A 55,762-nucleotide genomic window follows, 5' to 3' on the forward strand; every position below is an offset into this window, starting at 1 on the left:
GTCCTCGCTGTGTTTTATTTCAAAGGAACCTCATCCCCGGCTATCACTGCCGGGAACGGGGTATCAACATATCTGGCGTTGATTTTTGGCACGCTGTTGAGTTCTCAAGGAACGGACGCTTCCTTTGTACTCACCCGAGAGACTCTCTCAGGCTTTCCTCCGGGCTTTTTCCCTTCGGTCTTGCGTTTCCGACTCTATCAGATCGTTTTCCGATCCGCTTTCCTCGGTGCTTTCCAGGTCCCCGCTTTTCTTTCGCGGTTTCCCTTTCCGGCGGTTCCGACTCTACCAGATCCTTTCGGGCCTGATTCCCAGTCAGCGGGGGCTTGTCTTCCCGGCTGTTGGGCCGTTCCGACGAGTGAGACTTTAGCGGATTCCCTGCTCCCGAAGCCAATCGGGGGCTGCGCCCTTTCGAACGCGGATTCCTCATTTCGCGAATACGCACGCCAATGACGCGACGGCAGCCGAACCGACTGCGCGTCGAGAAGTGGTTGGTACTGCGGAATGGCTGTCCGGGGACCGACCGGAGTCGGCGCTCACGTCGGACAACTCGGAGAACACTACGTATCCGGGCTGGAGTGTGTCAACTCAGGTCCCACAGGCACCCCTGAGGCGTACTCTGGCGGACATGACGACACGTACGTGCACCCAGCAGTGGTGGGCCGCCTGACGGCGGCCGTACCCACGTATGTACTCAACGGCCGCCGCTTCGGCGGCCGTTCTTGTTTCCTCCACCGGGGTTCCAGGGGGTCGGCCGACCATGGCGGCGGTCTCGACCAGGAGGTGGATGGATGAAGCGGGTCTTCAGCGGGGTCAAGCCGACCGGGCATCTGACGCTGGGGAACTACCTGGGGGCTCTGCGGCAGTGGGCCGAGGTCGACCAGCACCGGGCGGACGCGTTGTTCTGCGTCGTGGATCTGCACGCGCTGACCGTGGACCACGATCCGGCGCGGGTGCGCCGGCTGAGCCGGCAGGCGACGACGCTGCTGCTGGCGGCGGGACTGGATCCACGGTTGTGCACCGTGTTCGTACAGAGTCATGTGGACGAGCACGCGCGGTTGTCGTATCTGCTGGAGTGCGTGGCCACGGACGGCGAGATGCGGCGGATGATCCAGTACAAGGAGAAGGCCGCGCTGGAGCGGGAGCGTGGGGGGAGTGTGCGGCTGTCCTTGCTCACGTATCCCGTGCTGATGGCGGCCGACATCCTGGCCTACGGGACCGACGAGGTGCCGGTGGGCGACGACCAGACGCAGCACGTGGAGCTGGCGCGGGATCTGGCGGTGCGGTTCAACCAGCGGTACGGGCACACGTTCATCGTGCCGAAGGCCACGCATCCGGCGGTGGCGGCGCGGGTGATGAACCTCCAGCAGCCGGCTTCGAAGATGGGCAAGAGCGACGACTCCGGGCCGGGGATCGTCTATCTGCTGGACGAGCCCGAGGTCGTGCGCAAGAAGGTCATGCGGGCCGTCACCGACAGTGGGCGGGAGATCGTGTACGACCGGGAGGGGCGGCCCGGGGTCGCGAATCTCCTGGAGATCCTCGCCGCGTGCACGGGCGGGAACCCGGAGGTCCTGGCAGGCGTTTACGAGTCGTACGGCGCTTTGAAGAAGGACACCGCGGAGGCGGTCGTCGAGGTTCTCGGGCCCGTGCAGGCCAGGCACAAGGAGTTGTGCGCTGACCCTGGATATGTGGAGGGGGTGCTGCGGGATGGAGCGGAGAAGGCGCGAGCGATGGCTCGGCCGGTGGTTGATACGGCCTATCGCGCGATCGGCCTGCTTCCGCCCGTGGCCGACGGGGTGCTGAACGCGGCTCGGTAGGCGCGGGGGCTGGTGGCGAGGCGCGCTGCGAAGTGCTGGCGCATCGTGACCTCGCTGCCGAAGCCGGCGCGCCGGGCGACCTCGGGCATGGGGAGGTCGGTGCGTTCGAGGAGTTTCTGGGCCGCGGCGATGCGCTGGTCGAGGAGCCAGCGCAGGGGCGTGACGCCGGTCGCCGCCGTGAAGTGGCGGGCGAAGCTGCGCGCGGACATGCCCGCGTGGGCCGCCAGGTCGGCGACGGTGAGTGGTTCGTGCAGGTGGCGCAGGGCGTGTTCGCGTACGGCGGCGAGGGCGTCGGCGTCCCGGTCGGCGCGGGGAGTGGGGTGTTCGATGAACTGGGCCTGTGTGCCGGTGCGGAAGGGGGCGGTGACCATCGAGCGGGCGATCGTGGCGGCCGCTTCGGCTCCGTGGGAGCGGCGGACCAGGTGGAGACAGAGGTCGATGCCGGCTGCCGTGCCCGCGGCGGTCCAGATGTTGCCGTCCTCGATGAACAGCGCGTCGGGGACGACGGTGACCCGGGGGTGGTTCGTGCGGAGGAGGTCGACCAGGTTCCAGTGGGTGATCGCCCGGCGGCCGTCGAGAAGGCCGGCCTGGGCGAGGGTGAAGGCCCCGCCGCAGAGGGCGGCGAGGGTGGTGCCGCGGGCGTGGGCGCGGCGGAGTGCGTCCAGGACGGGGGCGGGTGCGGGGGTGACGTAGTCGTCCAGGCCGGGGACGAGGATCAGGTCGGCGCGGGAGAGCCAGGTGAGGGTGCGGTCGGGCAGCAGGGCCAGGCCGCCGCGCATCGGGATGGGGGTGGTGGTGTCGGTGGCGACTCGGTGCAGGTCGAAGGCGGGAGCGCCGTGGTCGGTGCGGTCGTTGCCCCAGACCTCGGTGATGACGGAGACGTCGAAGGCGCGGATGCCGGGGAAGGCGACCAGGGCTACGCGGTACTCGGCGTTCTCCATGGTTGGCAGTAAACCATCGATCGATGACTTCCGGACTTCTGGGGCGAGGGTGTCCACGGCGGCAGGATCGTGGGCATGGACATCGCAGAGAACGCAGCGCTGGTGGTCGTCGACGTGCAGAAGGGGTTCGACGAGTCGGACTTCTGGGGGCCGCGGAACAATCCCGGGGCCGATGACAACATCGCCGCGCTCATCGACGTATGGCAGGGGACGGGGCGGCCGGTCGTGTTCGTGCGGCATGACTCCGCTGGTCCGCGGTCGCCGTTGCGGCCGGGGTATGAGGGGAACGACCTCAAGGAGTATGTGGCGCGGCGGCGCGGGAAGGGGGCGGGGCCGGAGCTGTTCGTCACGAAGACCGTGAACTCGGCCTTCCTCGGGACGCCGGATCTGGGTGCCTGGCTGAGGGCCGGGGGGATCTCGCAGATCGTGGTGGTCGGGATCCAGACCAACATGTGCGTGGAGACGACCGCGCGGATGGGCGGGAATCTGGGGTACGACGTCGTGGTCGCGTACGACGCGACGCACACCTTCGATCTGGAGGGGCCGTTCGGGTGGCGGCGGAGTGCGGAGGAGCTCGCGCAGGCGACTGCCGTGTCACTGCACGGGGGTGGGTTCGCCCGGGTGGTGAGGACGAAGGAGGTCTTGGGGGCGGTCGGCGGGTGATCGCCCCCTCACTCGCTCTGGTTCTCGGTGTGTCAGTCCTTTTTGCCTGAGGCCAGTTCGCGGCTGCGGTCGCGGGCGGCCTCGAGGGCGGCGATGAGGGCGGCTCGTACGCCGTGGTTCTCGAGTTCGCGGATGGCGCTGATGGTCGTGCCCGCGGGGGATGTCACGTTCTCGCGGAGCTTGACCGGGTGTTCGCCGCTGTCGCGGAGCATCGTGGCCGCGCCGATCGCGGACTGGACGATCAGGTCGTGGGCCTTGTCGCGGGGCAGGCCGAGGAGGATGCCGGCGTCGGTCATGGCTTCGACCAGGTAGAAGAAGTACGCGGGGCCGGAGCCGGAGAGGGCGGTGCAGGCGTCCTGCTGGGACTCGGGGACGCGGAGGGTCTTGCCGACGGAACCGAAGATCTCCTCGGCGTGGGCGAGGTGGGCGGCGGTGGCGTGGGTGCCGCCGGAGATGACGGACATGGCCTCGTCGACGAGGGCGGGGGTGTTCGTCATGACGCGGACGACCGGGGTGCCGGCGGCCAGGCGCTCCTCGATGGAGGCGGTGGTGATGCCGGCGGCTCCGGTGATGACCAGGCGGTCGGCGGGGACGTGGGGGGCGAGATCGTCCAGGAGGCCGGCCATGTCCTGCGGTTTGACCGTGAGGATCAGGGTGTCGGCGGTCTTGGCGGCCTCGGCGTTGGTGACCGGGGTGACTCCGTAGCGGGTGCGGAGTTCTTCGGCTCGTTCCGGGCGGCGGGCGGTGACGAGGAGGTCGGCGGTAGGCCAGCCGCCTCTGATCATGCCGCTGAGGAGGGCTTCGCCGATCTTGCCGGTGCCGAGGACTGCGACTTTCTGGGTCATGTCTGGGGGTCCTCCGGGGGTGTGCGTCGTCCGGGGCCATCCTCGCATCGGGGGTGGGGGGTGGGGGTGCGTGTCCGGTGGGCGGACGTGGGGGTGTTCAAGGGGTTCGCCGCCGCCGCCCCCTAAGGGAGGGGACGTGTCCCCGTCAGGGTGTCCTGCGCCTCAGTGTTGCTGCTCCCAAGGTCAGTACCAGGAGTGCGCAGGCCGCCACGATCAGGGCGTCTCGTACGAAGGTTGCTGTCATGTTCGTGTGGTTGAGGACCTCGTTCATGCCGTCTACCGCGTAGGACATGGGGAGGGCGTCGGAGAGGGCCTTCAGGGCGGGGTGCATGGTGTCTCGGGGGGTGAAGAGGCCGCAGAGGAGGAGTTGGGGGAAGATCACCGCCGGCATGAACTGGACCGCCTGGAACTCGGTGGCCGCGAAGGCCGAGACGAAGAGGCCCAGGGCCGTGCCCAGCAGGGCGTCGAGGAGGGCGACCAAGAGGAGGAGCCAGGGGCTGCCGGTGACGTCCAGGTCCAGGAACCAGACCGCCAGGCCGGTGGCCAGGGCCGACTGGATGATCGCGAGGGTGCCGAAGGCCAGGGCGTAGCCGGCGATCAGGTCGCCCTTGCCGAGGGGCATGGCGAGGAGGCGTTCGAGGGTGCCCGAGGTGCGTTCGCGCAGGGTGGCGATGGAGGTCACCAGGAACATCGTGATCAGGGGGAAGATCCCGAGGAGGGACGCGCCGATGGTGTCGAAGGTGCGCGGGCTGCCGTCGAAGACGTAGCGGAGCAGGAACAGCATCACGCAGGGGATGAGGATCAGCAGCGCGATCGTGCGGGGGTCGTTGCGCAGTTGGCGCAGGACTCGGGCTGCGGTGGCGGTCGTTCGGGCCGCGTTCAGGGGGCTGGTGGGGGTGGGGGCGATGGTGATGGTCGTGGTCATGGGGTGGGTTCCTTTGCTCGGGGTGCCTGTACTGCCTCGTCCACCAGGTGCAGGAAGGCCGACTCGACCGTGTCCGTGCCGGTGCGGGCGCGCAGGGCGTCGGGGGTGGCGTCGGCGAGGATCGCGCCCTCGCGCATGAGGAGCAGGCGGTGGCAGCGTTCGGCCTCGTCCATGACGTGGGAGGAGACGAGAAGGGTGGTGCCCCGGGTCGCCGCGATGTCGTGGAAGAGGGTCCACAGGTCGCGGCGGAGGACCGGGTCCAGGCCGACGGTCGGTTCGTCCAGGACGAGGAGTTCGGGGGTGCCGAGGAGGGCTACGGCCAGCGAGACGCGGTTGCGCTGGCCGCCGGAGAGGTTGCCGGCGAGGGCGTTCGCGTGGGTGGTGAGGTCGACGTCGGCGATGGCTCGGGCGACGTTCTCGTGGCGGCGGTCGGCTGCCGCGCGGCCGGGGTCGAGGATCGCGGCGAAGTAGTCGAGGTTCTGGCGGATCGTCAGGTCCTCGTAGACGGAGGGGGCCTGGGTGACGTAGCCGATGCGGGTGCGGAGGGTGGGGTGGCCGGCGGGGCGGCCCAGGACGTCGAGGGTGCCGGTGACCTTGGCCTGGGTGCCGACGATCGCCCGCAGGAGGGTCGACTTGCCGCAGCCGGAGGGGCCCAGCAGGCCGGTGATCCGGCCTCGCGGGACGGTGAAGTCGAGGGCGTGGAGGACCGTTCGGGGACCTCGGATCGCGGTCAGGCCTTTGGCTCGTACGGCGGGGGCGGTGGGGGCAACGGGGGCAACAGCGGTGGGGGCTGTGGGGTTTGTGCAGTCCGTGGGTGGGGGCTGGGGTGCTTCCTCGTCGGGTGGGCGAGGGGTCGACCTGAAATTCATCATGCGATGAATAATGCTCGCGGTGCGGTGGAGCGTCAAGCGGCGCGGGCGTATGGGGGCCTCGGATGCTTCAGATGCTTGGGGGCGCAGGCGCTCGGGGGTGTGGGGGCGCAGACGCGTGGTGCCGCGGGCTCGTGGGGGCGCAGGCGCGCGGGGGTGGGATTGGAGGTGGAGGTTCCGGTTCCTGCGCTCCCGTGTTCACCGGGTCGACACAGGAAAATGTCGTCTCGTCTGTCGTTTCAACTGACAATGGAATTCATGCGCGGCGTCCTCCCCCGGTGCCGTGCGCCCACGCATCTCCCGTTTCCCACCGGAGGTGCCGCTGTGTTGCGTCATGGTGTTCAAAAGGCTGATCTGTTCGCTTCGTTCGTCGTCTTTCTCGTCGCCCTGCCGCTGTGTGTGGGCGTCGCCGTGGCCTCCGGCGTGCCTGCGGAGCTGGGGCTCGTCACCGGCATCGTCGGCGGGCTGGTGGTCGGAGTGCTGCCGGGCAGCAGCCTTCAGGTGAGCGGGCCGGCGGCTGGGCTCACCGTGCTCGTCCACGAGGCCGTACAGAGGTACGGCGTGACGGCGCTCGGGGTGCTCGTGCTCGCCGCCGGGCTGGTGCAGCTCGGGCTGGGTGCGCTGCGGCTCGGGCGGTGGTTCCGGGCCGTTTCGGCGGCCGTCGTGCACGGGATGCTCGCCGGGATCGGGCTGGTGCTGGTCGCCGGGCAGGTGTACGCCCTCGGGGATGTGGGCGCGCCGGAGGGCGGGCTCGGGAAGTTCGCCGGGCTGGTGTCGCTGCCCGGACGGGTGGATCCGGTGGCGTTGTCAGTGGGGGGTGCCACCATGGTCGTGCTGGTGGTGTGGGGGCGGTGGCGGCGCGGGGCGCGGCTGGTTCCGGCACCGCTGGTCGCGGTGGCGTTGGCGGCGGGCGTCACGTGGGTGTTCGACCTGGAGGTGCGTCGGCTCCGGGTGCAGGGCCTGTGGGATGCCGTACGGGTGCCGGAGGCGGCGGATCTCGGGCGGCTCACGGAAGTGGGGGTGATCGGGACCGTCGTCGCGTTCGCGCTGATCGCGTCGGCGGAGTCGCTGTTCAGCGCGGCGGCGGTGGACCGGCTGCACGACGGGAGGAGGACGGACTACGACCGTGAGTTGATGGCGCAGGGCGTGGGCAACGCCGTGTGCGGGGTGCTGGGCGCGCTGCCGATGACGGCGGTCATCGTGCGGAGCGCGGCGAACCTGCGGGCGGGTGCTCGGACGAAGGCGTCGCGGGTGCTGCACGGGGTGTGGCTGCTGCTGTTCGCGGCCGTCGTGCCCGGGGTGCTCGAGGTGATTCCGGTCGCGGCGCTGGCCGGGCTGCTGGTGTACGCCGGCTGCAAGCTGGTGCCTGTGCGGGAGGTGCGGACGTTGTGGCGCGGGCATCGGGGGGAGGTCGTCGTGCTCGGGGTCACGGCGGGGGCGATCGTCGTGGGGAACCTGTTCGAGGGGGTGTTGGTCGGGCTGGCGCTGGCCGTGGCGAAGACGGCCTGGGAGATCAGCCATGTGCACGTCGAGACGGAGGACCGGGGCGACGCCGGGCTCGTCGTCCGGGTGCTGGGGCATGCGACGTTCCTGCGGCTGCCGAAGCTGCTGGACGCGTTGGATGCGCTGCCGCTCGACCGCGAGGTGCGGCTGGAGTTGGGCGGGCTGCGGCATGTGGACCACGCGTGTGCGGCGGCCCTGGAGGGGTGGGCCGCCGCGCGGGAACAGCGGGTTGCGCAGGCTGAGCGGGCCGAGCGGCTTCGAGCGGGCTGAGCGGCTTCGCGAGCAGCGGATTTCGAGCAGCCTGAGCGGCTTCGCGAGGGGGTGATTCAGGGGGAGCTGTTTCAGGGAGAGCTGTTTCAGGGGGCGATGGCGACCAGTAGTTCCACGTCGTAGGTCTCCTCGATCGTGCCGTCCGGGAAGGCGGTGAGGAGGTGGCGGCGCTCCTCGGCAAGGAAGGCGGCCGTGCTCTCCTCGCCGTGGACCAGGAAGATCGAGTGGCTGCTGATGTTGGCCAGGTGCGTGTCGACGAAGACGTGGCGGCTCCAGCGGACCCGGCGGTGCGTGAAGTCGAGGCGGCCGGAGGTGTCGGCGACGGCGGCGAAGGCTGCGTCGCCGTTCCTGCGGACGACTCGGTCGACGCCGAAGTGGTGCTGGATGCGGTCGGTCTGCGCGTCGATCCACGGCACGTCGAGCGCGCCGGTGTTCCACCACAGTGCCAGCGCGCCGCCCGGGCGCAGGACGCGCAGGGCCTCCGGGACCGAGTGGGCCGGGTCGGTCCAGTGCCAGGACTGGGCGTAGGTGAGGAAGTCGAGGGAGGCGTCGGCCAGCGGGAGGTGGTTGCCGTCGCCTCGGACGATCGGCACGTCGGGGAGGGCGTGGCGGAACTGCTCGGCCATGCCGTCGCCGGGTTCGACGGCGATGACGTCCGCGCCGCGGGCGTGCAGGAGGGCGGTCGCTATGCCGGTGCCAGCGCCGATGTCCGCGACCCGCGCGCCGGTGAGGGGGTGGCCGGCGAGGTCCTCGATCGCGTCGAGGAGGGCGGTCGGGTAGGAGGGGCGGTTGGCGGCGTACTGGGCCGCGGCGGAGTTGAAGGAGTGGGCTCGGGTGGTGTGGTGGGTGGGGGTGGGCTGCGTCATGGGGCCATGGTGGACGGTGGGAGGGGGGCTAGGAAGACCGGGGGGAGCAAGGAGAGGGGCGGCAGGTGATGGACTGGCGGGACGTGAAGGACCTCGGGGTCGTCCGGGTGTCCAGGGCGTCCGGGGCATCCGGATCAGGTGCGGCGGCGTTTCTTCGACGGGTTGCCCGTGCGGCGGGAGTTGCGGCGTTGGTGCTGTTGGCGGGCCGTGTCGTACTCCTCGCGGTGGAGTTTCTCGCCGGGTGCCTCGGTGAGGGTGCGGAAGAAGTAGGCGAGCAGGGAGCCGACGAAGCCGATGGCCAGCAGGCCGCGCAGGGAGGCCTGGCGGTCGGGGTCGGGGCGCTTGGCGAAGGCGTCCCAGGTGTGGCGGAAGGCGAGCGCGCTACAGACCGCGAACATCACGACGATCAGGAGGGTCACGAAGCCGCCCAGGTCGGCGATCGCGATGCCCTGGTAGGCGAAGCGGAGGACGAGGCAGGAGACGGTGACGGCGACGAGGGAGCCGACGGCCACGGCGATGCGACGGGCGGCGTAGCCCTGGTAGCCGGGGTCGTGGTCGACCCAGGTGGTGCCGAAGAAGCGGAGGGGCTCCGGGCGGGGGCCGGTGCCAACGCCCGCACCGGCGCCCGCGCCCGGGCCTGCACCCGCGCCCGCGCCTGCACCCGCGCTGACGGAGGCTGCCTGATCGGCCGGGGTGTCCCGGGAGGCCGCCGGGCTGTCCGAGGTGCCGTTTTCGTCGCTCACGGGACGATTATGGCTCCGGACGGCGGCGGGCTCCCGGGTGGGTTGCCCGGAAGGTCAGCCGCAGTGCGGCGCGACGTAGCCGTCGCTGCCCGTGTGGACGTACGCGTCCGAGACGAACTGGCTGTCGGCGATGTTGTCCCAGATGTTCGTCGTGCCGTACGGGCCGCTCACCGAGGTGCCCGGGGTCTGGCAGTAGATCGGGACCGACGTGCCCTCGGCCAGGACCCTGACGATCGGGTAGCTGGTGCCGGGGCCGCTGCGCACGTTCAGCCGGACGCCCGGGGCGACCGGGTAGTAGGCGACAGCCGCCGCGATGACAGCCGCAGACGTCTCGGCTGCCGACGTGACTGTTGTCGACGTGTCGGCTGCCGATGTGTCGGCTCTCGTCGCTTCCACTGCTGCTTCCATGCGTTCGACAGACATGAAAAACCTCCCCCGTTGGACCCCATGACTGCCATGGGATCCCGTTGATTCCCCTAAAACACTCAATGAAACACATGTGCGCACTTCGTACAAAGAGGCTGGCAAGCCTCCTCGGTCCCGCGCGGGGCATCGACTAGGCTCCGTGCGTCGCGCGCGCGGACGAACAGCACGGGGGTGGTCCATGACGCCACAGCGCAACACCGGGGCAGGCGCGGAAGCGGAACTTCCGGAGTACGCCGGTCACTACCGCCTGGAGGAGCGCCTCGGGGCCGGTGGCATGGGCGTGGTGCACCTGGCCCGGAGCACCTCCGGGATGAAGGTCGCGGTGAAGGTCGTCCATGCCCAGTTCGCGAGGGACCCCGAGTTCAGGGGGCGTTTCCGGCAGGAGGTGGCGGCCGCCCGGCGGGTGAGCGGCGCGTTCACCGCGCCCGTCGTCGACGCCGATCCCGAGGCCGAACGGCCGTGGATGGCCACGCTGTTCATCCCCGGTTCGACGCTCGCCGAGCAGGTGAAGCGGAACGGGCCCATGAGATCCGGGGAGTTGCGGCGGCTGATGGCCGGACTCGCGGAGGCGCTGCGCGACATCCACCGGGTGGGGGTCGTGCACCGGGATCTGAAGCCGAGCAACGTACTGCTCGCCGAGGACGGGCCGAAGGTCATCGACTTCGGCATCTCCCGGCCGAAGGACAGCGAACTGCGCACCGAGACGGGCAAGTTGATCGGTACGCCGCCGTTCATGGCACCGGAGCAGTTCCGGCGGCCGCGGGAGGTCGGGCCGGCCGCCGACATCTTCGCGCTCGGGTCCGTGATGGTGCACGCGGCGACCGGGCGCGGGCCGTTCGACTCCGACAGCCCTTACGTCGTCGCCTACCAGGTCGTCCACGACGAGCCGGACCTGACCGGCGTACCGGGGAACCTCGCGCCGCTGGTGGCGCGTTGTCTCGCCAAGGAGCCCGAGGACCGGCCCACGCCGGACGAGTTGATGCGGGAACTGCGGTCCGAGGCGGCCTCGTACGACACGCAGGCGTTCATACCGGCGCAGCGGACGCTGGAGGAATCCGGGCACGAGTCGTGGCACGGGCAAGAAGCAGGACAGGAAGCGGGGCTGGGGCCGGAGTCGGGGTCGAAATCCGGGTCCGAATCCGGGTCGGACTCGGGGTCGGGGTCGGGGTCGGGGTCGGGGTCGGCGGAGGTGACGTCCCGGCGGCGGCGCAGGCGGGTCGCTCTGGCCGCCGGTGCCCTGGTCGTCGTCCTGTCGGGTGGCGCGCTGGCCGTCACGCAGGTGTTCGGCGACGCCGACGTCGACGCGCGGGGGAACTCGGGTGCCTCGGAGTCCGCGTCGGCCGCCTCCGCGTCCTGGAACGCGCGGCCTGCGGACGGCGGGGATACGGGCACGGGGAGCGGCACGGGCGGCATGCCTCAGTGCGCGTACGACGTGAAGCGGCTGCTCTGTGTGCAGGCGGGGCTGGTGTCCGCGCTGGACCCGTCCGACGGCCGGGTGCTGTGGCGGCACGCGCTCGCCGGGGACGACCGGCCGAGCGAGGCGCCGGTGCTCGCGGGCGGCCTCGCGCAGGTGCTCACGCACGCGGGCAAACGGGTAGAGGCGCTCGATCCGGCGTCGGGCGCCACGCGCTGGCAGCGGGACGTGTCGGCGTACCAGGGAGTGCGCAGCGCCGGCGGCACGCTGCTGCTGACCTCGGCCGACGGCACGGTGACCGGGGTGGACGCCGCGACGGGGAAGACGGCGTGGAGCCTGCGTGTTCCGGGGGTGAGCGAGCCGTACTTCCTGTCGTTCCCCAAGGATCCGCTGGCGTACGCGGTGACCACGTCGGACTCGGGCACGGGTTCGGGCACGGGAACGGTTTCTGACTCGGACCCGGGCGGCGGGCATACGCGGATCACGGCCGTGGATCCCGCGACCGGGACGGTGCGGTGGGAGGAACGGCTCGGCGGCTCGCTGACGCTCGTGGGCACCACCGGCGACAGCCTCGTGCTGCTGTCCCAGGGCAGCGCGTACGGCACGGTCGACGCCGTGGTGCGCTACCGGCCGGCGGACAGGGTGGCCCGGCGGGTGACGCTGGACGTCGGGCTCCAGCTCCAGCAGGGGCGCGCCGCCGTGCAGGGCGACCGGGTCTACCTGCTGGCCTTCGACGGGGCGCTGGTGGCCGTCGACACGGCCGCGCGGAAGCAGGTGTGGTCCCTTCAGACGGCCGTGAGCCGCGGTTCGGTACCGTCCGCCGACGGCGACCACGTGTACTTCAGCGCCCCCGACGGGCGTCTCCTCGCCGTGGACGCCGCCCGCGGCAAGCTCGTCGGGCAGACGCGACTGCGGCTCGGCGCGAACTCCGACGAAGTGGTGACGACACTGCCCGCGCCCATCGCGATCGACGGCCGCGTGTACGCCGGCGCTCCCGACGGCACCGTCTTCGCGGTGGACGGGCGGGATCCGGCGGGCTGGTGAGACACGCGACCGGGGCCGCCTCCCTGGAAGGCAGGGAAGCGGCCCCGGTCATCGTCTCGAAGGACGTCAACGCCTCGAAGGACGTCAACGTCCCGAAGGGCGTCAGCCCAGCTTCGACACGTCGCGGACCGCGCCCTTGTCGGCGCTCGTCGCCATCGCGGCGTAGGCGCGCAGGGCGGCGGAGACCTTGCGGACGCGGTTCGACGGGGCGTACACCCCGTTCAACGCCTGCTCGCGGCGTGAGAGTTCCGCGTCGTCGACGAGCAACTCGATCGAGCGACCCGGGATGTCGATGCGGATCCGGTCGCCGTCCTCGACGAGGGCGATGGTGCCGCCGGACGCCGCCTCGGGGGACGCGTGGCCGATGGAGAGGCCCGAGGTGCCGCCGGAGAAGCGGCCGTCGGTGATCAGGGCGCAGGTCTTGCCGAGGCCTCGGCCCTTGAGGAAGGACGTCGGGTAGAGCATCTCCTGCATGCCCGGGCCGCCCTTGGGACCCTCGTAGCGGATGACGACGACGTCGCCGTGCGTCACCTGCTTGTTGAGGATCTTCTCGACGGCCTCCTCCTGCGACTCGCAGACGACGGCCGGGCCCTCGAAGGTCCAGATCGACTCGTCCACGCCGGCCGTCTTGACGACGCAGCCGTCGACGGCGAGGTTGCCGCGCAGGACCGCGAGGCCGCCGTCCTTGCTGTAGGCGTGCTCGGCGGAGCGGATGCAGCCGCCCTCGGCGTCCTCGTCCAGCGCCTCCCAGCGCTCGGACTGGGAGAAGGCCTCGGCGGAGCGGACGCAGCCGGGGGCCGCGTGCCAGAGTTCGAGCGCCTCGGGCGAGGGCGAGCCCGCGCGGACGTCCCACGTCTTCAGCCAGTCGGTCAGGGACGGGCTGTGGACGGCGTGGACGTCCTCGTTGAGCTGGCCCGCGCGGTGCAGTTCGCCCAGGAGGGCGGGGATGCCGCCCGCGCGGTGCACGTCCTCCATGTAGTACGTGCGGTTCTTCGCGACGTTCGGCGCCACCTTCGCCAGGCAGGGCACGCGGCGCGAGACCTCGTTGATCTCCTCCAGGCCGAACGGGACGCCCGCCTCCTGGGCGGCGGCGAGGAGGTGCAGGATCGTGTTGGTGGAGCCGCCCATCGCGATGTCGAGGGCCATCGCGTTCTCGAAGGCCGCGAGGGTCGCCACGTTGCGCGGCAGGACCGACTCGTCGTCCTGCTCGTAGTACCTGCGGGTGATGTCCATCACCGTACGCGCGGCGTCGACGTACAGCCCCTTACGGGCCGTGTGGGTGGCCAGGACCGAGCCGTTGCCGGGGAGGGACAGGCCGATGGCCTCGGTCAGGCAGTTCATCGAGTTGGCGGTGAACATGCCGGAACAGGAGCCGCAGGTCGGACAGGCGTTCTCCTCGATACGGAGGATGTCCTCGTCGGAGATCTTGTCGTTGACGGCGTCCGAGATCGCGTCGACCAGGTCGAGCGTGCGGACCGTGCCGTCGACGAGCGTGGCGCGGCCGGACTCCATCGGGCCGCCCGAGACGAAGACCGTCGGGATGTTCAACCGCAGCGCGGCGTTCAGCATGCCCGGGGTGATCTTGTCGCAGTTGGAGATGCAGATCAGGGCGTCGGCGCAGTGGGCCTCGACCATGTACTCGACCGAGTCCGCGATGAGGTCGCGGGAGGGCAGGGAGTACAGCATGCCGCCGTGGCCCATCGCGATGCCGTCGTCGACGGCGATCGTGTTGAACTCGCGCGGGATGCCGCCGGCCTCGGTGATCGCCTCGCTGACGATCCGGCCGACCGGCTGGAGGTGCGTGTGCCCGGGCACGAACTCGGTGAAACTGTTCGCCACCGCGATGATCGGCTTCCGGCCGATGTCCGCACCGGGTACACCGGAGGCGCGCATCAGGGCGCGTGCGCCCGCCATGTTGCGACCGTGGGTGACTGTGCGGGACCTCAGCTCGGGCATCGTCGCTCGCTCCTTCAGACAGTTGTGGCTCCTATTGAGCGTACGCCGGTCATCCAGGGGTCGGGACGGGGTGTCCGGAATGCGGGACGGCCGTCTCGGCCGAACCGGCCCGCCGAGGACCCGGCTGGGGCTCGCTCGCCCCTCACTCGCCCCTCTGGGCTTCGCGGGGCTTTCCGCCCCGCTCACGGCCGCCTACGGCCTTTCTCGCGGCCTTTCTCGCGGCCTTCTCGCGCCCTTGCTCACGGGCCGGTGAGGTGCCTCTGTACGACCGGTGCCACACGCGCGATGATCTGCTCCAGGTCCGCCGAGGCCAGCGGCTCCACCTTGATCACGTAGCGCAGCATCGCGCAGCCCACCAACTGCGCCGCCGCCAGTTCGGCGCGCAGTTCGGCGTCCGGCAGGTCGAGCTGGGCGGCGATGCGGCGCAGCAACTGGGAGGCGACCAGCCGGCGGAAGACGGCGGCGGCGGTGTCGTTGTTGACCGCGGAGCGCACGATCGCCAGCAGGGGCTTGCGGGTGGTGGGGTTCTCCCAGATGCCGAAGATGAAGCGGGCGAGCCGCTCCCCGACCTGGTCCAGCGGGCCGTCGGCGATCGCTTCCGGCGCGCTGAACGCGGGCGCGAAGGCGACCTCGATCGCCGCCTCGAAGACCTGCTCCTTGGTGCCGAAGTAGTGGTGCACCAGCGCCGGGTCCACGTCGGCCGCCTTCGCGATGCCGCGGACGGACGTCTTCTCGTAGCCCCGCTCGGAGAACTCCTCGCGGGCGGCCGTCAGGATGCGGTCGCGGGTGTCCGTCGACTCCGTACGAGGCGGGCGGCCGCGCTTGCGGGCGGTGACGCCGGTCATCGCCGCGGCACCTTGGACGGGGTGGGGGAAGCGGACGCGGCGGCCAGGTGCAGGCGGGTGAAGGCCAGCGCCTCCGCGAGGTCGGCCTCACGTTCGGCGCCGGACATCGCGCGCCGGGTGTTGACCTCGATGACGACATGCCCGTCGAAGCCGGTCCGCGCGAGCCGCTCCAACAGCTCGGCGCAGGGCTGGGAGCCGCGGCCGGGGACCAGGTGCTCGTCCTTGGCGGAGCCGTTGCCGTCCGCGAGGTGGACGTGGCCGAGGCGGTCGGCCATGCGGTCGACCATCTGCATCGCGTCCGCGCGAGAGGTCGAGGCGTGGCTGAGGTCGATCGTGAAGTGCCGGTAGTCGTCCTTGGTGACGTCCCAGTCCGGGGCGTACGCGAGCATCTCGCGGTCGCGGTAGCGCCACGGGTACATGTTCTCGACGGCGAACCGTACGCCCGTCTCGTCCGCCATCCGCCAGATGCCCGTGACGAAGTCCCGCGCGTACTGACGCTGCCAGCGGAACGGCGGATGGACGACGACCGCGGACGCGCCGAGCCGCTCCGCCGCCGCGCGGGCGCGCTGGAGCTTGGTCCACGGGTCGGTCGACCACACCCGCTGCGTGATGAGCAGGCAGGGGGCGTGGACTGCGAGGATCGGGATGCGGTGGTAGTCGCTGAGCCTGCGCAGGGCGTCTATGTCCTGGCTGACGGGGTCGTTCCAGACCATGACCTCGATGCCGTCGTACCCGAGGCGCGCGGCGATCTCGAAGGCCGTCGCCGTCGACTCCGGATAGACCGAGGCAGTCGACAGGGCGACCTTCGCATCCGGGATCCGCACGACTGGCTCTGCCATGGGGGACAGGTTACGGGGTGCGGTCGGGTGGGGGCCGTGCGCCCAATAGGCGTTGTGGTGTTCCCCATGGGCGGGCGTTCCCCCTTGGGCGTGCGTTCACCTATAGGCGTGCGTTCGCCTATAGGAGAGCGTTCGCCCAAGGGCGGTGCCGTCCGCGCTCCCCGCGCCCCTGGGTCGTGCGCTACCTCGAGTGGGTCGGCTGGGTCGGCTGGTCCGATCCCATGTGATCGAGCCTGCGCAGGATGACGCCCTCCCGGAGCGCCCAGGGGCAGATCTCGAGCGTTTCGACGCCGAAGAGGTCCATCGCGCCCTCGGCGACGAGCGCGCCGGCGAGAAGCTGGTTGGCGCGGCCCTCGGAGACGCCCGGGAGTGCGGCGCGCTGGGCCGTGGTCATCGCGGCCAGCCGGGGCACCCAGGCCTCCAGGGACTCGCGCTTGAGCTGACGCTGGCTGTACGGGCCCTCGGCGGAGCGGGCGGCACCGGCGATCCGGGCGAGCTGCCGGAACGTCTTCGACGTGGCGACGACGTGGTCGGGGGTGCCGAAGCGGCTGAACTCCCCCACCGTCCGGGCGATCTGCGCGCGGGCGTGACGGCGCAGGGACCGTATGTCCTCGGGGTCGGGCGGGTCGCCGGGCAGCCAGCCCGCGGTGAGCCGGCCGGCGCCCAGCGGCAGCGAGACGGCCGCGTCGGGCTTCTCGTCGATGCCGTAGGCGATCTCCAGGGAGCCGCCGCCGATGTCCAGGACCAGCAGCTTTCCGGCCGACCAGCCGAACCAGCGGCGGGCGGCGAGGAAGGTGAGCCGGGCCTCCTCCGCGCCGGAGAGAACCTGTAGCTCGACGCCGGTCTCGGCCTGCACGCGCGCGAGGACGTCATCGGCGTTGCTGGCCTCGCGCACGGCGGAGGTCGCGAACGGCAGCAGCTCCTCGACGCCCTTGTCCTCGGCGGCCTGGAGCGACTCCTGGACGACCGTGATCAGTTTGTCGACGCCCTCGGGGCCGATCGCCCCGTCCTCGTCGAGGAGTTGGGCAAGGCGTAGTTCGGCCTTGTGCGAGTGCGCGGGCAGGGGGCACGCGCCCGGGTGTGCGTCCACCACCAGCAGATGCACCGTGTTCGATCCCACGTCGAGGACACCGAGTCTCATGGAGGGAACGCTACTGCCCAGAGGCCCCTAGACCGTCCCCGAACGGGCTCTTGGCGACTTACCCTGGACGAGTGCCAAAGACGAACAAGGCGAAGACCGACAAATCCACCGACGGTTCTTCGCAGGCGAAGCCGGTGAAGTCCCCGAAGAAGTCCAAGAAAGCCCTGGCGGCGAAGGCGTCCGCCAAGGCCCTGGCGGCTGACGAGAAGGGGCTCGACTTCGCGCGGGCATGGGTGGAGTTCCCTGACCCGGCGGACGACGAGCAGGTCTTCCGCTGCGACCTGACGTGGCTTACCTCACGCTGGAACTGCATCTTCGGCAGCGGCTGCCAGGGCATCCAGGCCGGCCGCGCGGACGACGGCTGCTGCACCCTGGGTGCCCACTTCTCCGACGAGGACGACGAGAAGCGCGTCGCCGAGCATGTGGCGAGGCTCACCCCCGACGTCTGGCAGCACCACGCGGAGGGCACGGCGGACGGCTGGGTCTCGGAGGACGACGAGGGCTCCCGCCAGACCCGCCCGTTCAACGGCTCGTGCATCTTCCAGAACCGTCCGGGCTTCGCGGGCGGCGCGGGCTGCTCGCTGCACATCCTGGCCGTCAAGGAGGGCCGCGAGCCCCTGGAGACCAAGCCGGACGTCTGCTGGCAGCTTCCGGTGCGGCGCACGTACGACTGGATCGACCGCCCCGACGACACGCGCGTGCTCCAGGTGTCGATCGGCGAGTACGACCGGCGCGGCTGGGGCCCGGGCGGCCACGACCTGCACTGGTGGTGCACCTCGGCGACCTCGGCCCACGGCGCGGGCGACCCGGTCTACATCACCTACCGCCCCGAACTGACCGAACTGATGGGCAAGGCCGGCTACGACCGCCTGACCGAACTCTGCGAACAGCGCCTGGCATCGCAACTCCCGCTGCTGGCACCGCATCCGGCGGATCCGACGGGGCCGACGGCGCCGGTGACTCCGGCGGGGCCGGCTGAGGTGGCTGACTGAGGGTTGGGGGGCTTGGGGCGGCCTTGGCGGGCGGGGTCTTCGTGATCCCGGCGGAGGGGGCTGTACGGGCCCTGGGAGCCTCGGGGGTGAGGCCCTGGTGGTCCTTGGGCCCGAAGGGCCTTTACGGAGCCTGAGGCGGGCTTCCTGGCCGCGATCCGGGGGCTCCTGCGTGCCGCTTCCCGCCGCTACGGCGTCGACGGGGGCGGCGTACTGCTGTCCGTGGGCGGGGGTGACGAGGTTTCCGGGGTGGATGGGGTCGGGTCGCCCGGGGTGGGGGTCGGGGCGGAGGAGTGGGGTGGGTCGGTGGGGGTGGGGTCCGGGGAGGTCGGGGGTGTGGGGGTCGGGTGCGGGTCGGACGACGGGGGTGGGTCGCCCGGGTCAGGGCTATGGCCTGGGCCCGGGCCGTTGCCGGGGGGCGGGGGGCCGGGGGCGGTGCCGTAGCCCTCGATGGAGACGACCGCGCCCGCCGGGGCGACCGCCACGCGCGCGTGCCAGTGCCCGGAGGGCTCGCGCAGCGGGTCGACGTACACCTTGAGCGTGACCGACTCGCCGGGCCTGAGGGTGCCCGTGGAGCGGCTCAGGTAGAGCCAGGGGGCCGCTGTGGTGGCCGACCAGCGGACCGGCCCGTCGCCGTCCGGGGACACGGTGAGGGTGATGAGAGTGGTGTCGCCGGTGTTGGCCGCCTTCACGGACAGGTGGCCGGGGACGCTCCTGCCCAGTCCTGTGACGCTGATGACCTCCACGGAGACGTCCGGCCGGTCGCCCTTGGTGAAGTCGGCGCCGGGGCGCGTACTGGCGTTTCCGGCGTTCTCGTAGCCGCCGGCCGCCTCACCGTCGAGGCCGTCGGGACCGTGCGCCTCGCTGGCGCTCGCGGAGCGGCCCTCGGCCCCCTCCCCCGTCGGCGTCCCCCGGTAGGCCGCCCACAGGGCGAGCACGGGCGCGGCGACGACGGTGGCGACCACGGTCGTCGTGACGGCACGCGCGCGTAGCCGCTCCCGGCGGGCGGCGCGGTCCTTGGGGTCCATCGGGAAGCCGCGCCGGTCGAAGCGCGGTACGGCCGCTCCCCGCGCGCGCGGGAGGTGCGCCATGACGACGTGCAACTGCGCGCGGGGCGCTTCCAGGACGGGCAGCTCGGCGGGCGTGACACCGGCGCCGGGCCAGCGGCCGGGGATCGCGCGCTCGGCGGCCCGGCGGCAGCGCGGGCAGTCGTCGACGTGCCGGACGAGTTCACGGCGCAGGGCGGCGCTCAGCACCACCTGGTTCTCGCCGGTGAGCCGCGCCACACCGGGACAGCCGCCGGTCTCGACGACGGCGAGCGCCGCGCGCGTGCGCTCGACCTCGCAGGCGGCCGAGGCGAGCAGCTCGCGGGCGGCGGCGAGATCCTTGCCGAGGACGGCGGCGATCTCATGGGCGGCCAGATGGTGGCGTACGGCGAGTTCGAGCGCCTCGCGCTGTTCGGGGGTGGTGCCGGCCGCCTCCGGCCAGGCGAGCAGGGCGAGTTCACGCCGCCGCTGCTCCTGGGCCTCGTCGGGCCCGGCGGGGGCGACGGCCGTCTCGGGCTGCGTGCCCGGCTGCCCGCGCGTGCCGTTGCGGGCCGCTGCGTGCGTGCTCAGACGTCTCTGCTTGGCCTCGGTGAGCTTGCGCAGGCAGGCCCAGCGGGCCAGCGCGTACAGCCAGGCCCGGCGGTCGCCCGCGGCGTCCGGGACCCGCTGGCCGCGCCGCTCGGCGAACGCCAGGACGTCCCCCAGGGCGGCGGTGGCCGCGTCGTGGTCGCACAGGACGGACAGGCAGTAGGTGAACAGGCCGTCCAGGTACGGCTCGTAGCGGGCGGCCGGCCGCCGCGCGAGTGTGCGCGCCGCAGCGCCGTCGCGCACCTCCCGGTGCGCCCGGTGTGCGCCGGTCGTGCGGGTCGAGATTTCCGGGCTGCTGCTCATCACCCGTGCGACCGTAGGCGGCTCGCAACGAGGTCTTCTTGTCCCTTGAGTCCTTTTAATCCGTACGGGTGAAACGATCCCTCATAAGGGGACAGACAAGGGGGATCCCGTGGCTCGTTCGTGACGGCACGTGGCCGATTCACAAGGGGTGCCGGTCCCCTCCCTCGACGGCTGGGACCCCGATCGGGAGCCCGACAGGAGCCCGGCGGAACCCCGGTTGTCCACAGGCGCGTCCGGCTGTCGGTGGCGGGGGCTACGGTTTCCCCATGGCTGCCCGTACGAAGACCACCAAGGACCGCCCGTCCTACCGCTGCACGGAATGCGGCTGGCAGACGGCCAAGTGGCTCGGCCGCTGCCCCGAGTGCCAGGCCTGGGGGACGGTCGAGGAGTACGGCGCGCCCGCGGTGCGTACGACGGCGCCGGGCCGCGTCACCACCTCCGCCGTGCCCATCGGCGAGGTCGACGGCCGTCAGGCCACCGCCCGCCCCACCGGCGTGCCCGAGCTGGACCGCGTCCTCGGCGGCGGTCTCGTACCCGGCGCGGTCGTGCTCCTGGCCGGCGAGCCGGGCGTCGGCAAGTCGACCCTCCTGCTGGACGTGGCGGCCAAGTCGGCCAGCGACGAACACCGCACGCTGTATGTCACCGGTGAGGAGTCGGCCTCCCAGGTCCGCCTGCGCGCCGACCGGATCGGCGCCATCGACGACCATCTGTACCTCGCCGCCGAGACCGACCTCGCGGCCGTCCTGGGCCACCTGGACGAGGTGAAGCCGTCCCTGCTGATCGTGGACTCCGTACAGACCCTGGCCTCCCCGGAGATCGACGGAGCGCCCGGCGGCATGGCCCAGGTCCGCGAGGTCGCGGGCGCCCTGATCCGCGCCTCCAAGGAGCGCGGCATGTCCACCCTCCTGGTGGGCCATGTCACAAAGGACGGCGCGATCGCCGGCCCCCGTCTCCTCGAACACCTCGTGGACGTCGTCCTGAGCTTCGAGGGCGACCGGCACGCGCGCCTGCGTCTCGTCCGGGGCGTCAAGAACCGCTACGGCGCCACCGACGAGGTCGGCTGTTTCGAACTGCACGACGAGGGCATCACCGGCCTCGCCGACCCGAGCGGACTCTTCCTGACCCGGCGTGACGAACCGGTCCCGGGTACCTGTCTGACGGTCACCCTGGAGGGCCGCCGCCCCCTGGTCGCCGAAGTGCAGGCGCTCACCGTCGACTCCCAGATCCCCTCGCCCCGCCGTACGACGTCCGGTCTGGAGACCTCCCGGGTGTCGATGATGCTCGCCGTCCTGGAGCAGCGCGGCCGGATCAGCGCCCTGGGCAAACGGGACATCTACTCGGCGACGGTCGGCGGCGTGAAGCTCTCGGAGCCCGCCGCCGACCTGGCGATCGCCCTCGCCCTGGCCTCCGCCGCGAGCGACACCCCGCTGCCCAAGAACCTCGTCGCGATCGGCGAAGTGGGCCTCGCGGGCGAGGTCAGACGGGTCACGGGCGTGCAGCGCAGGCTCGCGGAGGCCCACCGTCTGGGCTTCACGCACGCGCTCGTGCCGACCGATCCCGGCAAGGTCCCGGCGGGCATGAACGTCGTGGAGGTCGCGGACATGGGGGACGCCCTGCGGGTCCTGCCGCGCTCCCGTCGCCGAGACGCCCCACGGGAGGCGGAGGACCGCCGGTAGACTTTGCCCTGGTCTCGCCCGTCCGTACGAAACGAGTGCGCGAAACGGGAACACCCCAGACCCTGTGACCGGAGGAGTGCAGTGGCAGCCAACGACCGGGCGGCAGCTCCCGGAAAGTCCGGTGGGAGTTCCCGCGCCGAGCGCATGATGCGTGCCGCGCTGAGCGCGGTGGCTCCGGGCACGGCCCTGCGCGACGGCCTCGAGCGGGTGCTCCGCGGCAACACCGGCGGGCTCATCGTGCTGGGCTCCGACAAGACGGTCGAGACGATGTGCACGGGCGGATTCGTCCTGGACGTCGAGTTCACGGCCACGCGCCTGCGCGAGCTGTGCAAGCTCGACGGCGGCATCGTGGTCTCCTCGGACCTGTCGAAGATCCTGCGCGCCGGCGTCCAACTCGTGCCCGACCCCACGATCCCCACGGAGGAGACGGGCACCCGGCACCGTACGGCGGACCGGGTCAGCAAGCAGGTCAGCTTCACGGTCGTGTCGGTCTCCCAGTCCATGCGCCTGATCGCCCTGTACGTCGACGGGCAGCGCCGCGTCCTGGAGGACTCGGCGGCGATCCTGTCCCGCGCGAACCAGGCCCTGGCCACCCTGGAGCGCTACAAGCTCCGGCTGGACGAGGTCGCGGGCACGCTGTCGGCGCTGGAGATCGAGGACCTGGTGACGGTCCGGGACGTCTCCGCGGTGGCCCAGCGGCTGGAGATGGTGCGCCGCATCGCCACCGAAATCGCCGAATACGTGGTCGAACTGGGCACGGACGGGCGGCTGCTCGCCCTCCAGCTCGACGAGTTGATCGCAGGCGTCGAGCCGGAACGCGAACTGGTCGTCCGGGACTACGTTCCCGAGCCCACCGCCAAGCGCTCCCGCACGGTCGAAGAGGCGCTGTACGAGCTGGACGCGCTCACCCACGCCGAACTCCTCGAACTGTCCACGGTGGCCCGCGCACTGGGCTACACGGGCTCCCCCGAGGCCCTCGACACGGCGGTCTCCCCGCGCGGTTTCCGCCTCCTCGCGAAGGTGCCGCGCCTCCCCGGCGCGATCATCGACCGCCTGGTGGAGCACTTCGGCGGCCTGCAGAAGCTCCTCGCCGCGAGCGTCGACGACCTGCAGACGGTCGACGGCGTGGGCGAGGCAAGGGCCCGCAGCGTCCGCGAGGGCCTGTCCCGACTGGCGGAGTCGTCAATCCTGGAACGGTACGTCTAGGGGGCAGTACGTCCAGACCGGCCGGGTGAGGTCGATCCGGTCGCCCTCCAGCCGATCCGGCCGCCTTCCGGTCGCCCTCCAGTCGTTTCGCCCTCTAGTCGTTGTCCAGCACGAACGACGTCTGTGCCTTCGCGAACCCCGGAGCCTTTGCCTCGACGAGATACGTCCCGGCTCCGGCCACCCCCGCCGGAGGCGTCGCGCACTCGGGGGCGCTCGGCTTGCGGTCCCACTTCAGGACGTACGTGATGCTGTCCCCGGCCGGCACCCGGTACAGCAGGCTCGCGGCCCCCTTGGGGCAGTCCGCGGACGACCAGTAGTCGTCGTCGCTGCCCGCGTGGGTGATCGTCAACACCGCGGCCTTGGGCCCGAGATCGACCTTGCAGTCGCTCCCCGAGCTGTTCGTCACGGTCAGCCGGAAGGTGGGCGTCTGGTCCGGCGAGTACGCGTTCTGGACGCTGCGCAGGCTCAACGTGACGACGCCTGCGGTGCAGTTGGGCAGGGTCGTCCCGGCCGGCAGCGTCGTCCCCGTACCGCTGCTGCCACCGCCACCGCCACCGCTTCCGCCAGCACTACCGCTGCCGTTGGCGCCGTCGTCGATGTCGCCGGAGCCGGAGCCCGAACCCGTCGAGCCGGCGGCCGAACCACCGGAGCCGGTGCCGGCGCCGCTCCCCGAGCCCGCGTCCGACCCCGAGCCGGACCCGCTGGTGGACCCGTCGCTCGACTCGTCGCGCCCGCCCGGCTTTTGACTGATCGCGGGCCCGGATCCGGACGGCCCGGGCGTGATCGACGACGCGGGATTCTTGCCGTTGCCACCATTGGCGCCGCTGTTCCTGCCGCCCCCGCCCGAGACCACCACCCACAGGGTGATCAGCGCCAACAGAGCGAACACGGACAGCAGTACGGCCCTCCGTCGCCAGTAGATGGAGGAGGGGAGCGGCCCGACCGGATTGCGCAGAGATCCCACGGCGCAAACTGTACGAGAGATCGACGCGTTCCCTGGCCCCACCCGCCGCCGGGAAGACAACTTTTCCGGATCATCATCCCGGAAACCACGGCCCCCGCACCCGACTTCGGCCCGCACGGCCGTCCCCCCTTGCCGATCGCACTCGTTGCACCTCTGGCCATGACACATCGGCGCGGGCGCCCATTGCCGCGCCACACGCGCGTGCCGCGTTCCCGGGGGCGGATCCGGTCGAGTGGCGGTACGCGCGCGTGCCCCGGTGCGCATGGCAGGATCGGAAGGGCCATGAATGCGCCCACGAAGCCCCCGCACAGCGGCCCCGCCCGCGCCGACGCCGACGCCTCCGGAGCGGACCTGCACTCCCCGGTGATCGACTGGTTCGACGACCACGCCCGCGACCTGCCCTGGCGGCACCCCGAGGCCGGTGCGTGGGGCGTGATGGTCAGCGAGTTCATGCTCCAGCAGACGCCGGTCAGCCGCGTCCTGCCGGTCTACGAGCAGTGGCTCGCCCGCTGGCCGCGCCCCGCCGACCTCGCCGCGGACGCCCCCGGCGAGGCCGTACGCGCGTGGGGGCGGCTCGGCTACCCGCGCCGCGCCCTGCGGCTGCACGGCGCCGCGGTGGCGATAACGGAACGGCACGGCGGCGACGTACCGTCGGACCACGCGCAGCTCCTCGCGCTGCCCGGCATCGGCGAGTACACGGCCGCCGCCGTCGCCTCCTTCGCGTACGGCCAGCGGCACGCCGTCCTGGACACCAACGTCCGCCGCGTCTTCGCGCGCGCCGTCACGGGCGTGCAGTACCCGCCCAACGCCACCACAGCCGCAGAGCGCAGGCTGGCCCGCGCGCTGCTGCCCGACGACGAGCCGACCGCGGCGCGCTGGGCCGCCGCATCCATGGAGCTCGGGGCGCTCGTCTGCACGGCGAAGAACGAGACCTGCGTGCGCTGTCCGATCGCCGCGCAGTGCGCCTGGCGACTCGCGGGCAAGCCGGAGCACGACGGCCCGCCGCGCCGCGGGCAGACGTACGCCGGGACCGACCGGCAGGTCAGGGGCAAGCTGCTCGCCGTCCTGCGGGAGGCGCACGCGCCCGTGCAGCAGTCGGCCCTCGACCGCGTGTGGCACGAGCCGGTGCAACGCGCGCGTGCGCTGGACGGCCTCGTCGCGGACGGACTGGTGGAGCCGCTGCCGGGCGGCCTGTACCGCCTGCCGCTTTGACCTGACACACGGTCATTTCACAGACAGGCGGCTTCATCACGACGGCCGCCCGGCCCTTTGTCACGCCCGACCGCCAGGCAAATCACCCCAAAGCCATGCCATTCGACGTGCCCCCCTACCCCAAACTCATTTCCGTTACACAACCGACGGACAGCCGAGCGCTAGCCGCAGGCTGCTTCGGACAGTGCCGTGACAACACCTCCGTAGCTTCATTTGTGTGCCCGGCAGGGGCACGACGACCACAGACCACAGGCGGGAACCGGCGGACGACAGTCCGGTCGGCACGGGGACGAAGGGGTTCACCATGGCGCAGGGCGATGTGCTCGAGTTCGAGGAGTATGTGCGCACCCGGCAGGACGCGCTGCTGCGCAGCGCCCGCCGGCTGGTCCCGGACCCGGTCGACGCACAGGACCTGCTGCAGACCGCCCTGGCCCGGACGTACGGCCGCTGGGACGGCATCGCGGACAAGCGCCTCGCGGACGCCTACCTGCGCCGAGTCATGATCAACACGCGGACCGAGTGGTGGCGGGCCCGCAAGCTCGAGGAAGTACCCACCGAGCAGCTCCCGGACGCCTGTGTGGACGACTCCACCGAGCAGCACGCGGACCGCGCCCTGCTGATGGACGCGATGAAGGTGCTCGCTCCTAAGCAGCGCAGCGTCGTGGTGCTGCGACACTGGGAGCAGATGTCCACGGAGGAGACGGCCACCGCCCTCGGCATGTCGGCCGGAACGGTGAAGAGCACGCTGCACCGGGCGCTCGCCCGGCTCCGCGAGGAGCTGGAAGCCCGCGATCTGGACGCACGCGCGCTGGAGCGTGAGGAGCGGGAGCGTTGCGCGGCGGCCTGACAGAGGCCGGGCCCACACCGGCCCGGGGCACCATCCAGGCGGTGATCACGGCGATGTCCGTGCTCGCCGCCCTCGCCCTTTTGGTCGCCTCCTGTGGCACCGGCGGCACCGGCGCCCGTGACGAGGGGCCGGCCCACGCCGACGCGGTGGTGGGCGTCACACCCTCGCCCTCGCCTTCGCTCACGCCCACCGACGCCCCCGACCTGGCGGACGCGGTCCGGCTCGTGAAGGACGACCCCTCGGTCTCGACGGAGGTCAAGCGCGAGCTGAAGCCCTGCTTCGGGGACGACTACCCGGTCGACGTCTCGTACGGCGACCTCACCGGCGGCTCCGGCAACGACGTCATAGTCAACGTCCTGACCTGCGGTGACAACGTCGGTGTCGGCTCGTACGTGTACCGGGAGGGCGACGCCGGCTACGAGAACGTGTTCCAGGCCGAGGAGCCCCCGGTCTACGCGGAGATAGACCGCGGCGACCTGGTGGTGACCAAGCAGGTGTACGAGAAGGGCGACCCGGTCTCCAGCCCGTCCGGCGAGAACGTGATCACGTACCGCTGGGCCTCGGGCCGCTTCGTGAAGGAATTTAGCTGGCACAACGACTACAGCGGCATCGTCGGCGGAGAACCGACGGTGGCGGCGCCGGAGGCGGGCTGACCTGCGCGGGACCGGCCGGCCGAAAAAACTTCCGCGAGCGTGAACCGATCGGGCCGCTCGTTCCGATCAATGAGTGTCGGGCGGGGCGGGCACCACGAGAATGAACGCCGGCCGTGCTCCGGGCGTCCCATCATGGGGCGCCCTCGACAGGAAACCGTCAGCACACCGACAGCCTGACGACCACACACGAGAACGCACACTCATACGCACCGCATACGCACCGCACATGCATACGCACCGCCTACGCATTGGCATACGAGAACTGAGAGCACCGGGATGGCAGACCAGACCCACGTCCTCTTCGTCGAGGACGACGACGTCATCCGCGAAGCCACCCAGCTCGCGCTGGAGCGGGACGGCTTCGTGGTCACCGCGATGCCCGACGGCCTGTCGGGCCTGGAGGCGTTCCGTGCCGACCGCCCCGACATCGCGCTGCTGGACGTCATGGTGCCCGGCCTGGACGGCGTGAGCCTGTGCCGGCGCATCCGGGACGAGTCCACCGTGCCGGTGATCATGCTGTCGGCGCGTGCCGACTCCATCGACGTCGTCCTCGGCCTGGAGGCCGGCGCCGACGACTACGTGACCAAGCCGTTCGACGGCGCCGTGCTGGTCGCCCGGATCCGCGCCGTGCTGCGCCGCTTCGGCCACGCGGGAGGCGGCGACCGCACCGAGTCCGACGCCTCCGCCGCCGGCGGGGTGCTGACCTTCGGCGACCTGGAGGTCGACACGGACGGCATGGAGGTACGCCGGGCCGGGCAGCCGGTCGCGCTGACCCCGACCGAGATGCGACTGCTGCTGGAGTTCTCCTCCGCTCCGGGCACGGTCCTCTCACGCGACAAACTGCTGGAGCGGGTGTGGGACTACGGCTGGGGCGGCGACACCCGGGTCGTCGACGTCCATGTGCAGCGGCTGCGGACGAAGATCGGTCAGGACCGCATCGAGACGGTCCGCGGCTTCGGCTACAAGCTGAAGGCCTGAGCGGGGCAGGGGCAGGAGTATGCGGGGGATGATCCGGCACCGGGTTGCGGTTCGTACACAGCGCGTGAGTATCCGTACGGGGCTGCGGTGGAAGCTGAGCGCGGCGATCGCGCTGGTCGGCGCGCTGGTGGCGATCGCGCTGAGTCTGGTCGTGCACAACGCCGCCCGCGTGTCCATGCTGGACAGCGCACGTGACCTCGCCGACGAGCGCATCCAGATCGCCCAGCGCAACTACGAGGTGTCGGGGCGGCTGAACTTCCCCAACATCAAGGTCGACGACTCGAATCTGCCGCCGGCGTTGCGGGAGAAGGTCCGGGAGGGACGCCGGGCCACGTTCGTCTCCGACCGCTCGAACAATGTGCCGGACATCTGGGCGGCCGTGCCGGTCAAGGACGGCCATGTGCTGTCCCTGCACACCGGGTTCACCGACCGCAGCACGGACATTCTCAACGACCTCGACCAGGCGCTGGTGATCGGCTCCATCGCCGTCGTCCTCGGCGGCAGCGCGCTCGGCGTACTCATCGGCGGGCAGATGTCGCGCCGGCTGCGCAAGGCGGCGGCCGCGGCGAACCAGGTCGCCAGGGGCGAGTCGGACGTCCGCGTACGGGACGCCATCGGCGGGGTCGTGCGGGACGAGACCGACGACCTGGCGAGCGCGGTGGACGCCATGGCGGACACGTTGCAGGAGCGGCTGGAGGCAGAGCGCCGGGTCACCGCCGACATCGCGCACGAACTGCGCACCCCGGTGACGGGACTGCTGACGGCCGCCGAGCTGCTGCCGCCCGGCCGGCCCACGGAGCTGGTCCTGGACCGGGCGCAGGCCATGCGCACCCTCGTGGAGGACGTGCTGGAGGTGGCACGTCTCGACGGTGCCTCGGAGCGGGCCGAACTGCAGGACATCGTGCTGGGCGAGTTCGTGACCCGGCGGGTGGCGGCCAAGGACCCGGGCATAGAGGTGCGGGTGGTGCACGAGTCGATGGTCACGACCGACCCCCGGCGCCTGGAGCGGGTCCTGCTCAACCTTCTCACCAACGCCGCCCGGCACGGCAAGCCGCCGATCCAGGTCACCGTCGAGGGCCGGGTCATCCGGGTCCGCGACCACGGCCCCGGTTTCCCCGAGGATCTGCTCGCCGAGGGCCCGAGCCGCTTCCGCACCGGCAGCGCCGACCGCGCCGGACACGGCCACGGCCTCGGCCTCACCATCGCCGCAGGCCAGGCCCGCGTCCTGGGCGCCCGCCTGACCTTCCGCAACGTACGACCCGCAGGAGCCCCGGAACACATACCCGCCGAAGGCGCCGTCGCCGTCCTATGGCTCCCCGAACACGCACCGACAAACACAGGAAGCTACCCGATGATGCCGTAACGACGACGCGCGCTTCTCAACGCCGGCCCGGGAAAATCAGCCCGTCCGGCGTTTGAGGACGAGGCCCCTTCAGGGCCGAAGCGGGGGTCTGGGGGCGGCAGCCCCCAGGGCACGGGCGGCCCGCAGACAGGCCCACACGTACCCGCACGAAGAAGGCCCCCCGGGGCGGACACCGCCGGGAGGCCTTCGCTCACTGCGCGGGTCAGACCGCGTCGACCATGGGCGGCGACGCGACAGCCGCCCCGTCGGTCGCGCCGCCGCTCGTCTCGTCCGCCTTCTGCGGCCCCGCCCCCTTGAGCGGAACCTCCTTCACGAACACCGCGGCCACCAGCGCGGCGACCGCCACCACGGACCCCAGCAGGAACGCCGAGTGCGTACCGGCCGACACCGCGTGCTGGTACGCCTCGCGGGCCACGGCGGGCAGCTTGGCCAGGCTGGCCGCGTCGAGTTGCGCGGACTGCTCGGTGATCTTCGAGCCCAGCGCCCCGGCCTTCTGGGACATGACGTCCTGGACCCGGTTGTTGAACAACGCGCCCATGATCGCGACGCCGAAGGAGGAGCCGAGCGTACGGAAGAGGGTGGTGGACGAGGACGCGACGCCCATGTCCCTCATCTCGACGCTGTTCTGCGCGACCAGCATCGTGATCTGCATCAGACAGCCCATGCCGAGGCCGACGACGGCCATGAACACACCGGAGGTGAAGCGGCTGGTGCCGGTGTCCATCGTGGACAGCAGGTACAGGCCGATGACCATCAGGACGCTGCCGACGACCGGGAAGATCTTGTACTTGCCGCTGTTCGTGGTCACCCGGCCCGCCACCATCGAGGTGACGAGCATGGCGCCGAGCATCGGCAGGAGCAGCAGCCCGGAGTTGGTCGCGGAAGCGCCCTGCACGGACTGTTGGTACAGCGGCAGGAAGAGGGTCGCGCCGAACATCACGAAGCCGGTGATGAAGCCGATGAGCGACATCAGGGTGAAGTTGCGGCTGCGGAAGATGTGCAGCGGCACGATCGGCTCGGCGGCCCTGGTCTGCCAGTACACGAACCCGATGAGCGACGCGACGCCGATCCCGACGAGCTCCATGATCCGCGCGGACGTCCAGTCGTACTCCGTGCCGCCCCAGGTGGTGACGAGGACGATGGAGGTGATGCCGACGGTCAGCAGGACGACACCGAGGTAGTCGATGCCCGCCTTCGCCCGCTTCTTCGGCAGGTGCAGTACGACGCTGATCAGCGTCAGCGACACCGCGCCGAGCGGCAGGTTGATGTAGAAGGACCAGCGCCAGCCCCAGTTGTCGGTGATGGTGCCGCCGACCAGCGGGCCGCCGATCATCGCGAGCGCCATGACGCCGGCCATCATGCCCTGATACTTGCCGCGCTCCCGCGGCGGGATCAGGTCGCCGATGATCGCCATGACACCGACCATCAGACCGCCCGCGCCGAGGCCCTGGATCGCGCGGAAGCCGATCAGCTCGCCCATGTTCTGGGCCATACCGCTGAGCGCGGACCCGATCAGGAACAGCACGATCGAGGCCATGAAGACGCCCTTGCGCCCGTACATGTCGCCGAGCTTGCCCCAGATCGGGGTGGAGGCGGCGGTCGCGAGGGTGTACGCGGTCACCACCCAGGAAAGGTGTTCGAGCCCGCCGAGGTCGCCGACGATCGTCGGCATGGCCGTACCCACGATCATGTTGTCGAGCATCGCGAGCATCATCGTGATCATCAGCGCGAGCAGGACGACCCGCACACTCCTGGGCGGTTTCTCCGCCTCTGTCTCCACTGCCTTGGTGTCCGCCATCTTCGCCACTCCCCTGGCTCCCCCCGACCGGCCACTTACTTGCCGCCCGGCTAGTTCACTACACTGGGGAAGGTAGACCTGTCACTAGCCGGGCGTCAAGTAAGTTCCCGGGATCAGACTAGCCGGGCGGCAAGTAAGTTTCCGTGGGAGCTCGAGGAGTACGAGGATGGACGTCACCATGGACGGCACCAAGCAGCAGCGACGCGGCAACACTCGCCAGCGCATCCAAGACGTGGCACTCGAACTCTTCGTCGAGCAGGGCTACGAGAAGACCTCTCTCCGCGAGATCGCGGAGCGCCTCGACGTCACCAAGGCGGCCCTCTACTACCACTTCAAGACCAAGGAAGAGATCGTCGTCAGCATCTTCCGAGATCTGACGAAGCCGATCGAAGACCTGATCGAGTGGGGCAGGAGCCAGCCGCACACCCTGGAGACCAAGCAGGAGCTCGTACGGCGTTACAGCCAGGCGCTCTACGAGGCGAGCCCGTTCTTCCGCTTCATGCAGGAGAACCAGGCGGCGGTGCGGGAACTCGAGATCGGCGACGCGTTCAAGGACCGCATGCGCAGCCTGCTCGACATCATCATCGACCCGAACGTCTCCCTCACCGACCAGGTCCGCTGCGTGAGCGCCATCTTCACGCTGCACGCGGGCATGTTCTTGCTGCAGGACATCGAAGGCGACCCCGAGGACAAGCGGAAGGCCGCCCTCGAGGTCGCCGTGGATCTGGTGACTCAGGCGCACCAGGGCACCTGATCACAGCAGCGTCAGACCTTCACGCCCTTGCCGCGCAGGAAGGTGACGGGGTTGATGGCCGAGCCGTAGTTCGCGGTCGTACGGATCTCGAAGTGCAGGTGCGGACCGCTGGAGTTGCCGGTGTTGCCGGACAGCGCGATCTTCTGGCCCGTCTTGACGATCTGGCCGATCTTCACCTGGATGCGTGAGAGGTGGGCGTACTGCGAGTAGACGCCGTTGGCGTGCTTGATCACGATGGCGTTGCCGTAGGCGGGGCCGTCACCGGCGCCGTTGCCGCCGGCCTTGACCACGGTGCCGCCGTGCGCGGCCATGACCGTGGCGCCGCTCGGCACGGCGTAGTCCTGACCACTGTGGGTGGACTGCCACATCGCGCCGGCCTGGGCGAAGCCCGCGGACAGCGTGTACTTCTTCACCGGGTCGATCCAGGTCGCGGCCTTGGCGGCCGTCTTCGCGGCGGCAGGCGCGGCGGCCGGTGCAGCGGCGGACGCCACTCCGGTTCCCAGCACGACCGAGGCGCCCACAGCGGCGACCCCGACGGCCACGCGGGAGCGAAGCAGGGACGTACGGGAAGAACGGAACGTGACGCGCTGGAACATGAAGACCTCATGGGGACGGGGACAGAGAAACCACCCGGCGTGAAGCTCTGCCGGGGTGGCCATCCCTTGGTAACCCGCGAGCCCAGATACCCCCAAACGTGTGATCTACGACGGAAGCTAGTACTTCACCACAAAACTTCTGATCCCTTGACAGACCACCTCTTACGGACACTTCCGGCACCAACCCGTGCCCGAGACTGGAGCGGGGTGCGAGGCCCCGGACCGATCGCTCCTTTTGTGCGATTTTGGAGTGCGACTAACCGGCCTAGTAGGGCTCGAATCGCCTGTGCCGCTTGTCACCGGCCGCCCGCTTCAAGGGACTTCGGAATGTGACGGCGGCTACTCCCGCACCCCGCAGGGCACTTGTGACCCCGGTCACGATCACGTGCACGGGTCTGTGACCGGCCTCTCACCGCCCACTACCGTCCAGTAACCCGCTGGTTCCTCGCAGGCCATCCCCAGCGATTAGCATGCCCACGACACCGGTAGCGCAAGGACGCGAGAGGACCCCCACACATGACCAGAGGCACCTGGACGCGTATAGCCATGACCGCCGTGGCGACCGCCGCCGTCACGGCGATGGCCGTCCCGGCCGGCGCCCAGGCCGCGACGGCCACCGGCACCTCCACCGTCGCCGCCTCCACCGCCTCCGCGTCCGCCGCGGCGGACGTCGACTACGCCACCTGGCAGCAGGACTGCCAGGCCGTGATGGACCAGGCCCTGCCGGCGCTGAAGCAGCGCATCGCCGCCGCCAGGCCGGGCGAGAAGCAGGCGATCGTCTTCGACGTCGACAACACCACGCTGGAGACCGACTTCGGCTTCAGCTACCCTCAGCCGGCCAACAAGCCGGTGCTCGACGTCGCCACGTACGCCCAGGAGCACGGCGTCTCGCTGTTCTTCGTCACCGCCCGCCCGGGCATCATCTCCGGGGTGACCGACTACAACCTCAAGCACGTCGGCTACACGGTGTCCGGCCTCTACGTGCGCGGCTTCCTCGACCTCTTCAAGGACGTCGCCGCCTACAAGACCGCCCAGCGCGTCACGATCGAGTCCAAGGGCTACACGATCATCGCGAACATCGGCAACAGCGCCACCGACCTGTCGGGCGGCCACGCCGAGACGACGTACAAGCTGCCGGACTACGACGGCCAGCTCTCATAACCGATCCCGGACATGCGAAAAGGGCCGGTGCTTTTCAGCACCGGCCCTTTTCTTCGGCTCGACCCCCGAAGGGTCAGGCCTCCTTGCTCAGGTTCGGTCCGGCACCGCCGGCCGCCTGCTCGATCGGCGGGACGTCGGGCAGCGCCGACTTCTCCTCACCGCGGAAGGTGAAGGTCACGGTCTCACCCTCGCCCTCGGTGTCGACGACCACGATGTGACCGGGGCGCAGCTCGCCGAAGAGGATCTTCTCCGAGAGCGTGTCCTCGATCTCGCGCTGGATGGTGCGACGCAGCGGACGCGCACCCAGCACCGGGTCGTAACCCTTCTTGGACAGCAGCTCCTTGGCGGACTGGGAGAGCTCGATGCCCATGTCCCGGTCCTTCAGACGCTCGTCCACCTTGCCGATCATCAGGTCGACGATCCGCAGGATGTCCTCCTGCGTGAGCTGCGGGAAGACGACCACGTCGTCGACGCGGTTGAGGAACTCGGGGCGGAAGTGCTGCTTGAGCTCGTCCGAGACCTTGTTCTTCATGCGCTCGTAGTTGGACTTCTTGTCGCCCGAGGCCGCGAAGCCCAGGTTGAAGCCCTTCGAGATGTCCCGCGTGCCGAGGTTGGTCGTCATGATGATGACCGTGTTCTTGAAGTCCACGACCCGGCCCTGGGAGTCGGTCAGGCGACCGTCCTCCAGGATCTGCAGCAGCGAGTTGAAGATATCCGGGTGGGCCTTCTCGACCTCGTCGAAGAGAACGACGGAGAACGGCTTGCGGCGGACCTTCTCGGTGAGCTGGCCGCCCTCTTCGTAACCCACGTATCCGGGCGGGGAACCGAAGAGACGCGACACCGTGTGCTTCTCGCTGAACTCCGACATGTCGAGGGAGATCAGCGCGTCCTCGTCACCGAAGAGGAACTCGGCGAGCGCCTTGGACAGCTCGGTCTTACCGACACCGGACGGGCCGGCGAAGATGAACGAACCACCGGGACGCTTCGGGTCCTTGAGGCCCGCACGCGTACGACGGATCGCCTTCGACAGCGCCTTGACGGCGTCGACCTGGCCGATGACCCGCTTGTGGAGCTCGTCCTCCATGCGCAGCAGACGCGAGGACTCCTCCTCGGTCAGCTTGAAGACCGGGATGCCGGTGGCGGTCGCGAGGACCTCGGCGATGAGCTCGCCGTCGACCTCGGCGACGACGTCCATGTCGCCGGCCTTCCACTCCTTCTCCCGCTTGGCCTTGGCGGCCAGGAGCTGCTTCTCCTTGTCGCGGAGGGAGGCGGCCTTCTCGAAGTCCTGCGAGTCGATCGCGGACTCCTTGTCGCGGCGCACGCCCGCGATCTTCTCGTCGAACTCGCGCAGGTCCGGCGGAGCGGTCATCCGGCGGATGCGCATCCGGGAACCGGCCTCGTCGATCAGGTCGATCGCCTTGTCCGGCAGGAAGCGGTCCGAGATGTACCGGTCGGCCAGGGTGGCGGCCTGGACCAGCGCCTCGTCGGTGATGGAGACGCGGTGGTGCGCCTCGTACCGGTCGCGCAGGCCCTTGAGGATCTCGATCGTGTGCGGCAGGGACGGCTCGGCGACCTGGATGGGCTGGAAGCGGCGCTCGAGGGCCGCGTCCTTCTCCAGGTGCTTGCGGTACTCGTCCAGCGTGGTGGCGCCGATGGTCTGCAGCTCACCGCGGGCCAGCATCGGCTTCAGGATCGAAGCGGCGTCGATGGCGCCCTCGGCGGCACCCGCACCGACCAGCGTGTGCAGCTCGTCGATGAACAGGATGATGTCGCCGCGGGTGCGGATCTCCTTGAGGACCTTCTTCAGGCGCTCCTCGAAGTCACCGCGGTAGCGGGAGCCGGCGACCAGCGCGCCGAGGTCCAGGGTGTAGAGGTGCTTGTCCTTGAGGGTCTCGGGCACCTCGCCCTTGACGATGGCCTGGGCGAGGCCCTCGACGACGGCGGTCTTGCCGACGCCGGGCTCCCCGATCAGGACCGGGTTGTTCTTGGTACGGCGGGACAGCACCTGCATGACCCGCTCGATCTCCTTCTCGCGCCCGATGACCGGGTCGAGCTTGGACTCACGAGCGGCCTGGGTGAGGTTCCGGCCGAACTGGTCGAGGACCAGGGACGTCGAGGGCGTGCCCTCGGCAGGCCCGCCGGCGGTGGCGGTCTCCTTGCCCTGGTAGCCGGAGAGCAACTGGATGACCTGCTGCCGCACCCGGTTGAGATCGGCACCCAGCTTGACCAGGACCTGGGCGGCGACGCCCTCGCCCTCACGGATCAGGCCGAGCAGGATGTGCTCCGTGCCGATGTAGTTGTGACCCAGTTGAAGAGCCTCGCGGAGCGACAGCTCCAGGACCTTCTTGGCACGGGGGGTGAAGGGGATGTGCCCGGACGGGGCCTGCTGGCCCTGGCCGATGATCTCCTCCACCTGCTGGCGGACCGCCTCGAGCGAAATCCCGAGGCTCTCAAGGGCCTTGGCGGCGACACCCTCACCCTCGTGGATCAGGCCCAGGAGGATGTGCTCGGTGCCGATGTAGTTGTGGTTGAGCATCCGGGCTTCTTCCTGAGCCAGGACGACAACCCGCCGCGCGCGGTCGGTGAACCTCTCGAACATCGTTAATCGCTCCTCAGAGCGGTCAGGCAGTGGGGGGAACTTCCCCTCCCTGTCCTTCCGCAGCTTAGTCCCGCAAGCGGGGACCGCTCATTCCAACTGCCGACACCGTCGATGGCCTCCTGACCCCGAACGCCGACATCTGCTCCAACCCGATGGTGCGAGACGATGTTCCCGCAGGCCAGGCAGTTACCCCAGTCGCCAGTACGCCGATGGCGAACGTGAGACCGGCCTTTCCCGCGTGTCGCCCCCTCCCACTAGGCATGTCTTACCCGCTGGGACTGACACTCCATGCCGTGTGCCCCGGTTCCCTCCGCTACGGGCGAACAACCTTCCGCCCGCCGACCCCCTCGCCCGCCCCTTTTGTCGACACGCGGTGCGGTCATGGGAACACCCAGCGTAACTCGCGGGTCTTTTCGGCGGTTGCACTTGGCATGGTTGGCTCCGTCCCCCCGGCTGCCCGCTCGGCCGCGCCTGCAATCCTCACGGTTCCCCTCCCCCGACGGCCGCTGGATCCGGATGATCCGGCGGATCCGATCCGCGGCTGGTACGAGAACGAACTGGGCTGGGCGACAGTGCCCGGGGAGCCGGTACGACTTTTGGTGGGCGAGCGCTTCGACGTCCTGGACGTGCCGGCCGAGGCGGGCCTCGCGGCGCTGCGGCGCCTGGCGCCGGGCTCGCCGGTGGCCGTGCGGGGCGACCGGCTGCGGCTGCTGGTGGCAGCGGGCGGCGCGGAGGAGGTGCCGGGGATCCTGCAGTGGCTGGAGTGGGGCGCGCTGGCACTGGATCTGACGGCGATCGGCGCGGGCGGGCTCATCGAGGCGCCTGTGCCCCCGGGCCGGAATCCGGGCCGGGCCCCCGGCCGGGACGCGAGCCGCGATCCGGGTCACGGCGCCGACCACGACGCCGGCCACGCTCCGGGCCGTGTCGCAGGGGGTGTTCCGGGCGCGCGCGGGCCCGGGCCGGTGCAGGGGGCCGCCGTGTGGCTGCGGCCCCCCGTGGCAGGGTGCGAGGTCGAGGCCTCGCTGCCGACGATGTCGGCCATGGGGGGCGTTGGGGGCGCCCCCGATCTCGTACGGCTGGTGGACACGCTGGCGACGCATTGCCACCGGGTCCGGCTGCGGCGCGTGAGCGCTCAGCCGTTGGCCTTCTCGTAGGCCTCGCGAATGGACGCGGGAACGCGGCCACGGTCATTGACCTCGTAACCGTTCTCCTTCGCCCACGCGCGGATCTGAGCGGTGTCCTGGCTGCCGCCGGAAGCGGCGCGCGCCTTTCCACGCCCACCCGAAGCACGGCCCCCGGTACGACGGCCGCCCTTCACGTAGGGCTCGAGAAGTCCTCGCAGCTTGTCGGCATTGCCAGTCGTGAGATCGATCTCGAACGTCTTGCCGTCCAGAGCGAACGTCACGGTCTCGTCCGCCTCGCCGCCGTCGAGGTCGTCGACAAGAAGGACCTGAACCTTCTGTGCCACCGGATTTCCTTTCATCGAAAACGTGAGGGTCGGGGATCCGCGGCGTCCGCCGTTTAGCCGCGCCCTGTTATATGCAGTACTGCAGTACGTCCGAAAGCAAACCGCTTTTGCTGGGAAAACACAAACCCCCGGCAGAGGCCGGCAGCCCGCCGCCCGTCCGAAAACGTGCGCGTTTCGGACATAGGGCACCCGGGCAAGGCGGTTCGGCCGGAATGGACGAGCACGATCACAGATGCAGAAGCATCCGGCTGTTGCCCAAGGTGTTGGGTTTCACTCGTTCGAGTCCGAGGAACTCCGCGACGCCCTCGTCATAGGAACGCAACAGCTCCGCGTACACATCGGTGTCGACCGGCGTCTCACCGATCTCCACGAAGCCGTGCTTGCCGAAGAAGTCCACTTCGAAGGTCAGGCAGAAAACTCGGCGAACACCGAGCCAGCGTGCGGTGTGGAGCAACTTCTCCAACAACTGGTGACCGACGCCGGCGCCCTTCAGGCCACGCTTCACCGCGAGAGTGCGGACTTCCGCCAGGTCTTCCCACATGACGTGCAGGGCGCCGCAGCCGACCACCTCGGCGTTGTCGTCCCGTTCGGCGACCCAGAACTCCTGGATGTCCTCGTAAAGCGTGACCGTCGCTTTGTCGAGCAGGATGCCGCCACGGACGTAGGCGTCAAGGAGACGGCGTACGGCGGGCACATCGCCGGTCCGGGCCCGCCGGACGGTGATGGCATTAGCGCTGACTTCGGGGTTCTCGGCGGAGGGACTCTCTGCTGACATGAGCGGACGCTATCGCCCGTCGGCCTCCGTTGCCGAGGCGGGGTTCTCCCCGACACTCGCCGCAGTCCCGCTCCCGGTACTCCCTGTGCTCTCGGCACTCCCCGTAGTCGCGGTTTCGGCAGTTTCCGGACCTTGGACCATGCGTACGGCGTCGCGCAGCGCATGGCGCTGTTCGTCGCTCATCATCCCGAAGAAGGCGACGAGAGCCGCTGCGGGGTTGTCGCTCTGCGCCCAGGCGTCGTTCATCAGGGCGGCAGCGTAGGCGGCTCGGGTGGAGACCGCCTCATATCGATAGGCCCGGCCTTCCGCTTCACGGCGCACCCAGCCCTTCTGATGGAGATTGTCCAAAACGGTCATCACCGTGGTGTACGCGATGGACCGTTCCTGCCGAAGGTCTTCCAGGACTTCTCGAACGGTCACCGGGCGGTTCCACTTCCACACCCGCGTCATGACCGAGTCTTCGAGTTCTCCCAATGGGCGAGGCACAGCTCAGAACAATAGTGGGAGATCTCGCCAATCGCGTGCCGGACGTGCACTTTCATCGACAAACGGGAACAAAGAGGGCGTGCGGCCCCCTGCGGGAGCCGCACGCCCTGGATGGCTCGGAAGCGTCGTGCGTCGGTCAGGCGTCGGGGCCCGCGGGGGCCTGGCGGGCACCCTCCACGCGCGCGAGGGCGGCGTCGACGACCGCGTCCTCCTTGGCCTTGTTGGCCCCGCCCTGGGTCTTCACGATCACCCTGATCACACCGATGAAGAACACGGCCATGACGACGGGGGGCACGAGCGCGGAGACGTAGTCCATGGATCCAGGGTAGCCAGGGAGGAACGGGACATCGGGGCGGGGTCGCCCGGCCGGTGCGCCCGGGTCAGCCGGCGGCCAGTCGCTGCTGGTCAGGGGTGGCGGGCGGCGGGGTCGGTTTGCGGCGCGGGAAGACCTCGCCCGGCGTGGGGACGGGCCGGCGGGCGGGGTCCGGGGCGGCGGGCCTGGCGGGGGCGGGGCCCGGACCGGGCGCGGGGGCTGGGGCGGCCGGCTTCTCGGCGGGTTTCTTCCCCGGTTCCTCGCCCGGACGCCGGCTCGCGTCCTCGGCGACGACCGAGAGGCGGGCGTAGCCGTCGCCGGAGAGGCCTCCAGGAAGGGCCAGGAGGCGCGTACGGGACGCCGGGACGGCCGGGGTGACCGGAGAGAGCCTGCGGGCCGTACGGCGCGCGAGACGGGCGCGTACGTCGTGTTCGGCGAGCGACTGGCAGCGGTCCAGGAGGGCGGCGGCCGTCGGGTTGCCGCGCAGGGCGCGGAGGGCGGCGAGGTCGTCGGGTTCGGGCCGGTAGCCGGTGGCCAGGACCTCCTCCAGGAGCGTGAGGTAGCCGGCTGCGGTGCCGGGGAGGGCGGCGCGGTACCGGGCGAGGTCGGCCACCAGGAAGGCCCGCAGCCGGGCGGCCTCACCCATCGCCTCGTCGAGGGACTCGGCGAGGCGATGGCAGTCCTGGACGTCCTCGGCGGAGACGGGGCCGGGGTGGAGGGCGAGGGCGAGGGCGCGGCGGAGCACACGCAGCTCCTCCGCGCCGAACGCCATGCCGCCGCGGGATCCGTAAGGCGTGGGCATGCCGCGACGATACGCGCTAATCAGACAAATTCGACATCAGGAATGGGTGCGGCGCGCCCGAATCCGCCCTGGTGGCCCCGTGGCCTCCTGGGCCGCCGCCGGGGCCCTGTGGCGGCGCGGTCCGCCCGCCGCGCTCACATGCGCGACACGTTGCGCTCGTAGACCAGGCGCAGCCCGATCAGCGTCAGCCACGGCTCGTGCTCGTCGATCACCGTGGCCTCGCCGAGCACCGTCGGCGCCAGGCCGCCCGTGGCGATCACCGTCACGTCGTCCGGGTCGTCCGCCAGCTCGCGGGCCATCCGGGTCACCACTCCGTCGACCTGGCCTGCGAACCCGTAGACGATCCCGGACTGCATCGCCTCGACCGTGTTCTTGCCGATCACGCTCCGGGGGCGGGCCAGCTCGATCTTGCGCAACTGCGCGGCCTTGACGCCCAGGGCCTCGACGGAGATCTCGATGCCGGGGGCGATGACCCCGCCGACGTACTCCCCGCGCGCGGAGACCGCGTCGAACGTCGTCGCCGTGCCGAAGTCGACGACGATCGCCGGGCCGCCGTAGAGCTCGTTCGCCGCGACGGCGTTGATGATGCGGTCGGCGCCGACCTCCTTGGGGTTGTCGAACAGGATCGGCACGCCCGTCTTCACGCCGGGTTCGACGAGCACCGCGGGGACGTCGCCGTAGTAGCGCCGCGTCACCTCGCGCAGCTCGTGCAGCACCGAGGGCACGGTGGCGCAGATGGCGATCCCGTCGATGCCGTCGCCCAGTTCGTCCCCGAGGAGCGGGTGCATGCCCATCAGGCCCTGGAGGAGCACGGCCAGTTCGTCCGCGGTGCGGCGGGCGTCGGTGGAGATCCGCCAGTGCTCGACGATGTCCTCACCGTCGAACAGGCCGAGCACGGTGTGCGTGTTGCCCACGTCGATCGTCAGCAGCATGGCCGGTCCCCGTTCCTACTCGGCCGCTCGTAGATCCAGACCGATGTCCAGGATCGGCGAGGAGTGCGTCAGGGCGCCCACGGCGAGGAAGTCGACACCGGTGTCGGCGTAGGCCTTGGCGGTCTCCAGGGTCAGCCGGCCGGACGCCTCCAGGAGGGCGCGCCCGCCGACGACTCCGACGGCCTCCGCGCACTCCCCGGGTGTGAAGTTGTCCAGCAGGATCAGGTCCGCTCCGGCGTCGACGACCTCGCGCAACTGGTGCAGGGTGTCGACCTCGACCTCGATCGGCACCTCCGGGAAGGCCTCCCGTACGGCCTCGAAGGCCTGGGTGACGCCGCCCGCGGCGACCACGTGGTTGTCCTTGACCAGGGCGGCGTCGGACAGCGACATGCGGTGGTTGACGCCGCCGCCGCAGCGGACGGCGAACTTCTCCAGGGAGCGCAGGCCCGGCGTCGTCTTGCGGGTGTCACGCACGCGTGCCTTGGTGCCGTCCAGGACGTCCGCCCACGCGCGCGTGGCGGTCGCGATGCCGGAGAGGCGGCACAGCAGGTTGAGCGCGCTGCGCTCGGCGGTGAGGAGGTCACGCGTGCGCGTGGTGACCGACAGCAGCTTCTGGCCGGCCTCCACGCGGTCGCCGTCCTCCACGTGCCGCTCGACCTCGAACTCGTCCGTGCAGACGACCGAGACGACCGCCTCGGCGATCCTGAGGCCCGCGACCACGCCCGCCTCGCGCGCGGTGAAGTCGGCGGTGGCGACCGCGTCCTCGGGGATGGTCGCGACCGTCGTCACGTCGACGCCGTGGTCCAGGTCCTCCTGGATGGCGACGTTGGCGATGTCCTCGACCTCCACGGGGTCGAGCCCGGCGTCCACCAGGAGCTGGGCGAGCGCGGGGTCGAGCCCGCACTCCATGTACTCGGCGTAGCCCTCTTCGCCGTACTCGGCGTCGGCGCCACAGGCACAGCCGTCGCCGCAGCCGCCGCTCTGGGCGAGGGGAAGGTCGGGGGTGCTCACGTCTGTCACTGCTCCTGGGGACGGTGCTCCGGCTGGTGCTGCCGGGTCGGGGGGAAGTCTGCGGTATCGGTGGTGTGTACGGCGAGCGTGCGGTCCGGATTCAGCCTTACGACGATGTGGCGGCGCCAGTTCGCGTCGTCGCGGTCGGCATGGTCCTCGCGCCAGTGGCAGCCGCGGGTCTCCTCCCGCTGCCGGGCGGCGGCGACCAGGACGCGCGCGACGCACAGGAGGTTGGTGGCCTCCCAGGTGTCGACGCCGGGCTCGGCCGTCTTGCCGTTCTCGTCGAGGGCGTCGCGGGCCTCGGCGTGCAGCCGCTGCAGGTGCCCGGCGGCCCGCTCCAGGGACGCGGCGGAGCGCAGGACGCCCGCGCCGTCGCTCATGACGCGCTGAATGGCGAACCGGGCCTCGGGGGCCAGCAGCGGGTGCGCGGGCTTCTCGGGGTGCTCGACCGGCGCGGGCACACGCGCGTGGAGGCCGTCCTGCCCGCGGCTCTCGGCGATGTCGGCGACGATGCGCTCGGCGTAGACGAGTCCCTCCAGGAGGGAGTTCGACGCGAGCCGGTTCGCGCCGTGCACGCCGGTGCAGGCGACCTCCCCGCACGCGTACAGGCCCGGCACGGTCGTACGGCCTCGGGAGTCCGTGCGCACGCCTCCGGAGGCGTGGTGGGCGGCCGGGGCGACCGGGACGGGCTCGGTGACCGGGTCGATGCCGTGCGTGCGGCAGGCGGCGAGGATCGTCGGGAAGCGGTGCTCCCACATCTCGGCGCCGAAGTGCCGGGCGTCGAGGAACATGTGCTCGGCGTCCTGCTCCTGCATGCGGCGCATGATGCCCTTGGCGACGATGTCCCGGGGCGCGAGCTCGGCCAGTTCGTGCTGCCCGACCATGAAGCGCACACCGGCCGCGTCGACCAGGTGGGCGCCCTCGCCGCGCACCGCCTCGGAGACGAGGGGCTGCTGGCCCTCCGCGTCGGCGCCGAGGAACAGGACGGTCGGGTGGAACTGCACGAACTCCAGGTCGGAGACCTCCGCGCCCGCGCGCAGGGCGAGCGCCACGCCGTCGCCGGTGGACACCGACGGGTTGGTGGTGGCGGAGAACACCTGGCCCATGCCGCCGGTCGCGAGGACGACCGCGGGGGCGTGCACGGCGCCCACGCCGTCGTGCTGGCCCTCGCCCATGACGTGCAGGGTGACGCCGGCGGTGCGGCCGTCGGCGTCCGTGAGCAGGTCCAGCACGAGCGCGTTCTCGATCGTGCGCAGGCCACGCGCGCGTACCGCCTCGACGAGCGCGCGGGTGATCTCCGCGCCGGTCGCGTCGCCGCCCGCGTGCACGATCCGGCGGCGGTGGTGGCCGCCCTCGCGGGTCAGCTCCAGGCCGCCTTCCTCGGACTCGTCGAAGTGGGCGCCGGTCTCGATCAGCCGGCGCACGGCGTCGGGGCCCTCGGTGACGAGGATCCGTACGGCGTCCTCGTCGCACACGCCCGCGCCCGCCACCAGCGTGTCGTCCAGGTGCTGTTCGGGCGTGTCGCCCTCGCCCAGGGCCGCCGCTATGCCGCCCTGCGCCCAGCGGGTCGAGCCGTCGTCGAGGCGTGCCTTGGTGACGACGACCGTCTTCAGACCGGCGGCCTCGCAGCGCAGGGCGGCGGTCAGGCCGGCGACTCCGGAGCCGACGACCACCACGTCCGCGGCGATGTCCCACCCGGGCGCGGGCGCGTGCAGTCGTATACCTGTGCTGGTCACGAGGCGGCTCCGAGGGTTCCGAAGGTGAGAGGGAGGTTGTCGATCAGCCGGGTCGTCCCGACCCGGGCGGCGACGGCGAGGACGGCCTCGCCGGTGAAGTCGCCCTCGATGCCGGTGATCTCCGTGAAGTCCGCCGGGTCGACGAGCGCGAGGTAGTCCAGTTCCAGCGGCGGGTCGAGGCGCGCGGCGCCGTCGAGGACCGCGAGGGCCGCAGCGCGGACGGCTGCTGGGTCGCCGGGCGCGGCCTTCGCGACGGCGTGCGTGTCGGCTGCCGCGCGGGACTCCCCGATGGCGCTGAGCGCCTCGGCGCGCGCGTAGGTGGCGGGCACCTCACGCGCGCGTGCCCGCAGCGCCTCCTGCGCGGCGTGCCGGTCAGCGCCCGCGAAGAGGGCCTGGGAGAGCGCGAGCGCGGTGCGCCGCTCCCTGGCGGACAGAAAGCGGTTTCGGCTGGACAGGGCCAGCCCGTCGTCCTCGCGCACGGTCGGTACGGCGACGATCTCCACGCCGAAGTTCAGGTCCCGCACCATGCGGCGGATCAGGGCGAGCTGCTGGGCGTCCTTCTGCCCGAACAGGGCCGCGTCCGGCCGGGTGAGGTGCAGCAGCTTGGCGACGACGGTGAGCATGCCGTCGAAGTGCCCGGGGCGCGAACCGCCCTCCAGGCGCTCCCCCATGGGGCCCGCGGTGATGCGGACCTGGGGCTCGCCGCCCGGGTAGACCTCGTCCACGGAGGGGGCGAACACGACGTCCGCTCCCGCCTGCTCGGCGATCTCGAGGTCGGCGTCCAGGGTGCGCGGGTAGCGGTCGAGGTCCTCGCCCGCGCCGAACTGCAGCGGGTTGACGAAGACCGTGACGACGACCTCGCCGTCCGGCCCGGCGAGGTCGCGGGCGGTGCGGATGAGGGTGGCGTGGCCCTCGTGCAGGGCGCCCATGGTCATCACGACGGCCCGGCGGCCGCCACGCGCGCGTGCGTGCAGTTCGCCGGCGGTCAGCAGGGTGGCGGTCATCCGGCGTCTCCTTCGGTGCCGTGCGCGCCGGGACCACCGGGGGTGCCGGGAGCGCCGGGCGTGCCATGGGCGCCGTCGGCGAGTACCCAGAGGAGGTCCTCGGCGAGTTCGGGCTTGAGGAGCCCGCGCGCGAGTGCGCGGTCGGCGGTCGCGCGGGCCATCGCCAGGTAGCCGGCGACGGTCTGCGGGGCGTGCTCGCGCAGCTCCGCGACGTGCGCGGCGACCGTGCCCGCGTCCCCGCGCGCGACGGGCCCGGTGAGCGCCCCGTCACCGGAGCGCAGCGCGTTGTCGAGAGCCGCGCCGAGCAGCGGGCCGAGCATCCGGTCGGGGGCCTCGACGCCGGCCGCGCGCAGCAGCTCCATGGACTGGGCGACCAGTGTGACCAGGTGGTTCGCGCCCAGGGCGAGGGCCGCGTGGTAGAGCGGGCGGTGCTCCTCGGCGATCCACTCGGGCTCGCCGCCCATCTCGATCACGAGGGCCTCCGCGGCCAGCCGCAGCTCTTCGGGCGCGGTGACGCCGAAGGAGCAGCCGGCCAGCCGCTGGACGTCCACGGGCGTGCCCGTGAAGGTCATCGCCGGGTGCAGCGCGAGCGGCAGCGCGCCCGCGCGCAGGGCGGGGTCGAGGACCCGCGCGCCGTACCGCCCGGAGGTGTGCACGAGCAGTTGGCCCGGCCGCACGGCGCCGGTCTCGGCGAGGCCCTCCACGAGCCCGGGCAGGGTGTCGTCGGGGACGGTCAGCAGCACGAGGTCGGAGCGCTGGAGAACCTCGGCGGGCGGCACGAGGGGCACGTCGGGCAGCAGGAGCGCGGCCCGCCGCCTGGAGGCGTCGGAGACGCCCGAGACGGCGACCGGGCGGTGCCCGGCGAACTGGAGCGACGCGGCCAGGGCGGGACCCACCCGGCCCGCGCCGACGACGCCCACGGCGAGCCGCGCGGGGCGGTCCCTGGGGTCTGGCTGTTGGGCTGTACTCACGCGACGACGGCCTTCCGTTCCAGTCCGCTCCGGGTACCGGACGATTTCTCGTCATGTTAACGCGATCTGTTCGAGGGGGATCCGGTTGTCCACAGGCTGTGGGTTTTCCCACCCGCCCCCAGGGGCCGGGCGGGGCCGGCACATCCGCGCGCTCCAAATGCGTGTGCCCGCGCGAGCCGTCGCACGGCATCATCCGGGGCATGACGAACACGGTGGAGCAGGGCGATGAGAAGACGGCAGGCGAGCGGCTGCGGGAGCGGCGGGCGGCCGCCTACCGGGAGGCGGACCGCGTCCTCGCGCGCGGGGGCTTCCGGGGCACGCTGCGTGACCGGCTCGCGCTGCTGCACGAGGCCGCACCCCAGGTCTACGACCTGGACGAGCCCGCGGACATCTACGGCGACGGGGTCGTGGCGGCCCTGGAGGAGCGGGTCGCCGGGCTCCTGGGGATGGAGGCCGCCGCGTTCTTCCCCACCGGCACGATGGCCCAGCAGGTCGCCCTGCGCTGCTGGGCGGGCCGCACCGGCAACGCCACGGTCGCGCTGCACGCGCTGAGCCACCCCGAGGTGTGGGAGCGGGGCGCGTTCGGCGCGGTCAGCGAGCTGCGCACGGTCCGGGTGACGCGCGAGCCCCGGCCGCCGACGGCCGAGGAGGTCCGCGCCTTCCAGGAGCCCTTCGGGGCCCTGATGCTGGAACTGCCCCTCAGGGACGCCGGTTTCGTACTGCCCTCCTGGGAGGAGCTCACCGACGTCGTTCAGGCGGCGCGCGAGCGCGACGCGGTGGTGCACTTCGACGGCGCGCGCCTGTGGGAGACGACCCTCCACTTCGGCCGCCCCCTGCGGGAGATAGCGGACCTCGCCGACAACATCTACGTGTCGTTCTACAAGTCCCTCGACGGCTTCGGCGGCGCCGCGCTCGCCGGCCCGAAGACGCTGGTGGAGGAGGCGAAGACCTGGCGGCACCGCTACGGCGGAACGGTTTTCCAGCAGTTCCCCACCGCCCTGTCGGCCCTCGTCGGCCTGGCGCGGGAACTGCCCCGGCTGCCGGAGTACGTGACCCACGCGCGCGTGGTGGCCGCCGCGCTGCGCGAGGGGTTCGCCGAGGCGGGCGTGCCGTGGGCCCGGGTGCACCCCGAGGTGCCGCACACCCACGAGTTCCAGGTCTGGCTGCCGTACGAGGCGGACGTCCTCGCCGAGGCGGCGGCGCTCCAGGCCGAGGAGACGCGCACGATGCTCTTCGCCGCCGCCTGGGACCGCGGCGGGCCCGGGCTGTCCCTCACCGAGGTCACCGTCCGCGCGGACGGCCTCACCTGGACGGCGGACGACGTGAAGGCGGCGGTCGCGGAGTTCGTGGCGCGAGTGACGCGAGTGACGCGAGTGGCCGAGGGGGCGGGGGTGCCAGGGGTACCGGGTGTGCCGGGTGTGGCCGAAGGGGTCAGCGCGTAGGACGCGGGCTCGGGCGCAGGCGCAACCGACGGCTCAACAGCCGTCGTAGCCGCCCATGGGCGGGGCGGCCGGCGAGGACCGCGCGGAACCGCTGGTAGTCGCGCAGTTCGCGCATCACCTGCCAGTCGTGGGCGCCGGGCGCCTGGACGGGGGGCTCGCCGTGCTTCCGGGCGCGGTAGACGTCGAGGGCGTACTGCTGCGTGATGCTCATGGCTGATGCCTCTTCAGGACGTGTTTCGGGACAGGATTCGGGACCGGGACCGGGCTGTGGCCGGGTCATGGCCGGGTCATGGTCGGGCCGTGATCGGGCTGCCGGAAAGGCGATCCGGCAGGCCGCGCGGCGGCTCCGGTGTCCTCAGGCTGCGCCCGGTCGGCGCCCCGCGTCGCGTCGATTGACGGCGGCCGTCAATCGGGGACCGCGTTGTCAGTGGTGGGGTGCACCATGAGGGCATGAGCGTGAGCATCGACATCGCGGGGCTGCGGCCGGAGAGGGTCGCCGTCGTCCCCTCGCCCCTGGCCGAGCTCGGCATGGCGCTGCACGCGCTGTCCGAGCCGGGGCACCATCCCGGTCTGCAGAGCTGGGTCACCGGCGTCACCGCGCGTCTCGACCCACGGCTGGCCGACCGGATGTGCGAGGCCGACTTCCTGTGGCGTACGACGTTCTCGGACCTCTTCCTGCCGTACGCGGGCATCCCGGGCCGCGGCACGCTCCCCGGGGCCACGCTGGCCGAGGAGCTCGACCTCCTGGACAAGCTGACGGACGAGGAGTTCGTGGACCTGGCCCTGGAGTTCACCTGCGCGCCCGGCTACGAGCTGCCGGGCCCCGGTGTCCTGTCCGACCCCGCGCTGCGCCGCCGCACCTTCGAGCTGGCCGCCTCACGCGGCCCGCGCCAGGTGCGGTTCACCCAAAGGGTGCTCGAGGAACCGCCACGCGTGCGTGCCTGGCTGAGGGAGTTCCTGGAGGAGTGCGAAGAGGCGTTCTTCGCCGACGTCTGGGCCCGGGTGCGCCACCCCCTCACCGCGGACGCCCGCCACAAGACGGACCTGCTGCGCCGCAAGGGCCTGGCGGAGGCGCTGCACGCGGTGTCCCCCGCCGTGACCCTGGACGAGCACACCGCGCGGATCACCGTCGACAAGCTGGTCGACGTCCGCGGCACCACGGGCGACGGCGGCCTGCTGCTCGTACCGACAAGTCTCGGCTGGCCCCACCTGGCGGTGCTGTACCGGTACGGCTGGCAGCCGGTGATCCACTACCCGATCGGCTCGCCGGAGCTGGCGTCGCCGCCGTCCGTCGAGCAGGTGACGTTGCGGCTTACCGCGCTGTCCCACCCCGTCCGGATGCGGCTCTGCCGCCAACTGGCGCGCAGCGCGTACACCACGACCGAGCTGGCCCAGGTGCACGGCATGACGGCCCCCGAGATATCCCGGCATCTCGGCGTCCTGAAGAAGGCGGGCCTGCTCACCACACGCCGGCGCGGCCGGTACGTGCTGCACCAGCTCGACACGACCGTGGTGGCCCGGCTGGGCAGCGACTTCCTGGAAGGGATACTCCGCTAGCCGGGCGGGCGGCTCAGCGGGGTGGATCGGCGGAGTGGATCGGCGGGTTGCTCAGTCGAACCGGATATGCCGCACGCCCACCGCCGCCTGCCGCAGTCGCGTCCGCAGCGCGCCCTCGGTGTGGGGCGTGAGCGTCAGCCCGGCCAGGACGGCCACGCGGTCGGCCGTCTTCGGCACGGTCGAGTGGTCCGTCCACAGGTGCTCGGCGAACTCCGGCTCGCGCAGCCGCTCCAGGCAGTGGTCGAGCCGCTGGACGGCCCAGCTCTCCCCGCGCGGCACCGCGCTCTTTCCGGCGGCGAACCCGAGGAGGTGCCCCACGCCGCGCTCGCGCAGCCGCTGCAGGACCGTCTGGCGTTCGGCGAGGAGCGTGAAGTGGCGCACGTCGTGGCCGAGTTCGCGCAGCCTGCCGACGGTCTCCTCGAAGTACCCGGCATCGGTGACGGTCATGGGGGCGATGACCACGCCGTCGTGCCTGCGGAGCGCCAGGTCGAGGACCTCGACGACGCCCTGCCGCCAGGACGCCAGGTCCTGGAAGTCCCCGCGCAGGTCGGGCGGCAGCATGCGGCGCAGGCCGAAACCGGCGTGCTCGGGGTCGCAGACGACGCTGCCGGGCAGCCGACGCCGTATCTCGTACGCGGTCTGTGTCTTGCCGCCCCCGAAGGGGCCGTTGATCCACAGGAGCATGCGCAGACCCTAGTGGCCGTCCTTGGCTCGGCCCCGGCTCAGTGACCGCCCGCGCGGACGAGCCCCGTCTCATACGCGAGGACGACGACCTGGACCCGGTCGCGCAGCCCCAGCTTGGTGAGGATGCGGCCCACGTGGGTCTTGACGGTCGCCTCGGAGAGCACCAGCCGGGCCGCGATCTCCCCGTTGGACAGCCCCTGGGCGACCAGCACCATCACCTCGCGCTCGCGCTCCGTGAGCCGCTCCAGCTCCTTGTGCCGGGGCTCCTTGCCGGTGGCGGGCAGCATCGGCGCGAACCGGTCGAGCAGGCGGCGGGTGGTGGACGGGGCGACCACCGCGTCGCCGCTGTGCACGGAGCGGATCGCGGTGAGCAGCTCGCCCGGCGGCACGTCCTTCAGCATGAAGCCGGAGGCGCCCGCCTTCAGCCCGGAGAACGCGTACTCGTCGAGGTCGAAGGTGGTCAGGATCAGCACCTTCGGCGGCTCGGGCTCAGCGCAGATACGCCGGGTGGCCTCCACCCCGTCCAGCTTCGGCATGCGGACGTCCATCAGCACCACGTCGACCGCCGTGGACCGCACCACCTGAAGAGCCTCGACACCGTCGCCCGCCTCCGCCACGACCTCCATGTCCGGCTGGGCGTCGAGCACCATCCGGAACCCGGTGCGCAGCAGCACCTGGTCGTCGACGAGCATCACGCGGATCGTCATGAGGTCCTCTTCCGTGGGTCTTGCCGGGGGTCTTCTCGGGGATCTTCGCTATGCGGGAGGGGCGTGACAGGTGTCAACAGGGGGCGTGCGTCGGCGTCAATGCGCGGGTTTGAGCGGGAGCAGGGCGCTGATGCGGAATCCTCCGCCGGGCCGCGGGCCCGCGTCCAGGGTGCCGCCCACCATGCCGACCCGCTCACGCATGCCGATCAGGCCGTGGCCCGCGCCGTCGGCGCCGCCCTCCTCGTACAGCTCGTGCGGGGCGCCCTTGCCGTCGTCCTCGACGAGCAGGCCGAGGCCGTCGTCGAAGTAGACCAGGCGCACGCTCGCGCCCGCGTTCGGGCCGCCGTGCTTGCGCGTGTTCGTCAGCGCCTCCTGGACGATGCGGTACGCCGTCAGCTCGACGCCGCTGGGCAGCGGCCGGGCGGTGCCCTCGACCTTGAAGTCCACCGGCAGGCCCGAACCGCGGCACTGCTCGACGAGGTCCTCGATCTGCTCGACGTCCGGCTGCGGCACGTACTCACCGCCCTCCTGGTGCTCGCCGGTGCGCAGCACGCCCAGCAGGCGGCGCATCTCGGCGAGGGCCTGGCGGCCGGTGGAGGAGATCGTCTCCAGGGCCTTCTTCGCCTGGTCGGGCGCGGCGTCGAGGACGTAGGCGGCGCCGTCGGCCTGCACCACCATCACCGACACGTTGTGCGCGACGACGTCGTGCAGCTCGCGCGCGATACGGGCGCGCTCGGCGGCGACCGCGACCTTCGCCTGCGCCTCGCGCTCCTTCTCCAGACGGGCCGCGCGCTCCTCCAACTGGGCGAAGTACGCCCTACGGGTGCGCACGGAGTCGCCGAGCACCCAGGCGAGGGCGAACGGCACCGTCAGGAAGACGACCGTCGCGACACCGGCCGGCACGCTCGAGTCCTCGTGCGGCCAGCGCAGTTGGGCGACGGTCGCCGCGCACAGGCCCATGCCGAGCGCCAGCCGGGAGGCCCAGCGGGCACCGGTCGCGGCGACCGTGTACACGATCACCAGCAGGGCGAAGTCGGCAACCGTCGTCGCGACGTCCAGGACGAGCTGCGCCAGCCCCAGGGCGGCACCCAGCAGCAGCATCTTCTCCGGCATGCGCCGGCGCAGCGCGATCACCAGGCACAGCAGGAACACGACGGGCACGTACAGCGCCATGGAGTCGGTGCCCCCGCGCTGTTCCTGGCCGGAGGTTCCGGCCAGGACAGAGATCCCGAACAGGACGAGGGCCCAGAAGCCGTCCACCCCGGTCGGGTTTCTGCGGAGGAAGTCATAGAGACGCTGCACGTAACCCAGCGTAGGGAAGCCGGATGTGTGCCGGGTCAACCGGAGGGCCGATCCGGTCCGGGCGCGCGTACTCCGCAAGGTGGATGCCGTGATCACCTGTACGCCTAGTCTGGCCGGGTGGCGGACGATCTGACCGGATGGTGGACGAGGTGACAGGCGGCCCGGGCGAGTGGCGCGGCTGGCGGGCGGCGACGCAGGCCGCGCTCTACGGCACGAGCGGCATGGGCGATACCGCCGGAACCGGCGGCACGGGCGGCTTCTACCGGCGGCCCGAGGGCCCGGCCGGGCACTTCCGTACGTCGGTGCACGCCTCGCCGCTCTTCGCCGGGGCGGTGGCCCGGCTGCTGTGCCGGGTCGACGAGGCACTGGGCCGTCCCGCGTCGCTCGACTTCGTCGACATGGCCGCCGGCCGGGGCGAACTGGTCACCGGGGTGCTGGCCGCGCTCCCCGCCGACGTGGCCGCACGCACGCGCGCGTACGCCGTCGAAGTCGCCGGCCGCCCCGAGGGCCTCGCCCACCGGATCGAGTGGCTGTCCGAGCCCCCGGGGCAGGTCACCGGGCTGCTCTTCGCCAACGAGTGGCTGGACAACGTGCCCGTGGAGGTCGCGGAGGTCGACTCCGCAGGGGTGGCGCGGCTGGTGCTCGTCCGGGACGACGGGGTCGAGCGCCTCGGGGAACCGGTGTCCGGCGCGGAGGCGGAGTGGCTCGCCCAGTGGTGGCCGCCGACGGGCGAGGAGGGCCTGCGGGCGGAGATCGGGCTGCCCCGGGACACGGCGTGGGCGTCCGCCGTCGCCTGCGTCGTACGGGGACTCGCGGTGGCCGTGGACTACGCGCACGCGGCGGACGCCCGCCCCCCGTTCGGGACGCTCACCGGCTTCCGGAACGGCCGTGAGACGACGCCCGTGCCGGACGGTACCTGCGACATCACCGCCCACGTGGCGCTGGACGCGTGCGCGGAGGCCGGGAAGAGGGAGAGGGAGAGGGAGGGCGCGAGGGGCTCCCGCACCCGCCTGCTCACCCAACGCGCCGCGCTGCGCGCCCTGGGCATCACCGGCGCACGCCCCCCGCTCGCGCTCGCCTCCACGGACCCCGCCGCGTACGTGCGCGCCCTCGCGAGCGCCGGAGAGGCCGCCGAACTCACCGCGCCGGGCGGCCTGGGAGACTTCGGGTGGCTGCTCCAGTCGGTTGGAATTCCGGACCCACTCCCATAGGGCGGACCCGCTTCTATAGGGGCGGACTTACTCCTATAAGGCGGGCCCGAGCAGCCCCTGGTTGCCCTACTTGTCGATGTCTCCCACCACGAAGAACATCGACCCCAGGATCGCCACCATGTCCGCGACCAGTGTGCCCGGCAGCAGTTCGGTGAGCGCCTGGATGTTGTTGTACGACGCCGAGCGCAGCTTCAGCCGGTACGGGGTCTTCTCGCCCTTGCTGACGAGGTAGTAGCCGTTGATGCCGAGGGGGTTCTCGGTCCACGCGTACGTGTGCCCCTCGGGGGCCTTGAGGACCTTCGGGAGCCGCTGGTTGATCGGGCCGGGCGGAAGGTCGGCGAGCCGGTCCAGGCAGGCGTCCGCGAGGTCGAGCGAGTTGTGCGTCTGCTCCAGGAGGCACTCGAAGCGCGCGAGGCAGTCGCCCTCGGTCCGGTGCACCACCTTGAGAGTGTCGTGCAGCTCCCCGTAGGCGAGGTAGGGCTCGTCGCGGCGCAGGTCGAAGTCGACGCCCGAGGCGCGCGCGACGGGCCCGCTCACGCCGTACGCGTGCACGTGCTCCGGCGCGAGGACGCCCACATCGCGCGTGCGCCCCCGGAAGATCTCGTTGCCGAGCACGAGGTCGTCGAAGACGTCCATACGGGACCGCACGGCGGCGACAGCGCCACGCGCGCGTGAGGCCCAGCCGGCCGGCAGATCCTCCTTGAGGCCGCCCACGCGGTTGAACATGTAGTGCATGCGCCCGCCGGAGGCCTCCTCCATGACGTTCTGGAGCACCTCGCGCTCGCGGAAGGCGTGGAAGACCGGTGTGATGCCGCCCAGCTCCAGCGGATACGACCCCAGGAACATCAGGTGGTTCAGCACCCGGTTCAGCTCGGCGAGCAGCGTGCGGGTCCACACCGCGCGCGGGGGCACCTCCATGCCGAGCATCCGCTCCACCGCGAGGACCACGCCCAGCTCGTTCGAGAACGCCGACAGCCAGTCGTGCCGGTTGGCCAGCATGATGATCTGCCGGTAGTCGCGCGCCTCGAACAGCTTCTCCGCGCCGCGGTGCATGTAACCGATCACGGGCTCTGCGTGCCGGATGCGCTCGCCGTCCAGCACCAGCCGCAGCCGCAGCACACCGTGCGTGGAGGGATGCTGGGGGCCGATGTTGAGCACCATGTCGGTGCTCTCCGCGGCACCGCCGATCCCGACCGTGGTCTCCGTCATAGGAGTCATGCGCACCAGTCTCCCCTACGTACCCTGGCCGGATGGAAACGGGGAGCCCTGGGGGCGTGGAGACGACGGACAGCGGACCGGCCGGACCGGTGTGGACCGGACTGCCGCCGGGACTGCTGCGGATGCGGCGGCTGTTGCTGGTGGTGTGGCTGGGGCTGGCGGCCGTCGGCACCGGGCTGCCGCTCGGCCTGCTCGTCGGCCCCGCGTGGGCGGCGTTCGCCCTGCTGCCGCTGGCCGGCATCGGCTGGGGCTGGGTGCTGCTCGGCCGCAACTGGCGCTCCTGGCGGTACGCCGAGCGGGCCGACGACCTGCTGATCAGCCGGGGTGTGCTGTGGCGCGAGGAGACCGTGGTGCCGTACGGACGCATGCAGCTCGTGGAGGTCACCTCCGGTCCCGTCGAGCGGCACTTCGGGCTGGCCAGCGTCCAACTGCACACGGCGGCCGCCGCGACCGACGCGGCCATCCCGGGCCTGGACCCGGCCGAGGCGGAACGGCTGCGCGACCGGCTCACGGAGCTCGGCCAGGCCCGATCGGCGGGGCTGTGACAACGCCGGGCGTCGAGGACGGCGTACCGCCAGAGCTGCCCGTCACCAAGGCCACCGGGGCCACCACGGCCGCTGAGGTCACCGGGGCCGGTGAGGCCAGCGGGCTCACCGAGCGTCGGCTGCACCCCGTCACGCCGTTCCGGCGGGCGTGGGCACCGATCGCGGTCCTCGCCGGGTGGGCGGTGCACGACCCGGACCAGGCGCAGGCGCAGTTGACCCGGCTGACCACCACGACGCTGCTGATCGCGCTCGCCGTCCTCGTCCCCGCCGCCTCCCTCTACGGCTTTCTGACCTGGTGGTTCACCCACTTCGCGGTAACGGACAGCGAACTGCGCATCCGGACCGGCCTGTTGTTCAAGCGCACCGCGCACATCCGGCTGGAGCGCATCCAGGCGATCGACGTCAGTCAGCCGCTGCTCGCGCGGGTCGCGGGCGTCGCGAAGCTCCGGCTCGACGTGGTCGGCGCCGAGAAGAAGGACGAACTCGCCTTCCTGGGCGCGGAAGAGGCCCGCGTACTGCGGGCGGAGCTGCTCGCGCGGGCCGCCGGTTTCGCCCCGGAGACGGCGCACGAAGTGGGCGAGGCGCCCGCGCGCGAGCTGCTCCGCGTGCCGGCGCGCAAGCTGGCGATCGCGCTGGCCCTGACCGGCGCGACCTGGGGCGCGCTCGCCGCCGCGCTCGTCGTGCCGCCGGTGCTGTGGCTGACCACCCACAGCGTGTGGACGGTCCTGGCGACCGGCGTGCCGCTGCTCGGCGCGGCGGGCGCGAGCAGCGTGGGACGGTTCGTCGGCGAGTACGACTGGACGGTCGGCGAGTCGCCGGACGGGCTGCGCATCGACCACGGGCTGCTGGACCGTACTCACGAGACGGTCCCGCCCGGACGCGTCCAGACCGTACGGATCGTCAGGCCGCTGCTATGGCGGCGGCTCGGCTGGGTGCGCGTCGAACTGGACGTGGCCGGCTCGGCCAACTCCGTGCTCGTGCCGGTCGCCCCGCGCGAGGCCGCGGAGGCCGTCATCGCGCGCGTGCTGCCCGGGGTGAGCGTCCCGGCCGAGGCCTCGCTGTCGCGCCCGCCGCGCCGGGCCGGGCGGTGCGTGCCGGTGTGGTGGCGGGGCTACGGGATCGCCGTCACGGACACCGTGTTCGCCGCCCGGCACGGACTGCTGCGCCGCCACCTCACGCTCGTGCCGCACGCGAAGGTACAGAGCGTGCGGCTGCGACAAGGGCCCTGGCAGCGCCTCTGGGGCCTCGCGGAGGTCCATGTGGACACGGGGGCCGACAAGACCGTCACAGCCCGGCTGCGGGACGCACAGGAGGCCGCGGAGCTGCTCCTCGGCCAGGCCGAGCGGTCACGGACCGGACGCCGCGACGCCCGGCCCGACCGCTGGATGGCGTAGGCCCCCGCCGGGAGCGGTCTCAGGAGACGGTGTCAGGAGACGGCGCTGCGCAGGCTCTTGAGGTCGATCTGCTCGGTCTCGTCGTGGGCGGTCAGGTCGATGACCTGGCCCACTGCGCGCGATGCCTCGTCCACCGGCTTGAACTGCGCCTCGGACTCGGCCTTGTGCAGCGCGAGGGCCTCCTGACCGACGACGTCGGCGAGGTCCTCGTTCTGCACCGCCGCGAGCGCGTCGTGCGCCGACTCGCTCTGCGTACCGAAGAAGTCGAACCCGCCCTCGGCCGTCCGACGCCGTACGGGCTCGGCGGCCGGTACGACGGCCACGGCGGTCGGCACGGCGAAGTGGCCGGAGGGACGCTGCACGGGAG

At 71.4% G+C, this 55,762-nt stretch carries 52 protein-coding genes (1 of these 52 cut by a window edge); 20 read left to right on the top strand and 32 right to left on the bottom strand.

Annotated elements, in window-relative coordinates; genetic code table 11:
* The first annotated feature begins 788 nt into the window (after positions 1–788).
* Positions 789–1,814, top strand: coding sequence for a tryptophan--tRNA ligase (gene trpS / locus BMZ82_RS27415; protein WP_093780081.1), 1,026 nt, complete (start codon positions 789–791; stop codon positions 1,812–1,814).
* Here trpS and BMZ82_RS27420 read toward each other — a convergent pair.
* Positions 1,754–2,755, bottom strand: a complete 1,002-nt coding sequence (locus tag BMZ82_RS27420) for a GlxA family transcriptional regulator (RefSeq protein WP_093780082.1) — start codon at positions 2,753–2,755, stop codon at positions 1,754–1,756. The two genes, trpS and BMZ82_RS27420, sit on opposite strands and share 61 nt — an antisense overlap.
* 75 nt (positions 2,756–2,830) lie before the next feature.
* On the opposite strand from BMZ82_RS27420, the gene BMZ82_RS27425 reads away from it, so the two are divergent.
* Positions 2,831–3,418 (top strand): cysteine hydrolase family protein, encoded by a 588-nt coding sequence (locus BMZ82_RS27425; RefSeq protein ID WP_093780083.1) that lies wholly within the window; start codon positions 2,831–2,833, stop codon positions 3,416–3,418.
* A gap of 32 nt (positions 3,419–3,450) precedes the next feature.
* On the opposite strand, the gene proC is transcribed toward BMZ82_RS27425, so the two are convergent.
* From proC to BMZ82_RS27440, 3 genes are all read right to left on the bottom strand, one after another.
* Positions 3,451–4,263: a pyrroline-5-carboxylate reductase gene (proC, locus tag BMZ82_RS27430; RefSeq protein WP_093780084.1), complete on the bottom strand. Its 813-nt coding sequence runs from the start codon at positions 4,261–4,263 to the stop codon at positions 3,451–3,453.
* Positions 4,264–4,408: 145 nt separating this feature from the next.
* Positions 4,409–5,188, bottom strand: coding sequence for an ABC transporter permease (locus BMZ82_RS27435; RefSeq protein WP_093780085.1), 780 nt, complete (start codon positions 5,186–5,188; stop codon positions 4,409–4,411).
* Entirely contained in the window at positions 5,185–6,060 is an 876-nt protein-coding gene (locus BMZ82_RS27440; RefSeq protein ID WP_093780086.1) for an ABC transporter ATP-binding protein, read from the bottom strand. The genes BMZ82_RS27435 and BMZ82_RS27440 overlap by 4 nt, the downstream gene beginning before the upstream one ends.
* A 324-nt stretch (positions 6,061–6,384) precedes the next feature.
* On the opposite strand from BMZ82_RS27440, the gene BMZ82_RS27445 reads away from it, so the two are divergent.
* Entirely contained in the window at positions 6,385–7,830 is a 1,446-nt protein-coding gene (locus BMZ82_RS27445) for a SulP family inorganic anion transporter (RefSeq protein WP_256252136.1), read from the top strand.
* Positions 7,831–7,916: 86 nt separating this feature from the next.
* Here BMZ82_RS27445 and BMZ82_RS27450 read toward each other — a convergent pair whose 3' ends face one another.
* The 3 genes from BMZ82_RS27450 to BMZ82_RS27460 all read right to left on the bottom strand — a co-directional run bounded on the left by BMZ82_RS27450 (position 7,917) and on the right by BMZ82_RS27460 (position 9,862).
* Positions 7,917–8,696, bottom strand: a complete 780-nt coding sequence (locus BMZ82_RS27450) for a class I SAM-dependent methyltransferase (RefSeq protein WP_093780087.1) — start codon at positions 8,694–8,696, stop codon at positions 7,917–7,919.
* Between the two features lie 134 nt (positions 8,697–8,830).
* The gene (locus tag BMZ82_RS27455; RefSeq protein ID WP_093780088.1) at positions 8,831–9,439 is read right to left on the bottom strand and encodes a hypothetical protein; all 609 of its coding nucleotides are present in this window, start codon (positions 9,437–9,439) and stop codon (positions 8,831–8,833) included.
* A 54-nt stretch (positions 9,440–9,493) separates the two neighbouring features.
* Positions 9,494–9,862 (bottom strand): SH3 domain-containing protein, encoded by a 369-nt coding sequence (locus BMZ82_RS27460; protein ID WP_093780089.1) that lies wholly within the window; start codon positions 9,860–9,862, stop codon positions 9,494–9,496.
* Between the two features lie 181 nt (positions 9,863–10,043).
* On the opposite strand from BMZ82_RS27460, the gene BMZ82_RS27465 reads away from it, so the two are divergent.
* Positions 10,044–12,323, top strand: coding sequence for a serine/threonine-protein kinase (locus tag BMZ82_RS27465; RefSeq protein ID WP_093780090.1), 2,280 nt, complete (start codon positions 10,044–10,046; stop codon positions 12,321–12,323).
* Between the two features lie 102 nt (positions 12,324–12,425).
* On the opposite strand, the gene ilvD is transcribed toward BMZ82_RS27465, so the two are convergent.
* The 4 genes from ilvD to BMZ82_RS27485 all read right to left on the bottom strand — a co-directional run bounded on the left by ilvD (position 12,426) and on the right by BMZ82_RS27485 (position 17,104).
* A complete protein-coding gene (gene ilvD / locus BMZ82_RS27470) occupies positions 12,426–14,279 on the bottom strand; it encodes a dihydroxy-acid dehydratase (protein ID WP_093780091.1) in 1,854 nt (617 codons plus the stop codon).
* 239 nt (positions 14,280–14,518) lie between these two features.
* Positions 14,519–15,124, bottom strand: coding sequence for a TetR/AcrR family transcriptional regulator (locus BMZ82_RS27475; protein WP_093780092.1), 606 nt, complete (start codon positions 15,122–15,124; stop codon positions 14,519–14,521).
* A complete protein-coding gene (locus BMZ82_RS27480; RefSeq protein ID WP_093780093.1) occupies positions 15,121–15,963 on the bottom strand; it encodes a sugar phosphate isomerase/epimerase family protein in 843 nt (280 codons plus the stop codon). The genes BMZ82_RS27475 and BMZ82_RS27480 overlap by 4 nt, the downstream gene beginning before the upstream one ends.
* Positions 15,964–16,144: 181 nt before the next feature.
* On the bottom strand, positions 16,145–17,104 hold the full coding sequence (locus BMZ82_RS27485) for a Ppx/GppA family phosphatase (RefSeq protein ID WP_093780094.1): 960 nt from the start codon (positions 17,102–17,104) through the stop codon (positions 16,145–16,147).
* Between the two features lie 134 nt (positions 17,105–17,238).
* On the opposite strand from BMZ82_RS27485, the gene BMZ82_RS27490 reads away from it, so the two are divergent.
* Positions 17,239–18,096, top strand: a complete 858-nt coding sequence (locus BMZ82_RS27490) for a DUF3109 family protein (RefSeq protein WP_093780164.1) — start codon at positions 17,239–17,241, stop codon at positions 18,094–18,096.
* A 185-nt stretch (positions 18,097–18,281) separates the two neighbouring features.
* Here the strand turns inward: BMZ82_RS27490 and BMZ82_RS27495 are convergent, their stop codons facing one another.
* Positions 18,282–20,033, bottom strand: a complete 1,752-nt coding sequence (locus tag BMZ82_RS27495) for a BACON domain-containing protein (RefSeq protein WP_093780095.1) — start codon at positions 20,031–20,033, stop codon at positions 18,282–18,284.
* Between the two features lie 263 nt (positions 20,034–20,296).
* On the opposite strand from BMZ82_RS27495, the gene radA reads away from it, so the two are divergent.
* Both radA and disA read left to right on the top strand, forming a co-directional pair.
* Positions 20,297–21,706: a DNA repair protein RadA gene (radA, locus tag BMZ82_RS27500; RefSeq protein ID WP_093780096.1), complete on the top strand. Its 1,410-nt coding sequence runs from the start codon at positions 20,297–20,299 to the stop codon at positions 21,704–21,706.
* Positions 21,707–21,787: 81 nt separating this feature from the next.
* Positions 21,788–22,912, top strand: coding sequence for a DNA integrity scanning diadenylate cyclase DisA (gene disA, locus BMZ82_RS27505; protein ID WP_093780097.1), 1,125 nt, complete (start codon positions 21,788–21,790; stop codon positions 22,910–22,912).
* A gap of 94 nt (positions 22,913–23,006) precedes the next feature.
* On the opposite strand, the gene BMZ82_RS27510 is transcribed toward disA, so the two are convergent.
* Positions 23,007–23,876, bottom strand: a complete 870-nt coding sequence (locus BMZ82_RS27510) for a hypothetical protein (protein WP_093780098.1) — start codon at positions 23,874–23,876, stop codon at positions 23,007–23,009.
* Positions 23,877–24,158: 282 nt separating this feature from the next.
* Between BMZ82_RS27510 and BMZ82_RS27515 the strand changes: the two genes are divergently transcribed.
* The 5 genes from BMZ82_RS27515 to cseC all read left to right on the top strand — a co-directional run bounded on the left by BMZ82_RS27515 (position 24,159) and on the right by cseC (position 28,929).
* Complete coding sequence (locus BMZ82_RS27515) at positions 24,159–25,088, top strand: HhH-GPD family protein (protein WP_093780099.1); 930 nt, start codon at positions 24,159–24,161, stop codon at positions 25,086–25,088.
* Positions 25,089–25,392: 304 nt separating this feature from the next.
* Entirely contained in the window at positions 25,393–25,935 is a 543-nt protein-coding gene (locus BMZ82_RS27520) for a SigE family RNA polymerase sigma factor (RefSeq protein WP_093780100.1), read from the top strand.
* Entirely contained in the window at positions 25,920–26,588 is a 669-nt protein-coding gene (locus BMZ82_RS27525; RefSeq protein WP_093780101.1) for a hypothetical protein, read from the top strand. Before BMZ82_RS27520 ends, BMZ82_RS27525 begins: the two co-directional genes overlap by 16 nt.
* A gap of 276 nt (positions 26,589–26,864) precedes the next feature.
* Positions 26,865–27,566, top strand: coding sequence for a two-component system response regulator CseB (cseB, locus tag BMZ82_RS27530; RefSeq protein WP_093780102.1), 702 nt, complete (start codon positions 26,865–26,867; stop codon positions 27,564–27,566).
* A 19-nt stretch (positions 27,567–27,585) separates the two neighbouring features.
* The gene (gene cseC / locus BMZ82_RS27535) at positions 27,586–28,929 is read left to right on the top strand and encodes a two-component system sensor histidine kinase CseC (protein ID WP_093780103.1); all 1,344 of its coding nucleotides are present in this window, start codon (positions 27,586–27,588) and stop codon (positions 28,927–28,929) included.
* Between the two features lie 202 nt (positions 28,930–29,131).
* Here the strand turns inward: cseC and BMZ82_RS27540 are convergent, their stop codons facing one another.
* Positions 29,132–30,727, bottom strand: a complete 1,596-nt coding sequence (locus BMZ82_RS27540; RefSeq protein ID WP_093780165.1) for an MDR family MFS transporter — start codon at positions 30,725–30,727, stop codon at positions 29,132–29,134.
* A 166-nt stretch (positions 30,728–30,893) separates the two neighbouring features.
* Between BMZ82_RS27540 and BMZ82_RS27545 the strand changes: the two genes are divergently transcribed.
* Positions 30,894–31,481, top strand: coding sequence for a TetR/AcrR family transcriptional regulator (locus BMZ82_RS27545; RefSeq protein ID WP_093780104.1), 588 nt, complete (start codon positions 30,894–30,896; stop codon positions 31,479–31,481).
* Positions 31,482–31,492: 11 nt separating this feature from the next.
* Here BMZ82_RS27545 and BMZ82_RS27550 read toward each other — a convergent pair whose 3' ends face one another.
* Positions 31,493–32,077 carry a M23 family metallopeptidase gene (locus BMZ82_RS27550; protein WP_093780105.1) on the bottom strand — a complete coding sequence of 195 codons (585 nt, stop codon included), beginning with the start codon at positions 32,075–32,077 and terminating at the stop codon, positions 31,493–31,495.
* 516 nt (positions 32,078–32,593) lie between these two features.
* Here BMZ82_RS27550 and BMZ82_RS27555 point away from each other — a divergent pair.
* A complete protein-coding gene (locus tag BMZ82_RS27555) occupies positions 32,594–33,238 on the top strand; it encodes an HAD family acid phosphatase (protein ID WP_093780106.1) in 645 nt (214 codons plus the stop codon).
* A 73-nt stretch (positions 33,239–33,311) separates the two neighbouring features.
* On the opposite strand, the gene BMZ82_RS27560 is transcribed toward BMZ82_RS27555, so the two are convergent.
* Positions 33,312–35,837, bottom strand: a complete 2,526-nt coding sequence (locus BMZ82_RS27560; RefSeq protein WP_093780107.1) for an ATP-dependent Clp protease ATP-binding subunit — start codon at positions 35,835–35,837, stop codon at positions 33,312–33,314.
* 431 nt (positions 35,838–36,268) lie between these two features.
* Between BMZ82_RS27560 and BMZ82_RS27570 the strand changes: the two genes are divergently transcribed.
* The gene (locus tag BMZ82_RS27570; protein WP_093780108.1) at positions 36,269–36,991 is read left to right on the top strand and encodes an SCO3374 family protein; all 723 of its coding nucleotides are present in this window, start codon (positions 36,269–36,271) and stop codon (positions 36,989–36,991) included.
* Here the strand turns inward: BMZ82_RS27570 and BMZ82_RS27575 are convergent.
* The 10 genes from BMZ82_RS27575 to BMZ82_RS27620 form a co-directional block, all read right to left on the bottom strand.
* Complete coding sequence (locus BMZ82_RS27575; protein WP_093780109.1) at positions 36,970–37,305, bottom strand: histone-like nucleoid-structuring protein Lsr2; 336 nt, start codon at positions 37,303–37,305, stop codon at positions 36,970–36,972. The two genes, BMZ82_RS27570 and BMZ82_RS27575, sit on opposite strands and share 22 nt — an antisense overlap.
* Positions 37,306–37,531: 226 nt before the next feature.
* Complete coding sequence (locus BMZ82_RS27580; RefSeq protein ID WP_093780110.1) at positions 37,532–38,080, bottom strand: amino-acid N-acetyltransferase; 549 nt, start codon at positions 38,078–38,080, stop codon at positions 37,532–37,534.
* Positions 38,081–38,089: 9 nt separating this feature from the next.
* Positions 38,090–38,530: a BlaI/MecI/CopY family transcriptional regulator gene (locus BMZ82_RS27585; protein ID WP_371271314.1), complete on the bottom strand. Its 441-nt coding sequence runs from the start codon at positions 38,528–38,530 to the stop codon at positions 38,090–38,092.
* Positions 38,531–38,702: 172 nt separating this feature from the next.
* Positions 38,703–38,882, bottom strand: a complete 180-nt coding sequence (locus BMZ82_RS27590) for a hypothetical protein (RefSeq protein WP_093780112.1) — start codon at positions 38,880–38,882, stop codon at positions 38,703–38,705.
* Positions 38,883–38,946: 64 nt separating this feature from the next.
* On the bottom strand, positions 38,947–39,651 hold the full coding sequence (locus tag BMZ82_RS27595) for a hypothetical protein (protein WP_093780113.1): 705 nt from the start codon (positions 39,649–39,651) through the stop codon (positions 38,947–38,949).
* Between the two features lie 164 nt (positions 39,652–39,815).
* Positions 39,816–40,613: a type III pantothenate kinase gene (locus BMZ82_RS27600; RefSeq protein WP_093780114.1), complete on the bottom strand. Its 798-nt coding sequence runs from the start codon at positions 40,611–40,613 to the stop codon at positions 39,816–39,818.
* A 15-nt stretch (positions 40,614–40,628) separates the two neighbouring features.
* Complete coding sequence (gene nadC / locus BMZ82_RS27605; protein WP_093780115.1) at positions 40,629–41,624, bottom strand: carboxylating nicotinate-nucleotide diphosphorylase; 996 nt, start codon at positions 41,622–41,624, stop codon at positions 40,629–40,631.
* A gap of 5 nt (positions 41,625–41,629) precedes the next feature.
* The gene (locus BMZ82_RS27610) at positions 41,630–43,360 is read right to left on the bottom strand and encodes an L-aspartate oxidase (RefSeq protein ID WP_093780116.1); all 1,731 of its coding nucleotides are present in this window, start codon (positions 43,358–43,360) and stop codon (positions 41,630–41,632) included.
* Positions 43,357–44,364 (bottom strand): pantoate--beta-alanine ligase, encoded by a 1,008-nt coding sequence (panC, locus tag BMZ82_RS27615; protein WP_093780117.1) that lies wholly within the window; start codon positions 44,362–44,364, stop codon positions 43,357–43,359. The genes BMZ82_RS27610 and panC overlap by 4 nt, the downstream gene beginning before the upstream one ends.
* Complete coding sequence (locus tag BMZ82_RS27620; protein WP_093780118.1) at positions 44,361–45,335, bottom strand: Rossmann-like and DUF2520 domain-containing protein; 975 nt, start codon at positions 45,333–45,335, stop codon at positions 44,361–44,363. The genes panC and BMZ82_RS27620 overlap by 4 nt, the downstream gene beginning before the upstream one ends.
* 200 nt (positions 45,336–45,535) lie before the next feature.
* Here BMZ82_RS27620 and BMZ82_RS27625 point away from each other — a divergent pair, with 200 nt between their 5' ends.
* The gene (locus tag BMZ82_RS27625; RefSeq protein WP_093780119.1) at positions 45,536–46,777 is read left to right on the top strand and encodes a threonine aldolase family protein; all 1,242 of its coding nucleotides are present in this window, start codon (positions 45,536–45,538) and stop codon (positions 46,775–46,777) included.
* Here the strand turns inward: BMZ82_RS27625 and BMZ82_RS27630 are convergent.
* Positions 46,767–46,988, bottom strand: coding sequence for a hypothetical protein (locus BMZ82_RS27630; RefSeq protein WP_093780120.1), 222 nt, complete (start codon positions 46,986–46,988; stop codon positions 46,767–46,769). The genes BMZ82_RS27625 and BMZ82_RS27630 overlap by 11 nt on opposite strands.
* 239 nt (positions 46,989–47,227) lie before the next feature.
* On the opposite strand from BMZ82_RS27630, the gene BMZ82_RS27640 reads away from it, so the two are divergent.
* On the top strand, positions 47,228–48,334 hold the full coding sequence (locus BMZ82_RS27640; RefSeq protein WP_093780121.1) for a DUF5937 family protein: 1,107 nt from the start codon (positions 47,228–47,230) through the stop codon (positions 48,332–48,334).
* A 51-nt stretch (positions 48,335–48,385) separates the two neighbouring features.
* Here the strand turns inward: BMZ82_RS27640 and BMZ82_RS27645 are convergent, their stop codons facing one another.
* The 3 genes from BMZ82_RS27645 to BMZ82_RS27655 form a co-directional block, all read right to left on the bottom strand.
* A complete protein-coding gene (locus BMZ82_RS27645; RefSeq protein WP_093780122.1) occupies positions 48,386–49,018 on the bottom strand; it encodes an AAA family ATPase in 633 nt (210 codons plus the stop codon).
* 38 nt (positions 49,019–49,056) lie between these two features.
* The gene (locus BMZ82_RS27650) at positions 49,057–49,725 is read right to left on the bottom strand and encodes a response regulator transcription factor (RefSeq protein ID WP_093780123.1); all 669 of its coding nucleotides are present in this window, start codon (positions 49,723–49,725) and stop codon (positions 49,057–49,059) included.
* Between the two features lie 96 nt (positions 49,726–49,821).
* A complete protein-coding gene (locus tag BMZ82_RS27655; RefSeq protein WP_093780166.1) occupies positions 49,822–51,027 on the bottom strand; it encodes a sensor histidine kinase in 1,206 nt (401 codons plus the stop codon).
* Positions 51,028–51,164: 137 nt separating this feature from the next.
* On the opposite strand from BMZ82_RS27655, the gene BMZ82_RS27660 reads away from it, so the two are divergent.
* Positions 51,165–52,238 carry an SAM-dependent methyltransferase gene (locus BMZ82_RS27660; protein WP_093780124.1) on the top strand — a complete coding sequence of 358 codons (1,074 nt, stop codon included), beginning with the start codon at positions 51,165–51,167 and terminating at the stop codon, positions 52,236–52,238.
* A 66-nt stretch (positions 52,239–52,304) separates the two neighbouring features.
* Here the strand turns inward: BMZ82_RS27660 and BMZ82_RS27665 are convergent, their stop codons facing one another.
* Entirely contained in the window at positions 52,305–53,456 is a 1,152-nt protein-coding gene (locus BMZ82_RS27665; protein WP_093780125.1) for an NADH-quinone oxidoreductase subunit D, read from the bottom strand.
* 32 nt (positions 53,457–53,488) lie between these two features.
* On the opposite strand from BMZ82_RS27665, the gene BMZ82_RS27670 reads away from it, so the two are divergent.
* Both BMZ82_RS27670 and BMZ82_RS27675 read left to right on the top strand, forming a co-directional pair.
* Positions 53,489–54,001, top strand: coding sequence for a PH domain-containing protein (locus BMZ82_RS27670; protein WP_093780126.1), 513 nt, complete (start codon positions 53,489–53,491; stop codon positions 53,999–54,001).
* Positions 53,998–55,395 carry a PH domain-containing protein gene (locus BMZ82_RS27675; RefSeq protein WP_093780127.1) on the top strand — a complete coding sequence of 466 codons (1,398 nt, stop codon included), beginning with the start codon at positions 53,998–54,000 and terminating at the stop codon, positions 55,393–55,395. Before BMZ82_RS27670 ends, BMZ82_RS27675 begins: the two co-directional genes overlap by 4 nt.
* 32 nt (positions 55,396–55,427) lie before the next feature.
* Here the strand turns inward: BMZ82_RS27675 and BMZ82_RS27680 are convergent, their stop codons facing one another.
* A protein-coding gene (locus tag BMZ82_RS27680) for a hypothetical protein (RefSeq protein ID WP_093780128.1) crosses the window boundary here: on the bottom strand, positions 55,428–55,762 show its 3' portion. The gene runs 1,093 nt beyond the window's last position; 335 of the gene's 1,428 nt are visible here — the last part of the coding sequence; its start codon lies off the right edge, out of view; the stop codon is at positions 55,428–55,430.

The organism is Streptomyces sp. yr375 (assembly GCF_900110755.1).
Lineage (GTDB): Bacteria > Actinomycetota > Actinomycetes > Streptomycetales > Streptomycetaceae > Streptomyces.

Bases quoted from the DNA above. Each gene is read 5' to 3' on its own strand.
- trpS (WP_093780081.1), top strand. From the start codon at position 789: ATGAAGCGGGTCTTCAGCGGGGTCAAGCCGACCGGGCATCTGACGCTG.
- BMZ82_RS27420 (WP_093780082.1), bottom strand. From the start codon at position 2,755: ATGGAGAACGCCGAGTACCGCGTAGCCCTGGTCGCCTTCCCCGGCATC.
- BMZ82_RS27425 (WP_093780083.1), top strand. From the start codon at position 2,831: ATGGACATCGCAGAGAACGCAGCGCTGGTGGTCGTCGACGTGCAGAAG.
- proC (WP_093780084.1), bottom strand. From the start codon at position 4,263: ATGACCCAGAAAGTCGCAGTCCTCGGCACCGGCAAGATCGGCGAAGCC.
- BMZ82_RS27435 (WP_093780085.1), bottom strand. From the start codon at position 5,188: ATGACCACGACCATCACCATCGCCCCCACCCCCACCAGCCCCCTGAAC.
- BMZ82_RS27440 (WP_093780086.1), bottom strand. From the start codon at position 6,060: ATGATGAATTTCAGGTCGACCCCTCGCCCACCCGACGAGGAAGCACCC.
- BMZ82_RS27450 (WP_093780087.1), bottom strand. From the start codon at position 8,696: ATGACGCAGCCCACCCCCACCCACCACACCACCCGAGCCCACTCCTTC.
- BMZ82_RS27460 (WP_093780089.1), bottom strand. From the start codon at position 9,862: ATGTCTGTCGAACGCATGGAAGCAGCAGTGGAAGCGACGAGAGCCGAC.
- BMZ82_RS27465 (WP_093780090.1), top strand. From the start codon at position 10,044: ATGACGCCACAGCGCAACACCGGGGCAGGCGCGGAAGCGGAACTTCCG.
- ilvD (WP_093780091.1), bottom strand. From the start codon at position 14,279: ATGCCCGAGCTGAGGTCCCGCACAGTCACCCACGGTCGCAACATGGCG.
- BMZ82_RS27475 (WP_093780092.1), bottom strand. From the start codon at position 15,124: ATGACCGGCGTCACCGCCCGCAAGCGCGGCCGCCCGCCTCGTACGGAG.
- BMZ82_RS27480 (WP_093780093.1), bottom strand. From the start codon at position 15,963: ATGGCAGAGCCAGTCGTGCGGATCCCGGATGCGAAGGTCGCCCTGTCG.
- BMZ82_RS27485 (WP_093780094.1), bottom strand. From the start codon at position 17,104: ATGAGACTCGGTGTCCTCGACGTGGGATCGAACACGGTGCATCTGCTG.
- radA (WP_093780096.1), top strand. From the start codon at position 20,297: ATGGCTGCCCGTACGAAGACCACCAAGGACCGCCCGTCCTACCGCTGC.
- BMZ82_RS27515 (WP_093780099.1), top strand. From the start codon at position 24,159: ATGAATGCGCCCACGAAGCCCCCGCACAGCGGCCCCGCCCGCGCCGAC.
- BMZ82_RS27520 (WP_093780100.1), top strand. From the start codon at position 25,393: ATGGCGCAGGGCGATGTGCTCGAGTTCGAGGAGTATGTGCGCACCCGG.
- cseB (WP_093780102.1), top strand. From the start codon at position 26,865: ATGGCAGACCAGACCCACGTCCTCTTCGTCGAGGACGACGACGTCATC.
- cseC (WP_093780103.1), top strand. From the start codon at position 27,586: ATGCGGGGGATGATCCGGCACCGGGTTGCGGTTCGTACACAGCGCGTG.
- BMZ82_RS27540 (WP_093780165.1), bottom strand. From the start codon at position 30,727: ATGGCGGACACCAAGGCAGTGGAGACAGAGGCGGAGAAACCGCCCAGG.
- BMZ82_RS27545 (WP_093780104.1), top strand. From the start codon at position 30,894: ATGGACGTCACCATGGACGGCACCAAGCAGCAGCGACGCGGCAACACT.
- BMZ82_RS27550 (WP_093780105.1), bottom strand. From the start codon at position 32,077: ATGTTCCAGCGCGTCACGTTCCGTTCTTCCCGTACGTCCCTGCTTCGC.
- BMZ82_RS27555 (WP_093780106.1), top strand. From the start codon at position 32,594: ATGACCAGAGGCACCTGGACGCGTATAGCCATGACCGCCGTGGCGACC.
- BMZ82_RS27560 (WP_093780107.1), bottom strand. From the start codon at position 35,837: ATGTTCGAGAGGTTCACCGACCGCGCGCGGCGGGTTGTCGTCCTGGCT.
- BMZ82_RS27570 (WP_093780108.1), top strand. From the start codon at position 36,269: ATGGTTGGCTCCGTCCCCCCGGCTGCCCGCTCGGCCGCGCCTGCAATC.
- BMZ82_RS27580 (WP_093780110.1), bottom strand. From the start codon at position 38,080: ATGTCAGCAGAGAGTCCCTCCGCCGAGAACCCCGAAGTCAGCGCTAAT.
- BMZ82_RS27585 (WP_371271314.1), bottom strand. From the start codon at position 38,530: ATGACGCGGGTGTGGAAGTGGAACCGCCCGGTGACCGTTCGAGAAGTC.
- BMZ82_RS27590 (WP_093780112.1), bottom strand. From the start codon at position 38,882: ATGGACTACGTCTCCGCGCTCGTGCCCCCCGTCGTCATGGCCGTGTTC.
- BMZ82_RS27595 (WP_093780113.1), bottom strand. From the start codon at position 39,651: ATGGCGTTCGGCGCGGAGGAGCTGCGTGTGCTCCGCCGCGCCCTCGCC.
- BMZ82_RS27600 (WP_093780114.1), bottom strand. From the start codon at position 40,613: ATGCTGCTGACGATCGACGTGGGCAACACGCACACCGTGCTCGGCCTG.
- panC (WP_093780117.1), bottom strand. From the start codon at position 44,364: ATGACCGCCACCCTGCTGACCGCCGGCGAACTGCACGCACGCGCGCGT.
- BMZ82_RS27625 (WP_093780119.1), top strand. From the start codon at position 45,536: ATGACGAACACGGTGGAGCAGGGCGATGAGAAGACGGCAGGCGAGCGG.
- BMZ82_RS27630 (WP_093780120.1), bottom strand. From the start codon at position 46,988: ATGAGCATCACGCAGCAGTACGCCCTCGACGTCTACCGCGCCCGGAAG.
- BMZ82_RS27640 (WP_093780121.1), top strand. From the start codon at position 47,228: ATGAGCGTGAGCATCGACATCGCGGGGCTGCGGCCGGAGAGGGTCGCC.
- BMZ82_RS27645 (WP_093780122.1), bottom strand. From the start codon at position 49,018: ATGCTCCTGTGGATCAACGGCCCCTTCGGGGGCGGCAAGACACAGACC.
- BMZ82_RS27650 (WP_093780123.1), bottom strand. From the start codon at position 49,725: ATGACGATCCGCGTGATGCTCGTCGACGACCAGGTGCTGCTGCGCACC.
- BMZ82_RS27660 (WP_093780124.1), top strand. From the start codon at position 51,165: ATGGTGGACGAGGTGACAGGCGGCCCGGGCGAGTGGCGCGGCTGGCGG.
- BMZ82_RS27665 (WP_093780125.1), bottom strand. From the start codon at position 53,456: ATGACTCCTATGACGGAGACCACGGTCGGGATCGGCGGTGCCGCGGAG.
- BMZ82_RS27670 (WP_093780126.1), top strand. From the start codon at position 53,489: ATGGAAACGGGGAGCCCTGGGGGCGTGGAGACGACGGACAGCGGACCG.